The sequence below is a fragment of the Brevibacillus fluminis genome, assembly GCF_003710825.1.
Lineage (GTDB): Bacteria > Bacillota > Bacilli > Brevibacillales > Brevibacillaceae > Brevibacillus_D > Brevibacillus_D fluminis.
The window spans coordinates 1-55,728 of sequence record NZ_RHHQ01000023.1 but is presented as its reverse complement, the minus strand read 5'-3'; the positions used below and the strand labels follow the sequence as shown (position 1 = coordinate 55,728).

General features: G+C 51.3%; 69 protein-coding genes (1 of these 69 only partly in view). 61 read left to right on the top strand and 8 right to left on the bottom strand.

Annotation, left to right across the window (positions count from 1 at the left end; translation table 11 throughout):
• On the top strand, positions 1–74 hold the final stretch of the coding sequence (locus tag EDM56_RS25940; protein WP_122920851.1) for a nucleotidyltransferase domain-containing protein. The gene continues 718 nt to the left of window position 1, outside the view; 74 of the gene's 792 nt are visible here — the last part of the coding sequence; its start codon lies beyond the left edge, outside the window; the stop codon is at positions 72–74.
• A 44-nt stretch (positions 75–118) separates the two neighbouring features.
• On the opposite strand, the gene EDM56_RS25935 is transcribed toward EDM56_RS25940, so the two are convergent.
• Complete coding sequence (locus tag EDM56_RS25935; protein WP_122920850.1) at positions 119–1,153, bottom strand: hypothetical protein; 1,035 nt, start codon at positions 1,151–1,153, stop codon at positions 119–121.
• 164 nt (positions 1,154–1,317) lie between these two features.
• On the opposite strand from EDM56_RS25935, the gene mntR reads away from it, so the two are divergent.
• From mntR to EDM56_RS25915, 4 genes are all read left to right on the top strand, one after another.
• Positions 1,318–1,752, top strand: a complete 435-nt coding sequence (gene mntR / locus EDM56_RS25930) for a transcriptional regulator MntR (protein WP_122920849.1) — start codon at positions 1,318–1,320, stop codon at positions 1,750–1,752.
• Positions 1,753–1,806: 54 nt separating this feature from the next.
• Positions 1,807–2,040: a hypothetical protein gene (locus EDM56_RS25925; RefSeq protein ID WP_148040418.1), complete on the top strand. Its 234-nt coding sequence runs from the start codon at positions 1,807–1,809 to the stop codon at positions 2,038–2,040.
• A gap of 52 nt (positions 2,041–2,092) precedes the next feature.
• Positions 2,093–3,103 (top strand): SMP-30/gluconolactonase/LRE family protein, encoded by a 1,011-nt coding sequence (locus EDM56_RS25920; protein ID WP_122920847.1) that lies wholly within the window; start codon positions 2,093–2,095, stop codon positions 3,101–3,103.
• A gap of 176 nt (positions 3,104–3,279) precedes the next feature.
• Positions 3,280–4,194, top strand: coding sequence for a patatin-like phospholipase family protein (locus EDM56_RS25915; protein ID WP_122920846.1), 915 nt, complete (start codon positions 3,280–3,282; stop codon positions 4,192–4,194).
• A gap of 37 nt (positions 4,195–4,231) precedes the next feature.
• Here the strand turns inward: EDM56_RS25915 and EDM56_RS25910 are convergent, their stop codons facing one another.
• A complete protein-coding gene (locus EDM56_RS25910; protein ID WP_122920845.1) occupies positions 4,232–4,567 on the bottom strand; it encodes a hypothetical protein in 336 nt (111 codons plus the stop codon).
• 28 nt (positions 4,568–4,595) lie between these two features.
• Positions 4,596–5,537, bottom strand: coding sequence for a DUF1385 domain-containing protein (locus EDM56_RS25905; RefSeq protein ID WP_183192604.1), 942 nt, complete (start codon positions 5,535–5,537; stop codon positions 4,596–4,598).
• Positions 5,538–5,699: 162 nt separating this feature from the next.
• On the opposite strand from EDM56_RS25905, the gene EDM56_RS25900 reads away from it, so the two are divergent.
• The 4 genes from EDM56_RS25900 to efp all read left to right on the top strand — a co-directional run bounded on the left by EDM56_RS25900 (position 5,700) and on the right by efp (position 8,337).
• Positions 5,700–6,134 carry a YqhR family membrane protein gene (locus EDM56_RS25900; RefSeq protein ID WP_122920843.1) on the top strand — a complete coding sequence of 145 codons (435 nt, stop codon included), beginning with the start codon at positions 5,700–5,702 and terminating at the stop codon, positions 6,132–6,134.
• A gap of 69 nt (positions 6,135–6,203) precedes the next feature.
• Positions 6,204–6,653: a type II 3-dehydroquinate dehydratase gene (aroQ, locus tag EDM56_RS25895; RefSeq protein WP_122920842.1), complete on the top strand. Its 450-nt coding sequence runs from the start codon at positions 6,204–6,206 to the stop codon at positions 6,651–6,653.
• A 13-nt stretch (positions 6,654–6,666) separates the two neighbouring features.
• Complete coding sequence (locus EDM56_RS25890) at positions 6,667–7,740, top strand: M24 family metallopeptidase (RefSeq protein ID WP_122920841.1); 1,074 nt, start codon at positions 6,667–6,669, stop codon at positions 7,738–7,740.
• Between the two features lie 39 nt (positions 7,741–7,779).
• A complete protein-coding gene (efp, locus tag EDM56_RS25885) occupies positions 7,780–8,337 on the top strand; it encodes an elongation factor P (RefSeq protein WP_122920840.1) in 558 nt (185 codons plus the stop codon).
• A 43-nt stretch (positions 8,338–8,380) separates the two neighbouring features.
• Here efp and EDM56_RS25880 read toward each other — a convergent pair whose 3' ends face one another.
• From EDM56_RS25880 to comA, 3 genes are read right to left on the bottom strand one after another with little or no spacing between them, the layout of a single operon-like run.
• A complete protein-coding gene (locus tag EDM56_RS25880; RefSeq protein ID WP_122920977.1) occupies positions 8,381–8,842 on the bottom strand; it encodes a DUF441 domain-containing protein in 462 nt (153 codons plus the stop codon).
• 35 nt (positions 8,843–8,877) lie between these two features.
• Entirely contained in the window at positions 8,878–9,594 is a 717-nt protein-coding gene (locus EDM56_RS25875; RefSeq protein ID WP_122920839.1) for a 2-phosphosulfolactate phosphatase, read from the bottom strand.
• Positions 9,595–9,599: 5 nt separating this feature from the next.
• A complete protein-coding gene (gene comA / locus EDM56_RS25870) occupies positions 9,600–10,409 on the bottom strand; it encodes a phosphosulfolactate synthase (RefSeq protein WP_122920838.1) in 810 nt (269 codons plus the stop codon).
• A gap of 149 nt (positions 10,410–10,558) precedes the next feature.
• On the opposite strand from comA, the gene EDM56_RS25865 reads away from it, so the two are divergent.
• The 36 genes from EDM56_RS25865 to EDM56_RS25690 all read left to right on the top strand — a co-directional run bounded on the left by EDM56_RS25865 (position 10,559) and on the right by EDM56_RS25690 (position 38,346).
• Positions 10,559–10,822 carry a YqhV family protein gene (locus tag EDM56_RS25865; protein ID WP_122920837.1) on the top strand — a complete coding sequence of 88 codons (264 nt, stop codon included), beginning with the start codon at positions 10,559–10,561 and terminating at the stop codon, positions 10,820–10,822.
• Between the two features lie 101 nt (positions 10,823–10,923).
• On the top strand, positions 10,924–11,937 hold the full coding sequence (gene namA / locus EDM56_RS25860; protein ID WP_122920836.1) for an NADPH dehydrogenase NamA: 1,014 nt from the start codon (positions 10,924–10,926) through the stop codon (positions 11,935–11,937).
• A 64-nt stretch (positions 11,938–12,001) separates the two neighbouring features.
• Positions 12,002–12,367 (top strand): CD1247 N-terminal domain-containing protein, encoded by a 366-nt coding sequence (locus EDM56_RS25855; protein WP_122920835.1) that lies wholly within the window; start codon positions 12,002–12,004, stop codon positions 12,365–12,367.
• Between the two features lie 180 nt (positions 12,368–12,547).
• Positions 12,548–13,510, top strand: a complete 963-nt coding sequence (gene spoIIIAA, locus EDM56_RS25850; RefSeq protein WP_122920834.1) for a stage III sporulation protein AA — start codon at positions 12,548–12,550, stop codon at positions 13,508–13,510.
• Positions 13,498–14,019 (top strand): stage III sporulation protein SpoIIIAB, encoded by a 522-nt coding sequence (gene spoIIIAB, locus EDM56_RS25845; RefSeq protein WP_122920833.1) that lies wholly within the window; start codon positions 13,498–13,500, stop codon positions 14,017–14,019. The genes spoIIIAA and spoIIIAB overlap by 13 nt, the downstream gene beginning before the upstream one ends.
• Positions 14,020–14,034: 15 nt before the next feature.
• Positions 14,035–14,238, top strand: a complete 204-nt coding sequence (gene spoIIIAC / locus EDM56_RS25840; RefSeq protein ID WP_122920832.1) for a stage III sporulation protein AC — start codon at positions 14,035–14,037, stop codon at positions 14,236–14,238.
• A gap of 18 nt (positions 14,239–14,256) precedes the next feature.
• Positions 14,257–14,646, top strand: a complete 390-nt coding sequence (gene spoIIIAD / locus EDM56_RS25835) for a stage III sporulation protein AD (protein WP_122920831.1) — start codon at positions 14,257–14,259, stop codon at positions 14,644–14,646.
• 21 nt (positions 14,647–14,667) lie between these two features.
• Complete coding sequence (gene spoIIIAE, locus EDM56_RS25830; protein ID WP_122920830.1) at positions 14,668–15,843, top strand: stage III sporulation protein AE; 1,176 nt, start codon at positions 14,668–14,670, stop codon at positions 15,841–15,843.
• Positions 15,844–15,853: 10 nt separating this feature from the next.
• Complete coding sequence (gene spoIIIAF / locus EDM56_RS25825) at positions 15,854–16,519, top strand: stage III sporulation protein AF (RefSeq protein ID WP_122920829.1); 666 nt, start codon at positions 15,854–15,856, stop codon at positions 16,517–16,519.
• 52 nt (positions 16,520–16,571) lie between these two features.
• Positions 16,572–17,183 carry a stage III sporulation protein AG gene (gene spoIIIAG / locus EDM56_RS25820; RefSeq protein ID WP_122920828.1) on the top strand — a complete coding sequence of 204 codons (612 nt, stop codon included), beginning with the start codon at positions 16,572–16,574 and terminating at the stop codon, positions 17,181–17,183.
• A 13-nt stretch (positions 17,184–17,196) separates the two neighbouring features.
• Complete coding sequence (locus EDM56_RS25815; protein WP_122920827.1) at positions 17,197–17,928, top strand: SpoIIIAH-like family protein; 732 nt, start codon at positions 17,197–17,199, stop codon at positions 17,926–17,928.
• 244 nt (positions 17,929–18,172) lie between these two features.
• Positions 18,173–18,682, top strand: coding sequence for an acetyl-CoA carboxylase biotin carboxyl carrier protein (gene accB, locus EDM56_RS25810; RefSeq protein WP_246009539.1), 510 nt, complete (start codon positions 18,173–18,175; stop codon positions 18,680–18,682).
• 22 nt (positions 18,683–18,704) lie between these two features.
• The gene (gene accC, locus EDM56_RS25805; RefSeq protein WP_122920826.1) at positions 18,705–20,063 is read left to right on the top strand and encodes an acetyl-CoA carboxylase biotin carboxylase subunit; all 1,359 of its coding nucleotides are present in this window, start codon (positions 18,705–18,707) and stop codon (positions 20,061–20,063) included.
• Positions 20,064–20,125: 62 nt separating this feature from the next.
• The gene (locus EDM56_RS25800) at positions 20,126–20,551 is read left to right on the top strand and encodes an Asp23/Gls24 family envelope stress response protein (RefSeq protein WP_122920825.1); all 426 of its coding nucleotides are present in this window, start codon (positions 20,126–20,128) and stop codon (positions 20,549–20,551) included.
• 54 nt (positions 20,552–20,605) lie between these two features.
• Positions 20,606–21,175, top strand: a complete 570-nt coding sequence (amaP, locus tag EDM56_RS25795; RefSeq protein WP_122920824.1) for an alkaline shock response membrane anchor protein AmaP — start codon at positions 20,606–20,608, stop codon at positions 21,173–21,175.
• Positions 21,176–21,187: 12 nt separating this feature from the next.
• On the top strand, positions 21,188–21,400 hold the full coding sequence (locus tag EDM56_RS25790; RefSeq protein WP_122920823.1) for a DUF2273 domain-containing protein: 213 nt from the start codon (positions 21,188–21,190) through the stop codon (positions 21,398–21,400).
• A 16-nt stretch (positions 21,401–21,416) separates the two neighbouring features.
• Positions 21,417–21,815 carry a transcription antitermination factor NusB gene (gene nusB, locus EDM56_RS25785; protein WP_122920822.1) on the top strand — a complete coding sequence of 133 codons (399 nt, stop codon included), beginning with the start codon at positions 21,417–21,419 and terminating at the stop codon, positions 21,813–21,815.
• Between the two features lie 18 nt (positions 21,816–21,833).
• On the top strand, positions 21,834–22,796 hold the full coding sequence (locus tag EDM56_RS25780) for a Kae1-like domain-containing protein (RefSeq protein ID WP_122920821.1): 963 nt from the start codon (positions 21,834–21,836) through the stop codon (positions 22,794–22,796).
• Positions 22,797–22,886: 90 nt separating this feature from the next.
• Positions 22,887–23,744 carry a bifunctional methylenetetrahydrofolate dehydrogenase/methenyltetrahydrofolate cyclohydrolase FolD gene (gene folD / locus EDM56_RS25775; RefSeq protein WP_122920820.1) on the top strand — a complete coding sequence of 286 codons (858 nt, stop codon included), beginning with the start codon at positions 22,887–22,889 and terminating at the stop codon, positions 23,742–23,744.
• A gap of 18 nt (positions 23,745–23,762) precedes the next feature.
• Positions 23,763–25,127, top strand: coding sequence for an exodeoxyribonuclease VII large subunit (gene xseA, locus EDM56_RS25770; protein WP_122920819.1), 1,365 nt, complete (start codon positions 23,763–23,765; stop codon positions 25,125–25,127).
• A complete protein-coding gene (xseB, locus tag EDM56_RS25765) occupies positions 25,108–25,362 on the top strand; it encodes an exodeoxyribonuclease VII small subunit (RefSeq protein WP_122920818.1) in 255 nt (84 codons plus the stop codon). The genes xseA and xseB overlap by 20 nt, the downstream gene beginning before the upstream one ends.
• The gene (locus tag EDM56_RS25760) at positions 25,362–26,258 is read left to right on the top strand and encodes a polyprenyl synthetase family protein (protein ID WP_183192603.1); all 897 of its coding nucleotides are present in this window, start codon (positions 25,362–25,364) and stop codon (positions 26,256–26,258) included. Before xseB ends, EDM56_RS25760 begins: the two co-directional genes overlap by 1 nt.
• Positions 26,259–26,469: 211 nt before the next feature.
• Positions 26,470–28,353, top strand: coding sequence for a 1-deoxy-D-xylulose-5-phosphate synthase (dxs, locus tag EDM56_RS25755; protein ID WP_122920816.1), 1,884 nt, complete (start codon positions 26,470–26,472; stop codon positions 28,351–28,353).
• Positions 28,354–28,360: 7 nt separating this feature from the next.
• Positions 28,361–29,173, top strand: coding sequence for a TlyA family RNA methyltransferase (locus EDM56_RS25750; protein WP_122920815.1), 813 nt, complete (start codon positions 28,361–28,363; stop codon positions 29,171–29,173).
• Positions 29,174–29,404: 231 nt separating this feature from the next.
• Positions 29,405–30,262 (top strand): NAD(+)/NADH kinase, encoded by an 858-nt coding sequence (locus tag EDM56_RS25745; protein ID WP_122920814.1) that lies wholly within the window; start codon positions 29,405–29,407, stop codon positions 30,260–30,262.
• Between the two features lie 3 nt (positions 30,263–30,265).
• Positions 30,266–30,715, top strand: a complete 450-nt coding sequence (gene ahrC / locus EDM56_RS25740) for a transcriptional regulator AhrC/ArgR (protein ID WP_122920813.1) — start codon at positions 30,266–30,268, stop codon at positions 30,713–30,715.
• Positions 30,716–30,733: 18 nt separating this feature from the next.
• Positions 30,734–32,464: a DNA repair protein RecN gene (recN, locus tag EDM56_RS25735; protein ID WP_122920812.1), complete on the top strand. Its 1,731-nt coding sequence runs from the start codon at positions 30,734–30,736 to the stop codon at positions 32,462–32,464.
• Positions 32,465–32,561: 97 nt separating this feature from the next.
• On the top strand, positions 32,562–33,881 hold the full coding sequence (spoIVB, locus tag EDM56_RS25730) for a SpoIVB peptidase (RefSeq protein ID WP_122920811.1): 1,320 nt from the start codon (positions 32,562–32,564) through the stop codon (positions 33,879–33,881).
• A gap of 185 nt (positions 33,882–34,066) precedes the next feature.
• The gene (gene spo0A / locus EDM56_RS25725; RefSeq protein WP_122920810.1) at positions 34,067–34,855 is read left to right on the top strand and encodes a sporulation transcription factor Spo0A; all 789 of its coding nucleotides are present in this window, start codon (positions 34,067–34,069) and stop codon (positions 34,853–34,855) included.
• 203 nt (positions 34,856–35,058) lie between these two features.
• Positions 35,059–35,184 (top strand): macro domain-containing protein, encoded by a 126-nt coding sequence (locus EDM56_RS25720; protein ID WP_425456360.1) that lies wholly within the window; start codon positions 35,059–35,061, stop codon positions 35,182–35,184.
• Positions 35,181–35,666, top strand: coding sequence for a riboflavin biosynthesis intermediates N-glycosidase (locus EDM56_RS25715; protein ID WP_122920809.1), 486 nt, complete (start codon positions 35,181–35,183; stop codon positions 35,664–35,666). The genes EDM56_RS25720 and EDM56_RS25715 overlap by 4 nt, the downstream gene beginning before the upstream one ends.
• A 130-nt stretch (positions 35,667–35,796) precedes the next feature.
• Complete coding sequence (locus tag EDM56_RS25710; protein ID WP_122920808.1) at positions 35,797–36,132, top strand: YolD-like family protein; 336 nt, start codon at positions 35,797–35,799, stop codon at positions 36,130–36,132.
• Complete coding sequence (locus tag EDM56_RS25705) at positions 36,125–36,367, top strand: YolD-like family protein (protein ID WP_122920807.1); 243 nt, start codon at positions 36,125–36,127, stop codon at positions 36,365–36,367. The genes EDM56_RS25710 and EDM56_RS25705 overlap by 8 nt, the downstream gene beginning before the upstream one ends.
• 64 nt (positions 36,368–36,431) lie before the next feature.
• The gene (locus tag EDM56_RS25700; protein ID WP_122920806.1) at positions 36,432–36,938 is read left to right on the top strand and encodes a hypothetical protein; all 507 of its coding nucleotides are present in this window, start codon (positions 36,432–36,434) and stop codon (positions 36,936–36,938) included.
• A 79-nt stretch (positions 36,939–37,017) separates the two neighbouring features.
• Positions 37,018–37,758 carry a YwaF family protein gene (locus EDM56_RS25695; protein ID WP_246009538.1) on the top strand — a complete coding sequence of 247 codons (741 nt, stop codon included), beginning with the start codon at positions 37,018–37,020 and terminating at the stop codon, positions 37,756–37,758.
• A 150-nt stretch (positions 37,759–37,908) separates the two neighbouring features.
• Positions 37,909–38,346, top strand: a complete 438-nt coding sequence (locus EDM56_RS25690; protein ID WP_122920805.1) for a hypothetical protein — start codon at positions 37,909–37,911, stop codon at positions 38,344–38,346.
• A gap of 32 nt (positions 38,347–38,378) precedes the next feature.
• Here the strand turns inward: EDM56_RS25690 and EDM56_RS25685 are convergent, their stop codons facing one another.
• Complete coding sequence (locus tag EDM56_RS25685; protein WP_122920804.1) at positions 38,379–39,380, bottom strand: CobW family GTP-binding protein; 1,002 nt, start codon at positions 39,378–39,380, stop codon at positions 38,379–38,381.
• 194 nt (positions 39,381–39,574) lie between these two features.
• On the opposite strand from EDM56_RS25685, the gene EDM56_RS25680 reads away from it, so the two are divergent.
• From EDM56_RS25680 to EDM56_RS25635, 10 genes are all read left to right on the top strand, one after another.
• Positions 39,575–40,513, top strand: a complete 939-nt coding sequence (locus EDM56_RS25680; protein ID WP_246009537.1) for a S66 peptidase family protein — start codon at positions 39,575–39,577, stop codon at positions 40,511–40,513.
• A 158-nt stretch (positions 40,514–40,671) separates the two neighbouring features.
• Positions 40,672–41,277, top strand: a complete 606-nt coding sequence (locus EDM56_RS25675) for a hypothetical protein (RefSeq protein WP_122920803.1) — start codon at positions 40,672–40,674, stop codon at positions 41,275–41,277.
• Positions 41,274–41,738: a GNAT family N-acetyltransferase gene (locus tag EDM56_RS25670; RefSeq protein WP_246009536.1), complete on the top strand. Its 465-nt coding sequence runs from the start codon at positions 41,274–41,276 to the stop codon at positions 41,736–41,738. Before EDM56_RS25675 ends, EDM56_RS25670 begins: the two co-directional genes overlap by 4 nt.
• Positions 41,739–41,975: 237 nt before the next feature.
• Positions 41,976–42,254, top strand: coding sequence for a hypothetical protein (locus EDM56_RS25665; protein ID WP_122920802.1), 279 nt, complete (start codon positions 41,976–41,978; stop codon positions 42,252–42,254).
• A 152-nt stretch (positions 42,255–42,406) separates the two neighbouring features.
• Positions 42,407–42,973: a beta-class carbonic anhydrase gene (locus EDM56_RS25660; protein WP_122920801.1), complete on the top strand. Its 567-nt coding sequence runs from the start codon at positions 42,407–42,409 to the stop codon at positions 42,971–42,973.
• A 33-nt stretch (positions 42,974–43,006) separates the two neighbouring features.
• On the top strand, positions 43,007–43,879 hold the full coding sequence (locus EDM56_RS25655; protein WP_246009535.1) for a metallophosphoesterase: 873 nt from the start codon (positions 43,007–43,009) through the stop codon (positions 43,877–43,879).
• A 224-nt stretch (positions 43,880–44,103) separates the two neighbouring features.
• On the top strand, positions 44,104–44,259 hold the full coding sequence (locus tag EDM56_RS25650) for a DUF2759 family protein (protein WP_122920799.1): 156 nt from the start codon (positions 44,104–44,106) through the stop codon (positions 44,257–44,259).
• A gap of 133 nt (positions 44,260–44,392) precedes the next feature.
• Positions 44,393–45,544, top strand: a complete 1,152-nt coding sequence (gene steA, locus EDM56_RS25645; RefSeq protein WP_246009547.1) for a putative cytokinetic ring protein SteA — start codon at positions 44,393–44,395, stop codon at positions 45,542–45,544.
• Complete coding sequence (locus tag EDM56_RS25640) at positions 45,510–46,205, top strand: glycosyltransferase family 2 protein (RefSeq protein ID WP_122920797.1); 696 nt, start codon at positions 45,510–45,512, stop codon at positions 46,203–46,205. The genes steA and EDM56_RS25640 overlap by 35 nt, the downstream gene beginning before the upstream one ends.
• Positions 46,193–47,068, top strand: coding sequence for an MraY family glycosyltransferase (locus EDM56_RS25635; protein ID WP_122920796.1), 876 nt, complete (start codon positions 46,193–46,195; stop codon positions 47,066–47,068). Before EDM56_RS25640 ends, EDM56_RS25635 begins: the two co-directional genes overlap by 13 nt.
• 9 nt (positions 47,069–47,077) lie before the next feature.
• On the opposite strand, the gene EDM56_RS25630 is transcribed toward EDM56_RS25635, so the two are convergent.
• Positions 47,078–47,338: a DUF2627 domain-containing protein gene (locus tag EDM56_RS25630; protein ID WP_122920795.1), complete on the bottom strand. Its 261-nt coding sequence runs from the start codon at positions 47,336–47,338 to the stop codon at positions 47,078–47,080.
• Between the two features lie 237 nt (positions 47,339–47,575).
• Here EDM56_RS25630 and EDM56_RS25625 point away from each other — a divergent pair, with 237 nt between their 5' ends.
• The 6 genes from EDM56_RS25625 (at position 47,576) to EDM56_RS25600 (ending at position 55,563) form a co-directional block, all read left to right on the top strand.
• Complete coding sequence (locus tag EDM56_RS25625; RefSeq protein WP_246009546.1) at positions 47,576–49,354, top strand: sigma-54 interaction domain-containing protein; 1,779 nt, start codon at positions 47,576–47,578, stop codon at positions 49,352–49,354.
• Between the two features lie 213 nt (positions 49,355–49,567).
• Positions 49,568–50,659, top strand: coding sequence for a Leu/Phe/Val dehydrogenase (locus EDM56_RS25620; RefSeq protein WP_122920793.1), 1,092 nt, complete (start codon positions 49,568–49,570; stop codon positions 50,657–50,659).
• Between the two features lie 113 nt (positions 50,660–50,772).
• Positions 50,773–52,194, top strand: a complete 1,422-nt coding sequence (gene lpdA, locus EDM56_RS25615; RefSeq protein WP_122920792.1) for a dihydrolipoyl dehydrogenase — start codon at positions 50,773–50,775, stop codon at positions 52,192–52,194.
• Positions 52,195–52,213: 19 nt separating this feature from the next.
• Entirely contained in the window at positions 52,214–53,212 is a 999-nt protein-coding gene (locus EDM56_RS25610; protein ID WP_122920791.1) for a thiamine pyrophosphate-dependent dehydrogenase E1 component subunit alpha, read from the top strand.
• Between the two features lie 13 nt (positions 53,213–53,225).
• Complete coding sequence (locus tag EDM56_RS25605; protein WP_122920790.1) at positions 53,226–54,209, top strand: alpha-ketoacid dehydrogenase subunit beta; 984 nt, start codon at positions 53,226–53,228, stop codon at positions 54,207–54,209.
• A 19-nt stretch (positions 54,210–54,228) separates the two neighbouring features.
• On the top strand, positions 54,229–55,563 hold the full coding sequence (locus tag EDM56_RS25600; RefSeq protein ID WP_122920789.1) for a dihydrolipoamide acetyltransferase family protein: 1,335 nt from the start codon (positions 54,229–54,231) through the stop codon (positions 55,561–55,563).
• Positions 55,564–55,728: the final 165 nt, after the last annotated feature.

The following is a 55,728-nucleotide window of genomic DNA, read 5'->3' as shown; positions in this document are numbered from 1 at the left end:
GGATGAAGCGCGCCGTCGAAACACGTGTTTTTATCCGTGAGCTGATTCCAATCTGCAAATCACGGCTCACATAATTCCAAAAGAAAATTGCAAAACGCCCGACGACCAAGTGGAGTGGTCATGGGCGTTTTGCAAATTTTTGTTGTATGAGCCGGACTAAGATGGTAAATCCGATCAGCCGCAGAAGGAGCTCGACGTACACGGAAAAATGCGGAACGATGCTTCCGCCAAAGGCGATCAGGACTACCAGTCCCAAAAAGAGCAGCTGGAGCGGTAACGGGCGTAGTTCAGAAGACTGTAGAAGCGGTTCGCAGACCGAACGGATGAGCATGGAAGCCACCAGACTCACTTGCCAAAGCGCCACAAGCAGGTACGGGTACAATAACAATGGGGAGCGGTTGGTCAAAATTTCGAGCAACGGATTTTCCAAGGAATGCGCGTCATGCCAATGAGCCAAAATAGCAAAGTGCCCGATCAGGCTGATGGTGAGGATGATTATTCCCCCGAACGCTGCCCCCAAATAAACGACGGGAGTGCTTACGCTAGTGTCCTCGGTCGAGTGGGTTGGAAGGAAAGCCGAGAAAAGGAGTAGAGCATGCAAGCAAACAAAGAAAATCGCATGCCACAGCCAGGAAATATTCAATTGATAGGTGAGCGGAGGAAGTGGTACATAGTGCTGTAAGGAAAAGACAAGACCGAGCAGGAGAGCGCTCATAGCAAGGGCAATGATGGAACCTGCAAACACAGTAGATCCTTTTGATCGAAGGAAAGCGAATGATAGTGCGGCACAGACCAACATTCCTGCCAGCATCGGAAGAGATAAGGTACCTTGCGCAGCTTTTGCGTATTCCTGCAAGAGCGATCCAACATAGATGAGAAGCAATAGCGCCAGCGTGGACGAAAGCGCCGGTGCCGCTCGTTCGCCAAACAGATGGAACAAAAATTGTCGGTGTGATTGCAAACCTGTATCGCGAATGAGCAGGACTATTTTGGCTGTCAACCAGACGAATCCGAGGGTGACAAGCACGATGCCGATCGTCCCCCACGATCCGAAATAGGAAAAAAATCGCAGCCACTCTCCGCCGAACAGGTAGGTTCCCCCTAGCGCAGAGGCAGCAGAAATGACGGCGATCTGCCAAGCCGTTCGGTTCATTTGGCATCATCCTTCATAAGAGCTAGTACCAATCTATGTGCAAGCTATAGCCTTTCAGAACCTATGCGATAAAGAAAAATTTGGAGGTTTTCCTTGCATCTTTTTCTTTTTTCACGGTATTATGGATTTGTCTGCATTTTGAAGGCTGAAACGAGGGATTTAATGTGCCAACTCCAAGCATGGAAGATTATTTAGAGAAAATATACAGTTTAATTGAAGAAAAAGGCTATGCTCGTGTTTCAGACATCGCGGAAGCCTTGGCCGTACACCCCTCATCGGTTACTAAAATGGTCCAAAAACTTGACAAAGATAAATATCTGGTTTATGAGAAATATCGTGGACTTGTACTTACACCAAAAGGGAAAAAGATCGGGAAGCGTCTGGTTCATCGACATACGCTCTTGGAAGAATTTTTGCGCCTGATCGGCGTTGATGAAGAGCACATCTATAAAGATGTCGAAGGAATCGAGCACCATCTCAGCTGGGAATCGATCACCTGCATTGAATATTTGATGGCGTATTTCGAGCAAGACCCGCAGCGATCGGTTGAACTGCTGCGCATTAAACAAGAGGATGAGCAAAAAGAAGAGGAATCCTAACATCGCGATGGAATTCCCCTCACGATGCTGTTCTCAGGTGCATTCATGGAAAACATGGATCACTTGATACAGCGGGCGGAGGGGATTTTGACTTCGATACGCCAATTTTCTCCTGAAATGTGGCGCTTTGATGACGAGGGAAGCGCGAGTAAATCCTCTGTAATTATTCATGAAAGCGTATATATGAAGCGGAGTTTGGGGCATTTTTACCGTTCGTTGTGGATGGGCAGTTTGGCCGACAAGTGGATGGTCTGGTGGATCGGGCCTGCTTATAAAATGGGGACATGAGCGGTGGTCATACTACGCTCTCGACTACCATGTAAGCAGGAGGAGATCATTCATGCGCAAAAAAACAATTGGATCATACGCAGCTGTGCTCTGCGCGACGTTTCTTCTCAGTGCGTGCAGTGTCGTTTCCGACGTTGCGCCCAAGCCAGCTCCGAGCTTGTCAGCCGTAACGGAGCCTCATGCAACAATTTTGACTGATCTGGACCCGGCCAAGTCAACAGGCATGCGGGTTGAGGGTTTGATTGGCGATACAAAAGGCAGATTGTACACTAGTGACATGGATTCACGGCATCTTATGCGGGTGCTGCCGGATAGCGGACGAGTGGAGGTATTGACGACACTGCCTCGGCCGGCCACCGGGATGGCTTTTGACCAAAGCGGCAATCTGTATTTGGCGAGCGGCGGCAGCCAAGGCGAGGCGGGCGTGATCTTCAAGGTGTCCGCGAAAGCACTGGAGCAAGGCGCATTCGACCCGAGCAAAGTAGAGACGTTCGCGACCGGAACGAATGGGGCGAACGGGCTTGCCTTTGATGCGAAAGGAAATCTGTATGTCAGCGGCGCCGCCACTGGGAACATCTATGTCGTGAGTCCCGATGGCAAGATGCGGACATGGGTGAGCGGAATACATGCTGAACGAAAAACGCAGCCAATTGTTGTCAATGGTCTTGCATTTGACCGTGAAGGAAGGCTCTATATGGCCAATACCAGCTCCGGTGAAATTAACCGCGTCGCGATCGGCGATGACGGGACATTTGGCCAAGTTAAGCGATTTGCCAAAGACCAGCGCCTGTACGGTGCAGATGGGATTGCGTTCGGTCCTGATGGCGACCTGTACGCATGCGCCAATGAACGCAACTCCGTTGTGAAAGTGGATGCACATGGGAAAGTAACACCGGTCTGGGAAAATGCCAATGCAGGGGTACTGGAATTCCCGGCGAGCCTCCATTTCATCGGAAATACGCTATATGTGAGCAACTATGACCAGCCCCGTGGCGTGAACAAAGCGAATGAAGCTGGGATCGGGGCATCCATAGCCAAAATCGAACTGCCTGCTCAATCATAATCTAGTAAGAAGTAAGGCCTCTGCTTGATGCGGGGCTTTTTTTTATGAGGGAAAACGAATGGTTCTTATGTGCGATGTGGCTTTCTCGGTGAAACGATGGCTGCGGATGAAATGGTTTTTGTTCTAAAACAAAATGTCCTCCTTCTATATATGTAGGAAAGGGAGGGGGCGCCGTCATGAAAGCCGATGGGGTTTTTGAAGGGGGAGGCATCAAGGCAATTGGGTTCCTCGGCGCGATCGCGGAGATGGAGGCAAGAGGGTACAGTTGGGAAAAGCTCGCCGGCACCTCTGCGGGTTCCGTAGTGGCCGCATTGCTTGCCGCAGGATACCGAAGCGAGGAAATGGTGCCGATATTCTTTAAGCTGAATTACTTGATGCTCGTCGCTAGAAGGGGATTGGCCAAAATTCCTGTGGTTGGAGCTGGTCTTCAGCTGCTTTTGGCAAAAGGGCTGCATCCGAGCAGCCGGATCGAAGCGTTCATCGGACAGCTGCTTAAGCAAAAAGGTATTCAATCATTTGGCGACCTGCCACGCGATAAGCTGCGAATTGTCGCTTCGGACGTCACTTCCGGCAAAATGCTGATGTTTCCAGACGATATTGCTCAGTTTGGCATCGATCCCCAGACGATGCCCATTGCTAAAGCCGTGCGGATGAGCTGCAGCATCCCTTATTATTTCGAGCCGGTGAAGCTGACTGCCGAAGGTGTGACGCACTATGTCGTAGACGGCGGCCTGCTTAGCAATTACCCAATCTGGCTGTTCGACGTGCCTGGTACGCCGCGCTGGCCCACGTTCGGTTTCCGGTTTGGCGATGAGCAGTCACTCGCTGACCCGCAATCGATCAGGGGGTTGATCAGCTATACGAAAGCGGTGGTGACCACCATGCTCGATGCCCAGGACCAAGTGTATGTAAAGCGGCCAGACGCGGTACGTACGATTTTTATCCCCACCTTCAAGATCAAAGCTACCCAGTTCCATATTAGCCAGGAACAGAAGGAAATGCTCTATGAGTCAGGAAAGGCCGCGACGAAAGCGTTTTTTCTGACATGGGATTTCGAAGAGTACTGCAAACAGTATCGCAACAATCAGTAAAAGGGCTACCCCGACATTGAGGTAGCCCTTTTTTTGTTTATTGAGGAAAGTTGCCATCTTTAACTTTCTCTTTGTTTTTCGCCTTGCCTTTTTGTCCTTCAATTACTTGGAACGGATATTGTTTTCTAGGGGTGTGCGAATGCCGTTTTGCTGTTTTCGATGCTGCTTTTTCAGTCGGTTTTTTAGGCGTACGTGCGTTCGGCATAAAACGACCTGTCTTGAGATACTGATTCACAAAGAACAGGACTATCGCGGCTAACCCGATGACGAGAAGCGTGTTGATCGGGTTTGTATACAGCCTGAAAGCAAATCCAAACGCTGCAAGCAACAACAGCACTACCATAAGAGAATATGGGAGAAAACGCTTCGGCATGGGCTTCACCTCAATGTGTAATATCGATTTAACCAGTCGTGGCTACATTTCCTGAAGAAGCAACTTGTAGGTCACGTTCACGCATCGCGTCAAAGGCGGCGATGGCCACCTCGACCTGGCTGTCATCCGGTTCGCGGGTTGTAATTTTTTGCAGCCATAGCCCCGGGTAACCAAGGAAACGCAAAACCGGAATGTCTCTCACCTTGTTGGTCAGCTGCAGCACTTCATAGGAAAGGCCGATCACTGCAGGCAAAAGGATGATCCGCTGAATCACGCGTTCCCAAAGTGTGGTGTAGTCGAATAGCGAGTAAACGACGACCCCAACCAACACTGTAAAGATGAGGAAGCTACTTCCGCAACGATAGTGCAAGGCGGAAAATTTTTGTACGTTTTTTACTGTTAATTCTACCCCGGCTTCAAACGCATTAATCACTTTATGCTCAGCACCGTGATATTGAAACAGTCGTTTGATCAAAGGAGCTTGCGCGATGGCGAGAATATAGCCAAGCAGCAGAACGATCTTGATGCCACCCTCCACGAGGTTCTGATAAAAACCGGAAGGCACCCACTTGCCGAACAAAAAATCGGCGATAATCGCAGGCAAGACCGTAAAGGCCAGTTTACCAAAAATAAACGATAGGACGCCGACGACCGCTACGCCAAGAATCAGAGTCAGTTTGGAAGGGCCTTTAGTATCCTGAGGTTCATCCGATTCCATGCTGTAGCGCTCTGAGGCAAAGTTCATATGCTTTGCACCGTTTGCGCTGGCTTCAATCAATCCGACGATGCCGCGGATAAACGGGATTTTTTTTAGAGGAGTTAGCCACGCTTTCGTTGTACGAGGTGCTTCAAAATACTCAATCTCCTGGTTCTTTTTACGGACAGCCGTGACCGTAATGCTTTTCCCGCCGAACATGACACCTTCGATGACGGCTTGGCCTCCGTAGCTGGGGACGTTTTGTTGGGACAAGAACATTCACCTTCCTTCTCTTCCTATTGTAGCGCAAATTTGCGCCGCCTGCTACCGACAGATGCCAGTGAACCCAGAAAGGCTGTTTCGTGGTTTTGAAAGGGAAAAGGAGGAACATACTACTAACGTAACAGCCCCTGATTCGTTACGGAGGTGGATAATTTGAGACAGCATATGGAAACAAAACCGATTGGTTGGCTGAAAATTGCCGAGATTGCCTTCTGGGGCGCCGTCATCTGGGGATTCGCTCGTATGATCGCCAGCTATTTTTCCTTCACTCCATATGGTGTACGGGCTTTTTCCCGCGCGATTGTCGGCATGGGGGCCGAAAATTCGTTACCAGGCATACTAGTCGGCTTTATCGTCTTGGTCGTGTTTTCACTGGTTGCCACACTGTTGTATGCGTTGGTGTTTTCCCGCGTGCATTTGTGGTGGGGTGGAATCTTGTACGGACTTCTCTGGTTCATTCTGTTCGGTTTTTTCTTTCACATAGCGCATTGGACGGTCAATACGCTCAGCACGGAGCTCACATGGTTTTTATCTCTCGGCATGTTCATTGGGATGAGCGTATCAGCAGAAAAACTAGATGTGGAATGAAGCCTGTTCAATGGTTTCCTGGCTATGGTAAAATAAACTCCAATAAAAACTTTTTATTGGAGGGGCATTATGGCATCCGTTCTGCTGATTAACGGGCCCAACTTGAACATGCTGGGCAAGCGTGAGCCGCATATTTACGGTAGTGAGACACTATCCGATATTGTGGGGCACGCGGAAAAGGTGATGGCTGAGCTGGGAGGGACGCTTACACATGTCCAGTCCAATCATGAAGGCGTTATCATTGACGCGATTCATTCCGCTTGGGGTGTCCATGACGGAATCATCATCAATCCGGGGGCGTTCACACATTATAGCTATGCGATTCGTGATGCGATCGCTACGGTGCAGCTTCCGACGATCGAGGTACATATTTCAAACGTTCATGCCAGAGAAGAGTTTCGCCATCATTCCGTTATTTCCGCTGTGACGGTTGGCCAAATCGTTGGACTGGGAAGCGACGGATACGAGTGGGCACTGCGCGCGATGGTCCGCCGATTAGAAAAAAATAAAAAGATGTAAGGGAGAGGACACAATGACACAGCGTCTTGAACAATTGCGTGAAGCGTTTTCGAAGCATCAAATCGATGGTTTCCTCACCGATAATACAGCGAACCGCCGCTATCTCAGCGGATTTACCGGATCGACCGGAACCGTGCTCGTTTCGGGCAAAGCAGCCAAATTCATCACCGATTTCCGTTACATCGACCAAGCGACAGAGCAGGCGGTAGGGTTTGATATCGTCAACAACGATCGTGCGATGCTAAAGGCGATTGCCGAGCAAGTCAAGGAGCTCGGCATCAAGCGGCTGGGCTTTGAAAAGCAGCTCGTATCGTACGGAACTTTTGATGACTGGTCCAAAGCGCTGGAAGGCGTCGAACTTGTGCCGACAACGGGGATTGTCGAAGAGCAGCGCATGATCAAATCCGAACAGGAAGTGTCTATGATCCGCACCGCTGCGTGCATTGCAGATGATGCCTACGCGCACATCGCCAAGTTCATCAAGCCGGGCATTAGCGAGCTTCAGGTTGCGATGGAGCTGGAGTTCTACATGCGTAAACAGGGTGCCACCTCCTCGTCCTTTGACATCATCGTCGCATCCGGCGTGCGCGGCGCTCTGCCGCATGGAGTCGCGAGCTCCAAAGTGATCGAGCAGGGAGATATGGTCACGCTCGATTTCGGCGCTTTGTACAAAGGCTATGTATCTGACATAACCCGCACGCTTGCCGTTGGCGAGCCTAGCAAAAAAATGAAGGAAATCTATGAGATTGTCCTGCGCGCACAGGTAAACGGCGTGCAGAACATTCGCGCAGGAATGACAGGAAAAGAAGCGGATGCACTTACCCGCGATATCATTGAAGCGGCTGGATACGGAGAAGCGTACGGGCACTCGACCGGCCATGGCATTGGTCTTGAGGTGCACGAGCAGCCTTCGCTTTCGAAAGCGAGCGACATGGTGCTGAAGCCGGGCATGATGGTGACCGTGGAGCCGGGTATCTATGTGTCCGATTTGGGCGGCGTTCGCATCGAAGACGATGTGCTGATTACGGAGACTGGTTGTGAAATCATCACCAAGTCCACGAAAGAGTTGCTCATTTTACCAGTGTAATTTATAATACTTGTGTTATAGATTGTTAGGGGGACTACTATGATTTCTGTAAACGACTTTCGCACCGGTTTGACAATTGAAGTGGATGGAAATATTTTCCAAGTCCTGGAATTCCAACACGTAAAACCTGGTAAGGGCGCAGCGTTCGTGCGTTCCAAACTGCGTAACATGCGTAACGGCAACGTGACGGAAATGACTTTCCGCGGCGGCGAAAAAGTTAGCCCGGCGCGTATTGAGAACGATAAGATGCAATACCTGTATGGTAGCGGCGACGAATATACGTTCATGAACACAGAAACGTATGAGCAAATCACGTTTACCCGCAAGCAAATCGAGCGTGAATTGCAGTTCCTGAAAGAAAACATGATCGTGCAAATCATGTCCTACAATGGCGAAGTAATTGGTATCCAATTGCCAAACAGCGTTGAGTTGAAAGTTGTTGAATGTGAGCCAGGCATCAAAGGCGATACAGCGACAGGCGCAACCAAAAAAGCGACTTTGGAAACAGGCTTCGTTGTTAACGTTCCGCTCTTCGTGGAAATGGACGACGTCCTGATCATCGATACCCGTACAGAAGCTTACGTTTCTCGCGCATAATTCAAATGGCAGCAAAAAAACCCTGGCGGTCAGCCGGGGTTTTTTACTTGAACAAATAAAACACCTTAAACAGAAAAGCAGTAATTCCAGCAGCCATCAGTGGACCCACCGGAATTCCCCGGAAAAAGACAATCCCGATGATCGAGCCGATCACCAATCCCACGATGAGGTGGGGCTCACTCCGCAGCATATCCAGCCCTTTGCCATTCATATAGGTGGCAAGTGCCCCTCCTGCCAATGCAAGAATCCCGACAACCGTAGTGAACAGTGGCGTAATGTCTTTCCAGCTGATCTTTTCTGAGGCGAATGGAACCAGTACAGCCACCGTCAGAAACAACAGACCCAACTCAAGTCCGCGCCGTTCCATAGTTGGAAAGAATCGTTCCAATGAGGTGAGCTTCATCACAAGCAGGATGCTGGCGGCCGTGGCGATAATGGGTGAACGTCCGATCAGTCCCACGATTATTAAGATCACGAGCATGATTTCACCCGACAACCACTGCATGTGCATCAAACCCCTGTCCCGTTTTTCTATCATTTTTATGAGACAAGGTACGGAAGTATGCGCCCCTCCTTCACAATGGGTACCAATTGATAATGGTCGACCTGCGCGCAGAAGTCGATGTCATTGGTAAAGTTGTGCTGCACCAGACGTTTGCCGGTCGTGGTGGTTCGCAGACACTTCGCCAGAGAGGGGGCGGTCTGCAAATAGGCGAGGTGCATCAATTCGGCGAGATCGTTTGTTTGCAGAGCAGGGGTGATGCGTTTTGCTAAATGCGCCATCAATCCTGCAGCCAGCCCGTCTTCTAACGCGAATTCCTGGCGAGTGCCGGCACAAAACAGCGTGATGTCTTGATGGAAGGATAGTGCGTGGCGAATGCAAGCCGTTGCATTGAGGAAGCATCCGATCAAAAGCGATTGGGCCCGTTCCGCTTTTTGGATAGCCCGCGTGCCGTTCGTGGTGGTCAGAATGACATCGGCGTCTTTTTTCTCCGCTTGGCAAAGGGCAGTAGGGGAGTTGTTATAATCGAAGTCCGCGATTTTTTTGCAATGGCGCTCGCCGACCAATATCGTCCGGCTGCCTTTCAGCAAATTCGCCTGACCGATCGTCTCGACAGGGATCACGGAGGGAAAACCGTTCGCCAACGCTGTGACGATTGTTGTGGATGCCCGCAAGACATCGATGACAATCACGGTTCGATTGTTAATCTGATCGCTGCGGATTTCTTCTACGGTGCTGACCACCTCAAGCTTCATGGAATTCATCTCCTCCCAGTCAATACGCAGACTGTCGTATCACCGCGCAGTCCGCGGCGCAGAGCCTCCAACGATAGGATTTCAGCAGGGGCGATGTTTCCCAGATTCACATCCAGGCCGAGCTCTAGCAGCATGGCGACTTGCTGATGCTTTTGCGGCGCTTCCCAAATGAGCCGCTTCGCTTGCTCTCCCGCAAGTCCTGTCACTTGGTGCAGAAAATCCGTATCCATTTCGCCCGATTCGGAAAAAACGCCGACATTGCCGCTTTCGCGCGCTTCGACGATCACGTAGGAGGCGCCTGCATACAGATCGGCCTCCAATGTCTCCAGCAGTTGATTAATGTCGGCTTTGTAATCGCTCGTTTTTTTGCCGAATTCGGAATATACGGTGAAGCCTGCCTCCGCGGCAAGCGAGATGGCGCGGTGGCGTTGGTCATTGGTTAAAGGAAGGGTACCGTCCGATATTTCCAGCGCGTTGAAGCCAATCGCTTTCATGCGGGCCAAGTAGCTTTCCAGCGGCGCCTGTGCGCAGCATATTTCAAAAAAAGTGCCGCCGGGCATGACGTGGAGCTGGTTTGCTTTCGCCAGCTCCACTTTTTGCTGAAGCTGTTCCATCGGATACAGCACCGCGGTGCCAAAGCCGATTTTATACACATCCATATAGGGACTTGCGGTTGCGATGCAGTCTTGCGCAGCCCGGAGCCCTAGTCCTTTGTCAATCACCATCGTAATACCGGTCGTGCGCGGCTTATCAGCGCGAATCCCCGAGGGGTCAAGCCAGCTGGCTGGCCAGAATGGCGTTTCGTTTCCTTTCATGCGGTCTCCCCATTTCTACTAGGCATTCGCTTTAGTCTATGCCGAACGAGCCTTGAGAGTGAAGAAAGGCAGGGTGGGCCTTTGCCCAGCAGCCGAAAGGACTATTACGTGATCCCGAGTCATAGAGTTGTCCTAAAGGAGGGACGCGCATGTGGGAAAAAGCCGTTCTCGGGATGGCGGCACTGCGGATTTTGTCAGGATCGATCGAAATCGTGGCAGCCTTGCTCATTTTAAAGGTAAACCAGGTAGAAAAAGCGCTGTTGATCAATTCCGGTTTGGCGATCGTCGGGCCGCTCATCCTGCTTTCGACGACGGCCATCGGCTTGCTTGGTATGGCTGATCGATTGAATATGTGGAAGATGGTTTGGATTTTTGCGGGAATTACCCTTATCTTCGTCGGCGTGCGAAAATGAGTGATACCCCGTCCGAAACGACACTTCGGCCTTGCTTCGACTTTGCAAATGCTCCTTTCCGTTAGGTAAGATGAAAGAAAAAGGATGGGGAGGCATTACGCATGAGCAAATTGTTTAGCCCAATCACACTTGGGTCGCTTACTCTGAAAAATCGCATAGTCATGTCACCGATGTGCCAGTATTCAGCGGATGAAGAAGGATTCGTCACCGACTGGCATCCCGTCCATTATGTCAGCAGAGCGGTCGGAGGCGTAGGCGCAATCGTTGTGGAAGCGAGCGCAGTCGAGCCGGACGGTCGCATCTCTTCCCATGATCTCGGTATTTGGCAGGATGCACATGTAGCTAAATTGGCCCAGATCGTCAAGCAAGTGCACCAGCACGATGTGAAAATCGGGATCCAGCTCGCTCATGCCGGGCGCAAATCAGAGTCAGCAAAAGCGCCTGTATCCAGCTCAGACATCGCGTTTTCGGAAAAATATGCCCAGCCACGGGCGCTATCGATTCCGGAGCTGCAGGTAATCGTGGATAAATTTCGGGAAGCAGGCGAGCGCGTCGCACAAGCCGGGTTCGACTTTATCGAAATCCATGCTGCTCACGGCTACTTGATCAACCAATTTTTATCTCCGCTCGTGAACAATCGTTCGGATGAGTACGGCGGGTCGATGGAAAACCGCTTCCGCTTTTTGCGGGAAATCGTGCTGGCGGTTCGCGAACGTTGGAGCGGTCGATTGTTCGTGCGCTTATCCGCGGAAGAGTATGCCGACGGAGGCAATCATATCGAAGAGTATGTCGTGTTCAGCAAATGGTTGAAGGAATTGGGCGTCACACTGGTTGACGCGTCTTCCGGAGCGGTCGTCCCCTTCCGGATTCGCGATTTCCCCGGCTACCAAGTTCCTTTGGCGGAGCGGATTCGCAAGGAGGCTGGTATCGCGACCGGCGCCGTCGGCAAAATCACCACGCCTGAGCTGGCGGAAGCGATCGTCAGCCTGGAGCAGGCGGATTTGGTCTTTCTCGGACGGGAACTGCTGCGCAATCCGTACTGGCCGCTTCATGCGGCCAAAACGCTAAGGACTGAACAACCGATTTCTGTGCAATATGCTCGTGCGTTTACCTGATTTGCGATGATATTCCTTCCTGAAACGGACACACTACTAGGGACAGCATGGAAGGAGGATTACGATGGAGTCGTTGGCAAAACGCATTGCGTATCTTCAAGGCTTGACTGATGGGCTGGAGGTTGGAGAGAAAAGCAAGGAGGGGCGAATCATTAGCGAGATGGTTACGCTTCTCGATGAGCTTCACGTCGAGTTGAAAACCTTGCAGCTGCGAATGGAAGAAGCGGAATCCTATGTCGAGGCTGTCGATTGCGATTTGGGCAATCTGGAATGGTTCGTCTACGATGATGAAGACTTATATGAAGATGTTGATGACGATGGTTTTGTCATAGAGGGACGAGACCAAGACTACTATGATCTCGATGATAGCGAGGATTCATACATATACGCAGAAAATATGCGTCAAGCTCCCGCAATCAACCCGTCCTAACGTAAAGCAGAACGTCTGGTTTCACCGGAATCATATCCGGTGGGGCCAGGCTTTTTTTCATTTCCTCCCTCTCTGTTCCCTAGCAAAATCGGCTGCATCCCTTCTCTTCTTTTTTGGCATAAAACAGAATAGGCCGAGCATAGGATTGTGGTAAGTCAAAGTGGACAAAGGGGTGAATCTATGAAAGAAATCGTAGGGCTCATGCCAGGTCCCATACGTACACTCTTGTCTTCTCTGCCCCCTGCCGTCCGTGATCACCTGGAAGAGATACGATTGCGACAGCAGCAGCCGCTGGAAATTCGCTATGGGCAGCAGGCCAGCTATATCACTCCGGCAGGTCAGCTAACAGCGAATTCGCGGCACGGGTTTCTCGTAACAGAGGAGCTGGTCGTGAAGCTGATGAACCAGCTAACCCAGCACTCGCTATATGCATTGGAAGAGGAGCTAAGACGCGGTTACATCACGGTTACGGGTGGACATCGGGTGGGCATCGCAGGAAAGGTGGTGCTGGACCACGGGGAAGTGAAGGCCATCAAGGAAATCACCAGCTTCAATATTCGGATTGCTCGAGAGAAGAAGGGGATCTCACAGAAGCTGCTGCCGTTTTTGTTTGAGGGAGGGCAAATCCAAAACACATTGATTCTATCGCCACCCCAATGCGGGAAGACCACGCTCTTGCGTGATTTGGCCCGAGCCTTCAGCTACGGGAGCGAATGGGCTTCGAGCCGCAAAGTCGGCATCGTGGACGAGCGTTCAGAGCTAGCCGGCTGCCTACAAGGGATTCCGCAGCGCGATGTCGGGCCACGAACCGATGTGCTGGATGCGTGTCCGAAGGCAATCGGCATGATGATGATGATCCGCTCGATGTCTCCGGATGTGCTGGTCGTCGACGAGATCGGTAGGGCGGAAGATGCGGAAGCCATTTGGGAAGCGGTTCATGCTGGTGTCGCTGTCGTCTGCTCCGCACATGGACATGACGTAGCCGAAGCGGCACAGAGGCCGACGATCGGAAAGCTGATCACACATCGTGCCTTCTCCCGCTACATCGTGCTCGATCGCTCGAATGGCGCCGGGACGGTCAAAGGCATCTACAACCGGGACCTGGAAAAAATCAGCAAGGAGAAACTGGTATGCTCAAGCTGATTGGAGCAGCTGTCATCCTCTTTTCCTGCTCAATGGTAGGTTGGCAGATGGGTCGCTATTACGCGTTTCGTCCGTTGGATATCCGTACCATGATTATTTCCTTGCAGATGCTCGAGACGGAGATTGTCTATGGTGCTACTCCGCTGCACCGCGCGATGGCCAAGATCGGCGAGCGGATGCGCTCGGGAATCGGCCGCATGTTCCTTACCGCATCCGAGCTGCTTACGCAAGAGGACGAGCCGCAAAGCACGAGTGAGTCGTGGCGTCAGGCCATCGAAAAAAACTGGAGCCAGACTGCTATGCGCAAGTCGGAAAAAGACATCCTGCTGACACTGGGCATGGTCCTTGGCAACTCGGACCGCGACGATCAGCAAAAGCATCTGCGATTGGCTATCACTCACTTGCAGGGGCTGGAAGAGGAGGCGCGTAGCGATAAGGAACGGTATGAAAAAATGTACAAAAGCCTTGGATTTTTGGGCGGACTCTTGGTAGTCATCTTGATGCTGTAAGCGAGGTGCGTAAGCGTGGATTTCGACTTGACTCCCGTCTTTCAAATTGCCGGAGTCGGATTTATCGCGGCGATCATCCATACGGTGCTCAAAGCGTCCGGTAAGGAAGAGATTGCCCACTGGGCGACGCTGGTCGGGTTCATCATTGTACTGTATATGGTCGCTCACTATCTGGGGGATCTGTTCTCTGAGGTCAAACGCGTATTCCTGTTCAATTAGCATAAGGAGGACGCCCGGATGGAAATCGTCCAAATTGTCGGACTGGGGCTTGTAGCAACGGTCCTGTCGCTGGTCATAAAAGAACAGAAGCCCATGTTTGCCTTTCTTCTCGCGGTTGCAAGCGGAGTCATCATCTTTTACTTCCTTATCGACAAGATTTCGGTGGTGATCCGCATTCTGGAACGGTTGGCCGTACAGGCCGATCTCAATATGGTATTCCTTGAAACGATTCTCAAAATCATTGGAATCGCCTATATCGCCGAATTCGGTGCCCAGATGACGCGCGATGCCGGACAAGGGGCGATCGCTTCCAAGATCGAGCTGGCTGGTAAAATTCTCATTCTGGTCATGGCAGTCCCGATCATCCAAATCATCATCGAAACCGTTGTCGGCCTCTTGCCTGCATAACTCGCGAAAGGAGGAATACGTGTGTCTCGTTGGGGGAGGCTTCTCATCTTCTTGTTGCTCTTCTTGCCCAGCAATCTCGCTCTTGCAGCTCCACTCACAGCCAATCCCGTCGAGAACCTCGTTCGCGAGCAGGTAGACCATCTTCAGACTGAGAAAATCGAGCAGTTTTGGCAAAAAACATTGCAGGAATATCAGGGCTATTTGCCAGACATCAAATCGCCAGGCTTGGTTCAACTGCTGATGCAGGATGGGCAAATCTCATTCTCCGGGATCGCCAAAGGGATGCTCAAGTTTGTCTTCCACGAAATTTTGATGAATGGCAAATTGCTCTCCTCGATCATCATCATTACGGTTTTCGCGATGATACTGGAGACAATGCAAAATGCCTTCGAGCGCAATACGGTCACCACCGTCGCCTATGCCATCGCCTATTTGGTGCTCATGGTGCTCGCCATCAACAGCTTCCATGTCGCGATCAGCTACGCAAAAGACGCCATTACCGACATGTCCGGCTTCATGCTGGCGATGATCCCGCTTGTGATCGCGCTGCTCGCGTCAATGGGAAACATCGCGTCTGCGGCGATGTTCCACCCGTTGATCATCTTCATGGTCAACATCAGCGGCACGATCATTTCGACGGTCATTTTTCCGCTCTTGTTCTTTTCCGCGCTCCTCTCGATCGCTAGCTTGTTTTCCGACAGGTACAAGGTCACACAGCTGGCGACGCTGCTGCGTAACATCGCGATGGGAGCGCTCGGTTCCTTTTTGACAATCTTTTTGGCCGTCATCAGCATCCAAGGGGCAACCTCCGCCATCACAGACGGTGTTACGATCCGGACGGCCAAGTATGTCACAGGCAACTTCATCCCTGTCGTCGGACGGATGTTCTCGGATGCCGCAGATACCGTCATCAGCGCATCGCTCCTGGTAAAAAATGCGGTTGGACTAGCCGGGGTCATCATCCTCTTGATCATCTGTGCGTTCCCCGCATTGAAAATACTGGTGCTGGCGATTATTTACAACATTTCGTCCGCGGTTTTGCAACCGTTGGGTAACAGTCCGATCATCACGGCACTCGGCACGATCGGCAAAAGCTTGCTATTTGTCTTTGCGGCATTGGCAACCGTCTGCCTAATGTTTTTCTTGGCAATCACGATCATGATAGCGGCAGGCAACATTTCCATGATGATACGGTAGGTGAATAAACGTGGAGTGGCTCTCACTTTGGTTGAAAAAAATCATTCTGCTCGTTTTGCTCGCCGCCTTCCTGGATTTGATCCTGCCGAATACCAACCTGCAGCGATACGTCAAAATGGTGATGGGCTTGATCATTTTGCTTACGATTATGTCTCCGCTGTTTACCATCTTCAATCTATCCCAAGACCAGCTCGCCCTCAAAATGAGCCGGTATCAGCAGGAGATGACCAACACGACGGATTCGGACATAAAAGGACTGACAAACCGGATCTTGTCTACGCAGGATGAACAAGCCCATCAGTACGTGCAAGAGCAGATGGAAGCCATGATCCGAGAACAAGTGAAAGAAAGCTACGGTGTCGAGCTGGCGCAAGTGAACGTCAATATCGAGAAAAAGGACCAGGCAGCGCGGATCGCAAGCATCGATCTCGTGGTGGCAGAACAAGGCGAAAAGCCGTCGGTCGAACGGGTGACGCCGGTCATCAAGCCGATCGAACCAGTGCGCATCGAGGTTGGACAAGAGCAAGCGGCTACAGCACAGGCGCCAAAAACAGAGGCAACCGCTACGCAAACCAATCCGCTTTACCTCCAAATTCGTGATACCGTTGCCCAGTCGTGGGCACTGGCACCTAAGCAGGTGGAGGTGACAGGAGAACAAGCCCGCGAGGAAAAGTAACGACTGGGTCCAACAAATAGGCGAAGCAGAAGAAGAAAGGGGGTGGAGCCGGATGTTTGCCAAATGGAAACCGTCGATGCGCTATCTGTTTATTCTGCTAGGCGTCGGTGCTGTTTTGATGATTCTCACCGATTTTCTCGGCTCGGATAAAGACAAACCGCTCGGGCTGGGGAGCATGCAGCAGCAAGAAACCCTTCCGGCTGCGGGCCAGGATCACGCGGCGGGGAGTGTTGCAGCAGGCAGTTCAGCCAGCAATGACTGGATCAAAGAATATGAGAACAACTACGAGACACAGCTCGCCGAAATTTTGGAAGCGGTGATCGGAGTTGGCCAGGTACAGGTCATGGTCAATTTGGATTCGACGCCAGAAATCGTCATCGAAAAAAACCGGGATTCCCGCACAACCTCAACCCAAGAAACGGACAAAGAGCGTGCGACACGTAACCAAAGCGAGCAAACGCTTCAAGAGCAGGCACTCGTTTTGAAGGATTCCAAGCAAGAGCAGCCAGTGGTGCTCAAAACATTGAAGCCTAAAGTAAGGGGGGTGCTGGTGGTTGCAAAAGGAGCAGAAAACGTCCAGATCAAGGCCTGGATTCTTGAAGCGGTCCAGAAGGTGCTAGATGTACCCGCATACAAAATTTCAATTTTGCCCAAAAAGGGATAGGGGGTCATGAAAAATGATGTTGCGCAAACAAACCGTATGGCTTTTGACGATGCTTGCAGTGATGGTGGTACTCTCCGGGTATTATTTGGTGAAAGGGCCAAACGAGCAGTTGCCTGCGCTTGGGAACGAGCAAAAAACGACGTCGCCTGATGCGATGCTCGGCGTAGATGTAAATACTCAAACGGCAGATCCTCAAACAACGCCTCCACAGCTCCCAACGACGATCGATGCATCGGGCACGGGCGCAGCCGTCCTGCCGACGCCGAATGGGACTGCACCTGACACGACAGCGACGCAAAATGGAAATACCGCACCGAATGCGCAAGTAACACCTGATGCTACACAGCCAGATTCTTCCTCCGCTCCGACAGCAGCACAGCAGCAAGGTGTAACGACCAGCGACTTCTTCCAAGGCTACAAAATGCAGCGCGATGCGATGCTGGCGAAACAGAAGGATGAACAGTTCAGCATCATGAGCAGCGACAAATCGTCCCCACAAGCGTATGCAGACGCGAAGAAAAAGCATGAGGAACTCTCCACGATGGAAAGCAATACCGCTGCATTGGAAGAATTGCTGAAAGGTAGCGGCTACAAAGATGCGGTCGTATTGCCGCAAAATGATAAAGTGCAAGTCATCGTCCAAGCGGACAAACTGACAAATAAAGAAGTGGTTGACATCATCGCGACGGTGAAGCAGCAAATGAATGTATCAGGCAACAATGTGATCGTTCAGTCCAAACCATAATCGGACAATTCGTAGTTGTGCGAATCCGGAACCTCGCATTTGAGGCAGTTCCGGCTGTTTCGCAAAACCACCCGCCAGGCATGGCAAAAGCTGATGCCGGGCGGGTTTTTTCTTGACGTTGTCCATGTGAAAAGCTACCATGATACATGTGACTGTACATACCCGCGAACTGGAAAAGCCAGCAGAATCATTGAGAATACGAAATAGTGTCTCATGGGATTGATATTGTAAAGGAGTGGTATGCGTGTTTAAAATGCATGAAATAAGAGAAATCATCAAGCTGGTGGATCAATCCACCATCCAGGAGTTTGAATTGGAAAGCGAAGGAACAAAGGTGAGCATCAAAAAAGCAGGTGCGGCCGTTCAAGCAGCACCTGTTGTGTTTGCACAGTCTGCGCAAGTGCCAGCAGCAGTCGCAGCACCTGTGGTTGAAGTGGCACCTGTCACAGCAGTACAAGCTGCACCGGTTGCTGTGGAAAAGCCAGCGGTATCCGCAGCGGCAGTTGACGAAGCTTCTTTGCTGAAAGTGGTTTCGCCAATGGTTGGTACGTTTTATCGCGCTTCTGAACCGGGCAAGCCTGCCTATGCCCAAGTGGGAGATCAAGTGACCCCGAGCAAAGTGGTGTGCATCGTGGAAGCGATGAAGCTGTTCAATGAAATTGAAGCGGAAGTGAGCGGCGAGATCGTGAAGGTTCTGGTGGAAGATGGCCAGCTCGTAGAATACGGACAACCGCTATTCTTGGTGAAACCGTAGGAAGGCTCAAAGGAGGAGTACCATGTTTCAAAAAATCGTTATTGCCAACCGCGGTGAAATCGCTGTCCGGATTATTCGCGCCTGCCATGAGATGGGCATCTCTACCGTTGCCGTTTATTCCGAGGCTGACCGCGAATCGCTGCATGTCAAGATGGCGGATGAGGCATACTGCATCGGTCCAACCGCCTCAAAGGACAGCTATCTGAACATGGCGAGCATCATGAGCGTGGCGACGAAAGTTGGGGCGGACGCGATTCACCCTGGCTATGGCTTTTTGGCGGAGAATGCGGACTTTGCGGAAATCTGTGCGGCCTGCAACATCACGTTCATCGGTCCAGATCCGGAAGCAATAACCAAAATGGGTGACAAGTCGACTGCGAAGGATACGATGAAAAAAGCGGGCGTACCGACAGTCCCAGGTACAGACGGTTTGATTGAAAGCATCGATGAGGCGCTTACGATTGCATCCCAAATTGGTTATCCGGTCATCGTCAAAGCGACGGCGGGCGGAGGCGGACGAGGCATGCGTGTAGCCAACAGCGCCGAAGAGCTGGAAAAGGCGATCGGTCTTGCACAAAATGAAGCCAAAACCGCGTTCGGCAACCCGGGCGTGTATTTGGAAAAATTCGTGGAAGGTCCACGACATGTCGAGATTCAGATCATGGCTGACAAACACGGCAACGTCGTGTACTTGGGCGAACGCGATTGTTCGATCCAACGTCGCCATCAAAAACTGATCGAGGAAGCGCCATCGCCAGCGCTCAGCAAAAAGCTGCGCCAGGAGATGGGAGAAGCTGCTGTTGCGGCTGCGCAAGCGGTGAATTACCACGGCGCCGGGACGGTCGAGTTTTTGCTCGACAAGCACGGAAAGTTTTATTTCATGGAAATGAACACGCGGATTCAGGTCGAACATCCGGTAACGGAGATGGTCACAGGCTTTGATCTGATTAAAGAGCAAATCCTGGTGGCAAGCGGCGAGGAGCTCTCCTTTACGCAAGCTGATGTGAAACTGAACGGTTGGTCGATAGAGTGCCGGATCAACGCAGAAAATCCGGTGAAAAACTTCATGCCGTCTCCAGGCCGCATCGTCAACTATCTGCCTCCAGGAGGCTATGGCGTACGTGTGGACAGCGCAGCTTACAGTGGCTATCAAATCCCGCCTTACTACGATTCGATGATCGCCAAGCTGATCGTCTGGGGAAAAACGCGGGAAGAAGCGATCGAGCGGATGAAACGTGCTCTTTCCGAGTTCATGGTGGAGGGGATTCATTCCACGATTCCGTTCCATCTGAAAATGATGGATCATGAAGTGTTCCGCAGCGGTAATTTCGATACGAAATTCCTGGAAACGTATGATCTGCACCTAGAAGAGCAGGAGTAATCAATTTGTAAATACTGGGCTTTGTTGCTATAATGAGATGTAAATTAGGGGAGGTGCGAAATATGGAAGAGTTTCTTACAGATACAGACAGAACTGAACTTGGAAAAATTCAGATCGCTCCCGAGGTTTTGGAAGTAATCGCAGGCATGGCAGCAGCGGAAGTCGAAGGCGTTGCCCAAATGAGCGGTGGCTTGGTTGGCGATATCGCTGAAAGACTGGGACGCAAAAACATTGCGCGCGGGGTGCGCGTCGAGGTTGGAACCAGAGAAGCTGCGGTAGATGTCTCCATTATCGTGAAGTACGGACACCGCATTCCGGAGGTTGCCCGCCTGATTCAAGACAGCGTCCGCAATGCGATCGAAACCATGACGGGGCTATCCGTAGTTGAGGTTAATGTACATATCGTGGATGTTGAATTGAAATCCGAAGAGAAAGCGCAGCCGGTTGCAACTCCGGGTGTAGCCGACGAATATCACAGGGTTCGATAACACGACTTATGCCTCCATTGCGGAGGCATTTTCTTCACCCAAGGAGGGAAGCTCGTGAACTTGTTTGATCGCTTTATTTTGACCATTTACAGCCTGGCGCTGATTGTCGTCTCAATATTCACCATCGGCTTGTTCTTCGGGCTGGTGCCGCTTCAGCTGGTACAGGAGCCGCTGGTTTCGCTGTATGGCAATCCGATGGGCGCGCTACCTTATATTATCGTAGCGCTGATCTTTTTGATCATCAGCGTCCGTTTTTTCATCGGCAGCTTTGTATTCGGTAAAACAACGAAGCAGGAGCGCGGCATTCGCCAGCGCGGCGAGTTCGGTGATGTGACGATCTCCATGGTAACGATCCAGACGATCGCGGAGCGTGCAGCGCGCAAGGTGAAAGGCGTGCGCGATCTGAAAACATATGTCAAATCGCTCGAAAGCGGCAACTTGATTGAGCTGCGCGTCTCGATTGACGGCGAAACGCCGATTCCCGACATCACCCAAAAGCTGCAAGCCGATGTGAAGACAACGGTGGAAGCGATCGCAGGTGTGGAGATCACGGAAGTACGGGTAACGGTAGCCGAGGTGCTGACGCAAGAAAACCTCCCGCTGCGCACAAGGCGGATAGAGTAGAGGGTGATTTTGATGTTATGGGAGCTGTTGTGGGAGCATAAGGGGAAAGCGCTTGGCGTTCTCGCGGGGTTACTGTTTGGCTGCATTTACTTGGTCGTTGGTTTTTGGAATACGCTTGTCTTCATCGTGTTTGTCGGTACGGGTTATTACATCGGCCGGAAGCTCGATCAAAAGGAAGACCTGCGCGACATTTTGGACAAGATTTTACCGGGGAAATTTAAATAGTAGGTGAACGAAAGTGATGAAACGTAGAACAGCAAGGGAAAAGGCAGTACAATGTTTGTTTCAAATCGATATGGCAGAAACAACTCTCGGCGATGCGTATGCATTTGTGCTGGAAAACACAGCGGAAGACCCGACATATCTCCGCCATTTGGTGGAAGCGACGCTATCCAACCAAGATGCGATTGACGAGGAAATTAAAAAGTATTTGCGAGGATGGCAACTGGATCGGATCGCCAATGTGGACCGTGCTGTTTTGCGACTGGCTTTTTATGAATTGATGTTTGAAACCGATACACCGCCAAGAGTCGTGCTGAACGAAGCGATTGAGCTGGCTAAAACGTTTAGCGATGAGCAATCGAGCAAATTCATTAACGGCGTTTTGTCCGCTTATTTGCAATCGCGCCAGTTAGCGTAATAAAGACAGGTGAAAACAATGAGCAAGCAGGTACTTCTTGGGATTGATACGAGCAATTACCGTACGTCACTTTGTCTGGTTGGTGAAGACGGCGAGATTGTTGCAGAAGCGAAGCGGCTCCTCAAAGTGAAAGCGGGGGAGCGCGGTCTGCAACAATCGGAAGCCGTCTTTCAGCATGTGATGAACCTGCCTGAATTAAGTGAGCAGCTAGGTCTCTCCGATCAGCAATTGATCGGAATTTGCGCAAGCTCACGGCCGCGTTCTGTAGAAGGTAGTTATATGCCTGTGTTTAAGGTCGGGGAAGGCTTGGCCAAATCCTTGGCGATATTTCACAGGGTGCCGATCTATATGACCAGTCACCAGGAAGGGCACATCGCTGCAGGAGAATACACCTCAGATGAGCGGCCGACACAGGAGCGGTTTCTTGCGGTGCATTTATCGGGCGGAACGAGCGAGCTGTTGGATTGCACGCGGACCACGACCGGCTATCAGATCGAGAAGCTTGGCGGTACGGTTGACCTTCACGCTGGGCAGCTGGTGGATCGTGTAGGAGTCGCGCTCGGATTGCCGTTTCCGGCAGGGCCGAGCCTTGAGCAGTTAGCTAAGCAAGCCGAAGGGACGTTTCGCGTGCCATCGACCGTGAATGGCTTCACGTTTCATTTTTCCGGAGCGGAGGCCGCTTTGCTGCGTGCGATTGAGCAAGGGGATGTCGCGCATGCCGAAATCGCCCGGGCGACCGAGCAGTGTGTCGCTAATACGCTGGAAAAAGTGCTGCGTGCTGCGGTTGAAGAAGGCTACCCCCGTGAAATCTTGATCGTTGGCGGCGTGGCTGCCAATCAATACGTACGCGAGCGTCTGATCAAACGGCTGGAGCATCCGTCTGTCAAAGCGAAGCTGTTTTTTTGTGATCCGGTTTATTCGGGTGATAACGCGTACGGTGTCGCACAAATCGGTTGGAAAATGCTAAAATCCGAACGATGAAGGTTTTGCTGTAATTTAAAATTCGCCTTTACATAACTTCCTTCTCTGGATAAACTATGAGTAGTTGAATTGGATGAGGAGGCTACACACATGACAGCTACGGTGATTGACGGAAAAGAAACAGCGAAGAAGATTCGTGAAGAACTGGCGATAGAAGCAAAAGCGTTAGCGGAAAAAGGGATTATTCCGGGTTTGACGGTTATTTTGGTCGGGAATGATCCGGCTTCCGAATCGTATGTAAAAGGGAAAATCAAAGGCTGTGCCGAGGTGGGCATCCATTCGGAGCTGATTCGCATGGAACCGACCGTCACGCAGGAAGAGCTTTTGGCTGAAATCGAAAAATTGAACCAAAATCCGAACGTTCACGGCATTTTGGTTCAACTTCCGCTGCCGAAGCATATTGCGGAGAGTGCAGTGATTGATGCGATCAGCCCTGAAAAAGACGTGGACGGCTTCCATCCGATTAGCGTCGGGAACATGCTGATCGGGAATGAAACGTTTTTGCCTTGCACTCCGCATGGCGTAATTGAGCTGATCAAACGGACCGGAACCGAGATTTCCGGTAAACATGCGGTTGTTGTAGGCCGGAGCAACATCGTCGGCAAGCCAGTCGCGATGCTGTTGTTGCAAGAAAACGCGACCGTGACGATTTGCCACTCGCGCACCCCTGACCTCGCTGCAATCACAAAGCAAGCGGACATTTTGGTCGTGGCGGTAGGTAAAGCCCATATGATCGGGGCAGAGCATGTGAAGCCGGGAACAGTCGTTATCGATGTTGGCGTGAACCGGATCGAGACAGGAAAACTGGTCGGCGACGTCAAATTTGATGAAGTGAAGGAAATCGCCAGCCACATTACACCTGTACCAGGCGGCGTTGGACCGATGACCATCACCATGCTGTTGAAAAATACCGTGCGTTCGGCAGAAAGAGGGCTGGAACGCCGTTAATGAAATGAAGGGATGCAAATGAGAGGACAGGAAATCTGGTCGGTCAGTGATGTGAATCGCTACATCAAGCAAAAGCTGGAGCGCGACGAGCATGTGTCCGACATCTGGATACGCGGAGAAATCTCCAATTTTACCCGCCACTCCAGTGGTCACATGTACTTCACCTTAAAAGATGGGGAAAGCCGCATCAAGGCTGTCATGTTTCAAGGCTATAACCGATTCCTCAAATTCGTCCCGAAGGATGGAACCAAGGCACTCGTCCGTGGTTCCATTTCTGTCTATGAACGGGACGGCGCCTATCAGCTGTATGCCCGCGAGATGCAGCCAGACGGTCTGGGGTCGCTTTATTTGGCGTTTGAGCAGCTTAAAGAGAAGTTGGCGCAAGAAGGCTTATTTGCAGCGGAACGGAAGCGCCCGCTGCCCGCCTTTCCGCGCACCGTCGGGGTTGTCACATCGCCTACGGGTGCGGCTGTTCGCGATATTTGCACAACCATTCGGCGCCGGTTTCCACAGACACAGATTTTGATCGTTCCCGCGACGGTTCAGGGGACGGAAGCGCCTGCCTCCATCGTGGCGGCAATCGCGCGAATCAATCGACGGGATGATGTCGATGTACTCATCGTCGGTCGTGGCGGCGGTTCGATCGAAGAGCTGTGGGCTTTTAATGATGAAGGGGTGGCGCGAGCAATCGTAGGTTCACGTATTCCTGTTATCTCGGCTGTTGGTCACGAGACCGATGTGACGATCGCTGATTTCGTCGCCGATATGCGGGCGGCAACGCCGACAGCGGCGGCAGAATTGGCTGTGCCGCACCATTTGGAGTGGCGGGAGCGTCTGCAAAAGCAGGAGCAGCGTCTGCATCGACTGCTGCGCATCAAGCTTGCTGATCACCGTAAACGGTTGGATCAGCTGCAGAATTCCTACGCACTGCGACGGCCGCAGCGTAGGCTTGATGATGCGAGACAGCGGCTCGCTGATGCGCAAATGCGTGCGACCACCGCGATGAAACAGCAGTTGAAGCGCGAGCAAAATCGATTGACACATCAAGAGCAGCTGCTCGCACGCAGTCCGATTACGCAGACCGTGCAAAAAGAACGGAAAACAGTCGCCCATTTGCAAAACCAGCTTGCTCAACTGATCGGTCGGAAGGTGGCCGAATCGCGGCTCGCCTGGTCCTCATCCGTGGCTCAGCTTGACGCGCTCAGTCCGCTGAAAGTAATGTCGCGCGGCTTTTCACTTCTGTACAAGGAAGAGCAGCTGGTGAAATCGGTACAGCAAATTGCAAGCGGGGACAAGCTCGTGGTACGATTAACGGATGGAACGATTTTGGCGGAAGCGCTGACAATCGAGGAGGGGAAAACGGATGGCTCGCAAGAAAGTTGAGCAGGAATTAGAATTACCGTACGAAGAAGCGATGAAACGGCTGGAGGATGTCGTTCGTCGATTGGAGGAAGGAGACGTCCCACTGGAAGAGGCGATCGGTCTTTATCAAGAGGGCGTTCAGCTGGCTCGCCTTTGCGGCAGAAAGCTTGATCTCATCGAAGCGCAAATCACGCTCTTGCTGGAAGAGAACGGGGAGCTGAAGGAAAAGCCGTTTATGCTGGAAGGTGAAGTATGATGACGGTGACGCTCACTTCTTACCTCGAAGAAAAAATCACCCTTGTCGAGCAACAGCTACCGCTGGCTTTGGAAGAAGCGGGCGTACCGGAACGTTTATATGAATCCATGAAATATTCATTAATGGCGGGCGGAAAACGGCTTCGCCCGATCTTGGTGTTGGCCGTGCTCGAAGCGTTGGGCAAACCAGCCGAGCGTGGGATTCCATATGCGGTTGCGTTGGAAATGATACATACGTATTCGCTGATTCACGACGATTTGCCGGCGATGGACGATGACGATTTACGCCGCGGCAAACCGACCAACCATAAGATGTTTGACGAAGCGACTGCCATTTTGGCGGGCGACGCTCTGCTGACGCGTGCATTTGCCCATATCGCGCAGTCGTACCTGTCCCACTCTGAGGTAAACACTGCCACTGCGGTCAAGCTGATCGCTGAGCTGGGCAAGCGCGCAGGGGCGACAGGAATGGTAGGCGGGCAAATGGCGGATATCCAAGGAGAAGGACGACAGCTGACGCTAGACGAGCTCGAGTACATTCATCACCACAAGACAGGTGATTTGCTCGTGGCGGCGTTGCTCGGCGGCGGTTATTTGGCGGAAGCGAATGATGAGCAGCTTGCATCCTTGCATACCTATGGCGTATCGATCGGACTCGCTTTCCAGATCCAGGACGACATTTTGAATGTAGAAGGCGATGCGGCTACGTTGGGCAAAGCTGTCGGCTCGGATGCGGAGAAGCAAAAAGCCACCTATCCTTCCTTGCTCGGCATGGATGCATCGCGCGATCGTCTGCACCGCTTGGTAGCTGACGCGAAGGACACGCTCACCCGTGCGGGGATTGCGAACTCGGCTTTGCATTTGCTCGCGGATTACGTTGTTTCGCGCAACAAATAAGGATGGCAGGAGAAGACCTTAGCACATCGTTAAGGTCTTTTTGCTTTTTGGGCGAGGTTTTCAGAAATGACAAAGATTCCTCGAAAACGAATATACGTTCGCGTGAAGGCGCTTCCGGGCGATTTTTCCTAACAAAGTGGAGTTTTCTCGACAAAACGATTATAATGAAGCAAGTATTTACCTGGTATTCATCTTGAAAGTGAGGGGTTATATGTTACTCGACAACATAAATAGCCCGAAGGACCTGAAAAAACTTACAATCCCGCAGTTATCAAGATTGGCTGAAGAAATCCGGACGTTTCTGATAGAAAATCTGGCGAAAACAGGCGGGCATCTTGCCCCGAATCTAGGCGTAGTGGAGTTAACGTTAGCGCTGCACTACCTGTTTAACAGTCCTACCGATAAACTGATTTGGGACGTAGGGCATCAAGCCTATGTGCATAAGATGTTGACGGGTCGTCGGGATCAATTTCCGACGCTGCGGCAGTACAAAGGTTTGTGCGGATTCCCGAAAATGGCGGAAAGCCCGCATGATGTTTGGGAGACAGGCCATAGCAGCACGTCTCTTTCCGGTGCAATGGGCATGGCTTGTGCTCGCGATCTCAAGGGCGAAAAAAACCATGTGGTTGCCGTCATCGGTGATGGCGCGCTGACCGGTGGCATGGCCTTCGAGGCGCTCAATCATATTGGCCATGAAAAGAAAAATGTGATTGTCGTGCTCAATGACAACGAAATGTCGATTGCTCCAAACGTGGGGGCGCTCCACAATTATTTGGGCAAGTTGCGCACCGACTCGAGCTACAGATGGGCAAAAGACGAGATGGAGCATTTGCTCAAATCGATTCCGGCTGTCGGCGGCAAGCTTGCACAGCTGGCCGAACGAGTCAAGGACAGCATGAAGTATTTGTTGGTCTCCGGCATTTTGTTTGAAGAGCTCGGCTTTACCTATATCGGACCGATCGACGGACATAATCTCGATTTGCTGCTGGAGACGCTGAAAACAGCAGCCAATACGAAAGGGCCGGTTTTGGTCCACGCGATTACGAAAAAAGGAAAAGGCTATGCACCGGCTGAAGCGGACTCCGTCACCTGGCACGGCGTCGGTACGTACAAAATCGAATCCGGCGAATCCGCATCGAAATCAGCAGCGACATACACATCTGTGTTCGCTGACACGATGATTGAGCTTGCCCGCGAGGAAAATCGGTTGGTAGCCGTAACACCAGCGATGCCAGCTGGCTCGGGGCTGCTCAAGTTCGCACAGGTTTTCCCGAAACGGATGTTTGATGTGGGAATCGCCGAGCAGCATGCGGCAACATTTTGTGCAGGGCTCGCGCTGCAAGGTTTGAAGCCAGTGTATGCTGTCTATTCGACATTTTTACAGCGTGCCTATGACCAGCTGATCCACGATATCGCACGCCAAAAGGCAAACGTGATTTTTGCCGTTGATCGTGCAGGTCTTGTCGGAGCAGACGGGGAAACCCACCAAGGCGTTTATGACATCGCCTTCATGCGTGCGATTCCCAACATGGTGATCATGGCACCGAAAGATGAAAACGAGCTGCGCCACATGATGAAAACTGCGGCCGTTTATGACGAAGGGCCGATTTCATATCGTTATCCACGCCTGAATGTGCGCGGCGTGAAAATGGATGAAGAGATGCATGCTCTGCCAATCGGTAAAGCAGAAATCGTGCAGGAAGGCAAGAACGTAGCGATTTTATCATTCGGTCATATTTTTGAAATTGCTGAGCAAGCCGTGGCACAGCTTGGACGCGACGGTATCGCGCCAATGCTCGTCAACGCACGCTTCTGTAAGCCGCTCGACGAAGATCTTCTGCGCCGTCTGGGCAACGAAGGGTATGATATCATCACGGTGGAAGAAGGATGTGCGATGGGCGGATTCGGCAGTGCGGTTCAGGAGTTTTATGCAGCAGAAGGCTACCATGACATGAATGTGACGATCATGGGCGTGCCTGATTATTTCGTGGAACATGGTACGGTAAAAGAGCAGCGTCAGGAAATCGGGTTGACGGCTGAAGCGATTGTTTCCCGTGTACGTTCACTTATTCCACTACACAAGCAAAGGGCATAACAACCATATGAAGAAAGAGCGTTTGGACATCCTGTTGGTCGAGCAAGGGTATTTTGCCACCCGGGAAAAAGCAAAAGCGGCGATTATGGCCGGACTGGTCCTGATCGGTCAGGAACGATGCGACAAGGCGGGAACCAAAGTGCCGGTCGATGCGGTCTTTACTGTGAAAGGGGAGCTGCATCCGTACGTCAGCCGAGGCGGCCTGAAGCTGGAAAAGGCGATTGAGGTTTTCGGTATCGATATGACGGACAGAGTGATGATGGACATCGGTGCCTCTACCGGTGGATTCACCGATTGTGCCTTGCAAAAAGGCGTGCGAAAAGTGTATGCCATCGACGTGGGCTATGGGCAGCTCGACTGGTCGCTGAGAAAGGACGAGCGTGTCGTGGTCATGGAGAGAACCAATTTCCGTCATTTGGACCCTGATACGTTTCCGCATGAAAAGCCGGATATCGCCTCAATCGATGTCTCCTTCATTTCGCTAAAAATCATCCTGCCCGTCCTGTACCGCTTCTTGAAGGAAGAGGGGGATGTGCTCGCGCTGGTCAAACCGCAGTTTGAGGCAGGGCGGGAGAATGTTGGAAAGAACGGCATTGTGCGCGACCCGGATATTCATCGCGAGGTGCTGCAGACGATCATCCAGTTTGCCCAGTCGATCGGATTTGCAGCGAAAGGCCTCCATTTCTCGCCGATCACAGGCGGAGAAGGCAATATCGAATTCTTGCTTCATCTGCGCAAAACCGCGCAAGCCGACGAGCTAACGCCATGGTTCACCGAGATCGAACGGATTGTGGAGCAGGCACACACTAGTTTGAAATAAGCACCAGGCGAAAGGGAGCTTGAGCGTTGCAGACGCCAAAAGCTCCTTTTCGATCATTTTCGTGCATAAGCACAAAGCAGAAGCATCCCGCATAAAGAAGCACCAGCGTTCAACATGGGCTTCTTCAACGGGAGTTTTTCTTTTTTGTCCCAATAAGCAGACGGCTTGCTGTCTTTTATGTATGAAACATTGTATAATTGTATAAGGATTTCAACCGTTTCGGGGTGGCAGATGAACACAATAGGGATCGTTGCTATCAAAGGAAAACCGGAAGCGCTCATCGTAGCGCGGGATTTGGTTTATTTACTTGAACAGAGGGGCATCCAAGTATTTTTGGAGGAAAGTATTGCCAAAAAGATGGGACGCCCGGAATCGGCATTACCTGTGAGCGCGTTTGCGGATCAGGTAGAGCTGGTTTGCGTTTTGGGCGGGGACGGTACTTTGCTCGGCATCGCGCGGATGCTGGCAGGCCATTCACTGCCGATTTTGGGGATCAACCTGGGAACGCTCGGCTTTTTGTCCGAAGCGGAGCCGGATGATCTTCCGCTTGCCGTGGATAACCTTTTATCCGGGAGATATGATATTGAAGAGAGAAGCATGCTGGAAGCGAAGCTAGTGCGCGATGGAGAGGTTTTAGCCACGTTCACTGCGATGAACGATATCGGCATCGCCAAAGGCGCTTTTTGCCGCATTATCCAATGCGGAGTCTTTGTGGACGAGCATTATGTCGTTACATTCAATGGTGACGGTCTGATCGTATCGAGTCCAACCGGCTCTACCGCCTATTCCCTCGCAGCAGGGGGGCCGATCGTTGCACCGAATGTCAACATGCTGCTTTTGACGCCGGTGGCACCGCACTCGCTGACTGCACGACCGATCGTTTGCTCGGGAGATCAGCTGATCCGTATCGAGGTGGACGCCAAGCACAAGGACATGGGGCTTTCAATCGATGGACAACTGGGCTATGAGCTCGAGGGCGGCGATCAGATTTTTGTCAAAAAATCACCGTATATCACGCCGCTAGTAAAGTGGAAGACAGGCAACTTTTTTGAGACAATTCGACGGAAATTACACGGTGAATGGGAGTAATTTATGAACAAAGGACAAAGGCACATTCGAATTCGCGAAATCATTACGAATTATGAAATAGAGACACAGGACGAATTGGTTGACCGTCTGTGCGATGCCGGCTTTAATGTGACGCAGGCGACTGTTTCCCGCGACATCAAAGAGCTGCATCTGGTAAAAGTACCGCTGATGGACGGACGGTACAAATACTCGCTGCCGGCGGATCAAAAGTTCAATCCACTGCAAAAGCTAAAGCGTGTATTGACGGAGTGCTTCATCAACATAGACCATGCGGACCATTTCGTCGTCATGAAGACGATGCCGGGCAATGCCAATGCGGTTGCAGTGTTGATTGACAACATCCAATGGCCTGAGGTGATGGGAACGATTTGCGGCGATGACACGATTTTGATCATCTGCCGTTCTAAACAATTCAGCCAAGACGTATCAGAGCGACTGCTGGAAATGCTCTAAAGTGAGGTTGTAACCATTATGCTGCTCGAACTCACCATTCGTAATTTTGCAATCATCAAACAGGTGGCCATTTCGTTTCGTAAAGGTTTGAACATCTTGACAGGCGAGACGGGTGCCGGTAAATCCATCATCATTGATTCACTCGGCTTGTTGCTGGGCGAGCGCGCTTCTGCTGATTTTGTCCGCTACGGCGAAAAACGGGCAGAGGTGGAAGGGCTGTTTGAACTGCCTGCAAACCATCCGGCTATCGCCATTTGCGAAAGCTTTGGCGTTTACATTGAAGCAGACGGCATGGTGGTAGTGCGCCGCGATATTTCCGCGCAGGGGAAAAGCATCATCCGCGTCAATGGACAGTTGATCACGCTTGCGATGCTGCGCGAGCTGGGACCGTGGCTGGTTACCGTTCACGGCCAGCACGATACGCATGATCTGATGCATGCAGAAAAGCATATCAATTGGCTAGATGCATACGGGGAGCAAGCGCTTTCCAGTGTAAAGCGGGAATACGGGACTCTCTATTCTTCCTATCGCAAGCTCAAGCAGGATATGGAGCGTATGGCCAAGAACGAACGCGAGCTGGTGCAGCGTATCGATTTACTGAGCTATCAGCTGAGCGAGATTGAGAACGCCTCCCTGCAGCCAGGAGAGGATGAAAAACTCGCTGCACAGCGCAAAAAATGGCTTCATGTCGAAAAGGTGTCCAAAGGCGTCCGGTCGGCGTATACAGCCCTCTCAGGTGATCAGAGAGGAATGGACTGGCTTGGTCATGCGATGGGCGAGCTGGAGCGGCTGCAGCAGTATGACGAGTCGCTCGGTCCAATCATAGAGGCGGTGCAAGCCGCTTATTACCAAGTGGAAGATGCTGTTGGACTCTTGCGGCAATTCGGGAATCATCTCGATTTTGATCCGCGTCAGCTCGAGGAATTGGAGCAGCGTTTGGACCTTTTGCAAATGCTGAAGCGCAAGTATGGCAAAAATGTCGATGACATTTTGGAATATGCCGCAAGTATTTCCGACGAATTAGATGAAATGCAGCATTACGAGGAGCGTCTGTCACAACTCGGCAAACGTCTGCAGGAGCTGGCGGCTGACCTATCGATCGAAGCGATGGAGCTGTCTATGGTCCGCCGTGAATGCGCCACCAAGCTGGCTTGTGAGATTGAACAGCAGCTCAAGGAGCTGTTCATGGATCGGGCGCGGTTCGCGATTGAGGTGCGTCAGATCGAAGATGAGGATGGCATTGAAATAGAAGGAATCAAACGGAGTGTGGACGCAAGCGGAATCGACCAAGTCGAATTCATGATTGCCCCGAATCCGGGAGAGCCGATGCGGCCTTTGGCCAAAATCGCTTCAGGCGGCGAACTTTCGCGAATTATGCTGGCAATCAAAACGATTTTGGCGGACAAGGAGCAGGTGGGCACGCTCATTTTTGACGAAGTCGACACAGGCGTGAGTGGACGCGCGGCGCAAGCAATTGCGGAAAAACTCGCACAGGTGGCGCAAAACAGGCAGGTGCTCTGCATCACCCACTTGCCGCAGGTTGCAGCACTGGCCGACGCGCACTTTTTGATCCGCAAAGAGATTAAAGAAGATGCGACGGAAACGATTGTCGACCGGTTGCCGGAGAGCGGTCGTGTGCAAGAACTCGCGCGTATGCTTGGTGGGGCGCAGATAACGGAAAAGGCAGAAGAGCATGCCAAGGAAATGATCCAGATGGGAAAACAGCGCAAAGCTGTCAATTACTCTTGACGGCTTTTTGTTATAAACCATGATCGGCTCGGTAACATTATAGATACACAAAGTGGAGGTGTAGAGGTGTAGGTAGGGAATGTAGGAGTGATTGCTGGTGATCCGACAAGAGAAAAGAAAGTGGATTGGAAGTTTGCTTCTGCTCGTCACAGCGCTCATCGTTTGTTCCACCCCGTTTCAAAAGCTTACATCCATGCCCAATGAATTGCGGTTATTCGCAGGCAGCAATGAAGAACTCCGCTTATCCGTGCCGGTCATGGGCACGTTAGTCAACAGCAATCCCGAGGTCCTTGCCGTCAATGGCGCAGGGGGACGTGAAGTACCCGTTGATTTTAGCAAGCCTGTATCAGTCGAACCCAGACAGGCAGGCAGTGCCGATTTGCAAGTAAAATGGGGCAATATGCCGATCAAGACCGTGAAAGTGAGCGTCTTGCCCGATCTGCGAGTCATTCCAGGTGGACAGTCGATCGGCGTCAAACTGCAAACGTCAGGCGTCCTTGTCGTTGGACATCATTTGGTGAACAACGGTACAGAGAAGTTTTCTCCAGGCGAACGCTCCGGCATTCATGTTGGTGATACCATTATCAAGATGAACGACATGTACATCAATGATATGAACGATGTGAAAAAGCTGGTTAATGAAGCGGGCGCGAAAAACGAACCGGTGCAAATGCTGGTGGTTCGTGGCAAGGAGAAGCTGACGGTCAATCTTATGCCAGCAAAAGACTTCAAAGACAACGAGTATCGCATGGGTCTTTATATCCGTGACTCGGCTGCGGGAGTTGGCACGCTAACGTTTTATGAACCAAAAACCGGCGCATACGGCGCACTGGGCCATGTCATCTCCGATGTAGATACGGGACAGGCAATCGTTGTGGGAGACGGCCAAATCGTGCAAGCGAGCGTCACGTCGATCGAAAAAGGCGAAAGCGGGAATCCGGGCGAAAAATTTGCACGGTTCTACAATGAGAGCCAAGTGCTCGGCAACATCACCAAAAATACTCCATTCGGCATTTTTGGCAAAATGAAGGAAACTCCAAAGAGAAGCTTTTATCAGGAAGCGATTCCTGTCGCTTTGGCGGAACAGGTGCAAGAAGGCCCAGCTAAAATTTTGACAGTGGTGGATGGACAGCGCGTCGAAGAATTTGACATCGAAATCGTGAATGTCGTCAAACAGCATTTTCCCGCTACGAAGGGCATGATTATCCGAGTGACTGATAAGCGCCTGCTCGACAAAACAGGTGGAATCGTTCAAGGGATGAGCGGCAGCCCAATCATCCAAAACGGGAAAATGGTCGGTGCGGTCACACATGTATTTGTGAATGATCCGACGTCCGGTTACGGGTGTTTTATCGAATGGATGCTGCAGGATGCGGGTTTGGGAAACCGCGATTCTTCCGAACTAAAGGCGAGCTGACGCTGCCTTTGGTTCTTTCTTTCCGCTTCTTTTGTCGAAAAATATTCAACCTTTCGCCATCGGCAGGAATGAGTTTTATGTCGTCGAATCGTAAGTAAGGGAAACAAAAAGGAAATTTTAATGAACAATTTTCGTCACACCAATGCTTGAAATGCTAATTCAGATAAACGAGGAGGAACGTTATTTTGAGTACCATTGACGTGTTATTGGCTGATGACAATCGCGAATTCGTAAGCTTGTTGGAGGAGTACATAAATACCCAAAACGATATGCAGGTGATCGGAGCAGCTTATAACGGGAACGATGTAATCCGTTTGATTCAGGAGAGGGTTCCTGATGTGCTGATCCTTGATATTATCATGCCACATCTGGACGGGCTTGCTGTACTGGAACAAATTCAGGAAATGCGGCTTCCGACACAACCGAAAATCATCATGCTGACGGCATTTGGCCAAGAAGAGATCACGAAAAAAGCGGTGGAGCTGGGCGCGGCCTATTACATCCTGAAGCCGTTCGACCTTGAAGTATTGGCGCAACGAATTCGTCAGATGATTTCCAACAAAGGTACGACACCGCTTTATACAAGCAAGCCAAAACCAGCCGTACTGCCTCCAAAAGGACGTAATCTGGATGCAAGCATCACCAGCATCATTCATGAGATTGGAGTGCCGGCTCACATTAAAGGCTACCTTTATTTACGGGAAGCGATCACGATGGTGTACAACGATGTCGAACTGCTCGGCTCGATCACCAAAGTGTTGTACCCGGACATTGCCAAGAAATTCAATACGACTGCAAGCCGTGTTGAACGCGCCATCCGCCATGCCATCGAGGTAGCATGGTCCCGCGGCAATCTAGACTCCATCTCAAGCCTGTTTGGCTACACGATCTCCAACACCAAAGCGAAACCGACCAACAGCGAATTCATCGCAATGGTGGCGGACAAGCTGCGGATAGAAGCGAAAATTTCCTAGCGAATACAATGCAATCGGCCCGGCACTCATACTAACATTCTCAGATATGCAAATAAAAAGCCATTCCATTGTCAAGCATACATGTAAAAAGGTCCCCCAATTCATGAACTGGGGGACTTTTTTACATTTGTTGCAAAAAAGGAATAAATGGTATAATTGGATATTCATTAGGGGTACAGACGTATAGATGGGAGGAGAATAGTGTGGCTGTGATCATAAAAAAAGGCGATTTGCTCCAAGCGAGCGAGCAGATCATTGGGCATCAAGTAAATTGCCAAGGCGTAATGGGCAGTGGAATCGCAAAAGCGATCCGGGCGCGATATCGATGAAAGAAAAATTCACATTCTTTTGGAAATCACACTCTCCGTTTTCCCAATGGCATAAACGTTCGTTTAATCTAAACGGTATGACGTTCACTTGTGCTGAGCAAGCGATGATGTACGGCAAAGCAATGTTGTTTGGCGATCACGGAATCGCGCAAAGGATTTTGCAAACAGCTGAGCCCCGCGAACAGAAGCAACTGGGTCGGCTCGTCAAAAACTTCGATAAAGCCATATGGGAGCAAAACTGCATGCAAATTGTAAAAGAGGCGAACCGGGCGAAATTCACCCAGCATGAAGATCTGCTAGAAGCGCTCTTGAAAACGGCGGGGACGACGATCGTGGAGGCGAGTCCGACCGACTCGATTTGGGGGATCGGCCTTGCAGAAGACGATCCAAGGGCGAGTAACCGCAGGCAGTGGAAGGGAACCAATTGGCTCGGTCAAGTCTTGACGGAACTGCGCGAAGAGCTGATGAATCTGGCAGAGTGAGGGGCGAGTAGGATTGCGGCAGATGAAAATTACGCTATGAACAAGACCGGTAAAGTTGCCTATTGCGTAAAGGAAACGTACTCCACTATAATAGGAACATACGTTCTTATTAATTTGGAGGTGCGCGAGTATGAACGATACCGAAGATGCTCATGGGTACGCGACCATGCAGCCGCTGCAAGGCGATTTTTTACATACGAATATGCCAGTCTATACTCGAGAGGTGCAGAGCAGACACGACTATGATCAAATTGCCAAAATCAACGAGAAGTTGGCGGACAGCAAGCGATACCAGTTTCCGCTGACTGTTCGCTACTGGAAACCCATTGCCGATGACCATGGAGCCGTGCTCGCTGTACATGGTGTTGTTGGTGATTTCGATCCAAGCCGCCATGAGGTGCGGATTAATCAAAAAAACGGTAGATGGACGTGGCTTCAACTTAGGCGGATTGTTGCAGTTGAATAACGAGCGGGAAGTAGACGACTTTGAGTACGATGAGATGATGTTCCGCATTTACGATTCCACTCAGTATGATTACGCGATTGCGGTCACATGGATGACGGATGCCGGCACGCTTGAGTCAGGGTGGGGCGTCATTCGGGAGATCGATGCCGACCGAATGCGCGTTAAGCTGGTGTGTGATTGGGAAACATGGTGGATCGATCTGATACGATTGTGCACCGTGAGTAAAGTTGTGTGATCGCGGTACGAATGGCGGCGAACCTGTTCCGGGGGATCGGTGTTCGCAGGAAGGAAGGCATGATATGTGGCGAAAGTTGCTGTACATGTATCTGATTTTGCTTGGATGCATCTTGATCTATGCCGAGAGCTTGCCGCAAATACCAGGCGTCCATATCCAAGCGACAATTGGTCCCATTACGGAAGAGGAGTATCGTCTTGTACAAGGGAAACAATTAAACCGCGCGGATTTGCAAAAATTGCTTGTACGGCTCAAGTTAAGCGATTCGAAAAGCATGACCGAGCGAACACTCAAGCTACCTGATCTGAGTGCTCCCCTCAAAAATCTCAGCAATTCCCGTGTGCTGCAGCAATTCGCAGCAGAGCGGAACCTGCCAGGGGTGGAAGAGGAGGCGACAGCGGAACAATTTGTCATTTTTGATGCAAGGGGATTGGATGACGAGGCGATTCGTGAGCTTTACAGCGATTCTGTTGGATATTTGATATACCATGACAGGGACGGCAAGCAATCCTCTGACACTTTTGTTATTTCGAGCATAATGCAACGAGTGAAATCGACTATGGCCCAATGAAGGCATTTCCGAAATCGTCCAATGGAATACATATACCTTTCTAGCAACACCCGTCCTCAGCTAAGGAGGGAATCATGAATTGAATTCGCCATTTTTACAGGCAATCATCGAAGGGCAACCTTTCCAACTGTTTTCGTTGTCGCACATCTGTGTGCTTCTTCTACTGCTTCTTGCGATCGCGCTGTTATATATTTTCCGTAACGATTTGCGCTTAGGTCGATCGAACCTTGTGTGTCGCTATGGCTTGGTCGTGCTTTTGCTAATGACAGAAATCGCCTATCAGCTGTGGCATCTTGGCGTAGGGACCTGGACGGTAACCGAGGTTTTGCCGCTACAGCTCTGCAGTGTATCCCTGCTCCTTTCATGCGTGATGCTGGTATCGAGGAGCTACCGTCTGTTTGAAGTAACCTATTTTTGGGGGATTGGAGGGGCGGGTCAGGCGATGCTGACGCCTGAGTTGTTTTACCCGTTTCCCCACTTCCGTTTTTTTCACTTTTTCCTTGCCCACGGTGCCATTATCCTGGCGTGCTTGCACATGGTTTGGGTCGAAGGATACCGACCGACGTTTCGCTCGATTGGAAAAGCGCTTCTCTGGTTGAACGCGCTTTTGCTTGTTGCACTTCTTGTGAATCAAGGGACTGGCGGCAACTACTTATTTGCGGCCCACAAACCGGAAAATCCCTCGTTGATCGACTATTTAGGACCATATCCCTGGTACCTTCTTTCGTTGGAAGGTGTGGCATTCTTGCTGTTTTATGTACTATTTCTCCCGTTTCGCGGTAAACAGAAAGCAATGGCGCCATCATCTGAGCTTACGTAAAGGAAGTGTGGTTATCCTCTGGGGCAATGAATCCGTCTTTAGACCGAAGGGAAAATCCTACTGGAGGATTTTCCCTTTTTGTAACGAGCGAATTAAGATGGATGATGGGATGGATGATTCGGTATGCGAGTAAAGCAGGAGGAAGGATTCATGAGCATCGTCATGATCAGCATTCTTTCACAGATTGTCCTGAGTTTGTACGTGACCGTCACGCACTTGGTCTCGTTGTTTCCGTGGAACGATCTGTCAGCAGAAAAGCATCCGCTTGAGAGGCCGCTACTCTTCGTCTGGAACGGCTGCCAAGCAATTGCCATCTGTGGATTTTGGGCCGACATTATCTGGATGAAACTGTTTGCGGTTGCGTTTTGGACGGTCTGGATGTGCGGGAATGTGGCGTCGTGGTGGCTTCCGTATTGGTTTGGTGCAACCTCATGGCAATGGGAGGAATACCGCAAAGAGTTCGGTAGAACGTATAAGTTTTCATTTCTCAGGGACCGCGGCACGCCAGTACCCGATGCCATGCATACGGTCATCACGTTCTTGTCGATGATGACACTGGTAACGACGTGGCTCGCCTACTTGTCGTGAGCAGTCGCACGCGGAAACGATGACGCTATCATTCATGCGTAGCATGTTTTTAAATCTTCGATGATTTTTGTCTGATCAAAGCCTTCGCCGATAAAGACAGCGACTTTTTCGGGATCGATGCCTTCGAGCGGATGAAGCATAACTTGGTTTTCCGTATGCTGAAAAGAGACCGCATGACCTTTATCAGCCAAATAGACGTACCCTTTTGCACGGTAGACGTGATTGGGGAGGCTAAGCAAAAAGGCGACGAACCGTTTCTCAATGACAGGCCCTGAAAACCGATAGGAAAACGAGTTGATGCTGGAATAAAGTGAGGCTGGTTGCGATCCGAGTCCAAGCGACTGTTTCAGCATCCGGCCAAGCGTTTTTTGCACGGGCGGACCAGAGTGAGTACGGTTTTCCCGCGCCAATTTAGCAGTCTGCTGGATTGTGAGCAGTGCGTCCAAATCGGTCTCGCTTTGGATGGTAGTGTGTAGCGGAGCAGCGACATTTTCTTCCCGCAATTTTTGCTTCACCTTTTCTAAGACGTCAGTTGAGATGAGATCCACTTTATTGACAAGCAGCAGATCGGCGTAGCGGACTTGACTGCGCAACGTTTTGATCAAAGTTCCGGACGCTTGAAAGCGAGAGATGAGCTGCAAATAGCGGGAGGCATCGACGATACTGATAATCCCTTTGATCTCAATCGCGCTGTACAAGTCGGGATGGGTCAGTGCGTCAACGACATCGATCGGGTCAGCGACGCCTGTCGTCTCGATGATGATTCTCCTCGGCTGCAAGACAGGGAGGATTTCCTTCATGCCATCGGTCAGCTCGCCCCGGATCGAACAGCAGATGCACCCGTTCATTAGTTTTTTCACCGGAAAATCCATGCCCTGCAATTGTTCGCCGTCGACATCCGTATCGCCCATTTCATTCATGATCACAACGGTATCGTTATTTTCTTGCGATTTGAGATGGGGCAGCCATTTTTGCAGGAGAGTAGTCTTTCCACTGCCCAAATATCCTGTCAGTATGTAAACCTCTACGTTCATCTGCTATGTCCCTCACTTTTCGCAAATCAGAATTGTTACAATTTATCTCCTGATGTTCATGATAATGTGCAAATGAAATCGTGTCAAAGGGGCGGTGCGTTGTGAGAGAAATGAAATTTGCCTGTAGCCAAGGAACATCAGGGTAAGAAGGCGAATGACTGTATGGAGCAAAACGAAGGGCGGGATCGAGAACCATGTTGAAAAAAGGCAAAGCGTTGAAAACCGGAGATACGATTGGGATCGTGGCAACGTCCACGCCGATGCAAGGGACTGAAGATCTGGAGCGCGGTGTAGCAGAGCTGGAGGCATTGGGCTACCATGTCATTGTGAGCGAGACTTGCTATGAGCGCTATGGCGGCTATCTCGCCGGGCCGGCGGAGCTGCGTGCCAGTGAACTCACGCGCATGTTTACCGATCCCGAAGTGGATGCGGTTTTCGCGATGCGTGGCGGCTATGGGGCATCGCAAATGTTACCGCTGCTCGATTACGATGCGATTGCAGCCAATCCAAAACTGTTTTTGGGCTATAGTGATATAACCGCTCTGCATCTCGCGCTTGGCAAAAAGGCGGGACTTGCGACGCTGCATGCCCCGACGATTTCCACCTCGTATGTCAGTGGGCTTAGCGCGTGGTCGAATGCCAGCCTGTTTCATACGATCACAACGACAGAGCCGCTTGGCGAAATTCGCAACCCAGAGGAAGAAAAGATCGAATGTATCGTGCCGGGGGAAGCAAGTGGTCCGATTGTCGGCGGCAATTTGGCGCTGGTCAGCGCGTTGATGGGAACGCCATACGAGATTGAAACAAAAGGGAAGCTGCTGTTTTTGGAGGATGTGAATGAAGAACCGTACAAAATCGATCGCATGCTGACACAATTGGCACTCGCGGGTAAGCTGGAGGAAGCGGCAGGCTTCATTCTCGGGACATTCACTCGCTGTACATCCACACGTTATGCTGACGGGTTCTCCGTACACGACGTAATCAATACTATTATCGCTCCTTTGGGCAAACCGACGATCTGGAATGTGCAGGTGGGACACGGGAAAACCAACCTATCATTGCCATTCGGCGTTCAGGCACACCTCCATGCAGAAGCTGGAAGCTTGCGTTTGGAAGAAAATTTTTTACTATAATAAAGTAAAGGAATAGTGCGGGGACCTTCGGTAAGGCTCCGGGTGCAATCCAACGGAATAAGAAGGGAACAAACGATGAAGCCAAACGATGTCACGGAATTGTTTGAGGAAAAGTACAGAGCAAACTGGCTCCTGCGACAGTGGGAGCATATGGTGGCATGAATAGGGTCTTCTTTTTTGCCGTTCGCGCATTGATCTTGGTCATTTTTGCCACGCTTGCGCTCATGCTCTATGTCAAATGGAGCCATGACTGGTCACTCGAAACGGAAGAGCGTCAAGCGAAACGTTCTCTGCTTCAACAAAAGCTGCTTCATGCGATGCCACAAAGCGGAAAAAATCCGCAAGCAACCGTGGTGAATCTCGCCGCGATCACTGATTTTTCCTGGGATCGCGTATACCTGTTTGGCCCTTATTCACCGCCGTCGTATATTTACCGGCAGATCGGCTACCACTGGTACAACGATGTCGTGAACCATATCCAGTACCTGGACGACCACTCGCTCCTTGTTTTTGTCCAAAAAGGCAAAGTTGTCGAGTATTTGGAAAATCCGTTGGGCATTGGCGGCATGTATTGGGATACAGACCGCTTTATGTTCGAACGCGATGATTCGAAATTTCTAGTGTCGAGGGAGCTTGTCGACCCAGATCAAGGCTCAGTTGATCCCAATGAGGCAATTGCTCCAGGCAAAAAGCCAGCCAGTACCGGCACGGATATTTTTTATCGACTTCATTACATGAAAAAAAATGAGAGGGGCGTGCAATGATGAATACGTTCCACATTCGGCTGCTGCAGCCGTCTGAAAGTCCACCGATGCCGTTGCTACTATTAGCCGACCCGTCGGAAAAGCAAGTGCTTTCCTATTTTGACCGAGGCGAGTGTTATGTCGCACTGCTCGATGGAGAGATCGTCGGTGTATCGGTTCTCTTGCAAACCGAAGAGCAAACCATTGAACTGATGAACGTTGCGGTAGCCGAACAATGCCAGGGTAGCGGCATCGGCAAGAAGCTGATTTTGCACGCGTTGGATACGGCAAAGCAAAAAGGGTTTGCCCGCATGGAAGTGGGTACGGGCAATTCCAGCATCGGACAGCTTGCGCTTTACCAAAAATGCGGGTTCCGTATCAGTGCCATCGATCACGATTTCTTTACCCGTCATTATTCGGAGCCGATCTGGGAAAATGGCATCCACTGTCGTGATATGATTCGGTTGACGGCTGAGCTGTGATGGTAACAGAATTTTCTTTTCTGTAACACAATAAAACAGGGTGACTTCCTGAGGCTGTTCCAAACTACAAAAGTAGTGAGGGACAGTTTTTTTATACGCATTTTCAACTGGAGAATAGAGTTGTCGAAAAAAAAGCAAACAAGAAATGTATAACAGATATTGATTTATAAAAACTGTTACAGTACAATGTGAGTAAGAAAAATCAGAAAAAGAAAGATAACATGTGGAGGGATCACGATGGGAACCGGATTTACACTGGTTGAGAAATGGATTGAAAAAAATGGCGGTACGTTATCACAAGACGAGGTGAATGGAATGGTGTTTGTTTACGGCGATGAAGCATATCGCATTGAGCAGAAAGCGGGCGGCGATCTCGATGTGGTTCAGACGGCAGAAAAAGTCGTTGTGTTCCGCAATAACAAGCATATTCAAGATGAATACACATGCAGAATTTGCGGGGAGCAATACAAAAACATGATTGATACAATTCGTTGCTGTATGCATCATGATGAATAAAAAGACAGAGAAAAAGCTGCCTAATTCATAAACGGCAGCTTTTTTGCATATTGAAAGGTGAAGTATGACAGAATCTGTTGTATACTTTCGCGTAAGGACATCCTTCGGTGATGAACGAATACAATGGGAAAACCCAGAAGGGATGACAGTTCATGCAAAATGTAACAGAGATTCTGGAGTTCAACAAAAAATTCGTCGAGAGTAAAGATTATGAAAAATATAAAACCACCAAGTACCCTGGGAAACAGCTCGTGGTCATTTCCTGTATGGATACGCGGCTTGTGGAATTGCTACCGAAAGCAATGGATCTGCATAACGGTGACTTCAAGCTGATCAAAAGCGCCGGCGCCGTCATTTCCCACCCGTTCGGCAGTGTCATGCGAAGTATTCTGGTGGCCATCTATGAATTAGGCGCAACAGAGGTTTTGGTGATCGGCCATTATGACTGCGGCATGAGCAACATTCAATCCGACAAGATGCTCGCCAAAATGGAGGAGAGAGGCATTTCGCAGGAGACGTTCGCGGTCCTGAAACACTCCGGCATCCATTTGGATAAATGGCTGCAAGGCTTCGACTGCGTGCAGGAAGCGGTGCGTGGTTCTGTTGAGATGGTCAAAAACCATCCGCTGCTGCCTCCTGGCATTAGTGTGCACGGACTGATTATCGATCCGGATACCGGCAAGCTCGATTTGGTCGTGGACGGATATGAAAACGACTAATAGTGACGGTATCTTTCAAAGGGGATGAGCAAAGTGTTGCCAGCTTCCCGATCAAGCCAGCTGAGCCGACGCCGTTTTTTAGGCAAAGGGCTTCGCTGGCTTCTTTTTGTTACCGGATTGGCTGCGATGACAGGAGGCTATTCGGTTTTTATCGAACGGTTTCGCTTTACGTTCCGAGAGGTGGAGATCAGAATCCCGCGGCTGCCTGCAGCTTTTGACGGGCTTCGAATTGCGCACCTGAGTGATCTGCATTTGGGCTATCATTTGGAAATCGGTGATCTATCACACGTGTTCGACCGGGTTGCAGAATGGCAGCCCGATCTGATTTGTTTTACCGGCGATTTGGTCGATTTAAGCACTGACCCGCTAGAATCGGCATTGCCTGTGTTAGCAAGGTTACAGGCACCTCTCGGCAAGTATGCTGTGCTCGGCAATCACGATTACCGCTCCGCAGAGGCAAAAATCACCGATTGCTTGCAACAAGCGGGGTTTCACGTACTGGTGAATCAAAATAAGCTGCTTGAGCGTGACGGGCAGACCCTGTGTGTCGCAGGAGTCGATGACATTCTTCATGGCCAACCGGATCTTCAGGCAGCGCTCACAGGAATAGATCCTGCGATTTGCAAACTTTTGCTTGCGCACGAGCCTGATTACGCGGACGACATTCCTGATGGACTGATCGATTTGCAGATGTCCGGACATAGCCATGGTGGTCAAGTGCGGCTTCCTTTCGCAGGAGCGCTGCTCTTGCCGCCGTATGGAAAAAAATATCCCGATGGCTTGCAACGGCGGTCGGGTGGGACGCAGCTTGTCTATACGACGCGCGGGATCGGTACGACTGTGTTGCCAATCCGCTTTCTTTGCCGACCGGAAGTCGGGCTGCTTACATTGAGGCAGCAAACATAACGGTTGAAGGGGTTTGCCGTAAACTGGCAAGCTCCTTTTTCGCATAATCTCCAGATTTTGATAGAAAACTACGAATGAAATTGTGAAATCATTTGTCACAAATAACCATACGACTTGTTTCGTGGGTGGGTAAACTATATAATGAATATGGTATTCTCTTCCTCGTTCGTATAGACAGGCTACCCGAACTTGATCCATTTTCGCTCAAAGGAGATGTCGCTTTCATGAATTTGTTTGATTTCCTTATGTTTATTCTTACCATTTTCATTGCGGCCGGAGTTGTTCGCTCTGCGCGTGTGAAGAACAGTTTCGCAGTAGGATTTGGGATCGTCGCCCTCTGTATTTTCTTGCTCGCCGACGTCCTGATCCTCACGTTGTAAACAAATGAATAGCGGAAAATTGACTCGTAATTCAAAAAAGAGATTGTGCCTGGCATAGTCTCTTTTTTCTTTTGCCCGAGCGCATGATCAGCACCAAGATTTCCCATACTAAAAGAAGGAGGTGGGAAGCTTGGTGCGTCGAATGGGGACATCCTCCGTTCTGCTCCGATCACAGCTTGTGATGGATCGCAGAACCAAACAAGTCAGCCGTAGGGCAAAGCCAGGTCAGATTGCGATCATCGATCATTCTGACGTGGATGAACTGGCTGCTGTAGAGCTGATTGAAGCGAAAGTGAGTGCGGTCATCAATTCTTCCGCGTTTTTGACAGGCTTGTATCCGGCTGCGGGGGCCAAACGGCTTTTGGAAGCAGGTATTTTGCTTTACCAAAACGTAGAGCCGTTGTTCGAGCGGTCAGAAGGGGAAGAAGTCTTATACGAAGGGTGCGAGGCGGCGATTGCGGGAACAAGGCTGTTCGTTCGCCCTGCAAAGGAATGGATACCATGTTCGCTGCTCATCCCTGTCACACATGAGCAGATCGAAAAACAAATGGAAGAGGCCGCCAAACAATCGAAAACGGTGCTGTCGAGCTTCTTGGACAACACGTTCGAATACGTGGCGAGGGAAAAAGCGCTTATTCTTGAACCTCTGTCAAAGGTGTCGCTGCGAACGCGCATGGCGGAACGACATGTGGTCGTCGTATCGCGCGGCAAATATTACAAGGAAGATGTCCAGCTTATTCGCGGTTATATCGACCGGAAGCAACCGGTGATCATCGCCGTAGATGGTGCCGCTGACGCGCTACTAGACCTTGGGATCATGCCAGACCTCATCATAGGGGATATGGACAGCTTGTCCGATCAGGCGCTGTGCTGCGGTGCGGAGCTGGTTGTGCATGCTTATCTCGACGGTCGCGCCCCCGGAGGCGAGCGCGTGGAAGCCCTCGGTCTGCCTTTTGTCCGGCTACCCGCACCTGGCACGAGCGAAGATGCGGCATTGCTTTTAGCAGATGACCAACAAGCTTCCTTGATTGTTTCAGTCGGGACGCATAGCAGCATGATTGATTTTCTGGAGAAAGGAAGAAAGGGCATGGGGAGCACCTTGCTGACAAGAGCCAAGCTCGGTTCCAAGCTAATCGATGCGAGAGGACTGAGCCAGCTTACGCAGATGGACGAGGTCGTTTCAACCCCCGTGCGTCAGCCCCGTTTGTTCGAGACGCTTTATACCATGGTAAAGGAGTGGCGTGCGCAGCGTGAACAAAGTGAGCATCGTGATTCCGGCATATAACGAGGAGCAGCATATCGCTTCCACGCTCGCTGCCATTCGCACGTGGGCGTACGATGTGGAATGCATTGTGGTCGACGATGGTAGCCGCGATAAGACGGCGATGCTGGCTGCGCTTCATGCCGATCGGGTGATTTCTTTGCCCGATAACAGAGGAAAAGGCTTTGCGCTGCAGACAGGGTGGGAACAAGCAAAAGGGGACGTGGTCCTTCTGCTCGATGCCGATTTGGAGGAGAGCGCGATACAAGCCGGGCAGCTGCTCGCACCAGTCATGGGCGGCGAATGCGATATGGCGATCGCTGTTTTGCCAGTACCGTCGCAAAAAATCGGCCTCGGCCTCGCCAAAGGTCTCGCACGCTATGGCATTCGGACGCTGACGGGTTTTGTACCACAAGCACCGCTCTCCGGTCAGCGGGCCGTGCGCAAGGAAGTTCTGCAAGCAATGAGGCGTTTGGATGATGGGTTCGGCATCGAGGTTGGACTGACGATCGATGCGCTGCGGGCAGGCTTTCGCGTGCAAGAAGTACCGATTCCTTTCACGCATCGGCAAACAGGCAACGATTGGCACGGCTATTGGCACCGCGGACGGGAATTTCTCGCAGTAGGACGAGCGCTGGGACGCAAATGGCAGGAAACCAAGGTGGTGTCGACATGGCTGAGATAGAGGCTCTGCTCTTTCTGATGCTGGCTTTTGCACTGCCGCTGTTTTTTCATCTTGTCTTATATCGGTACACACTAACATGGTTGTGCAAGACCAACATGGTTTGCCGCAATTACCGGGGCGAAAGGTTGCCGACAGGGGGCGGAGTCCTACTAGTTATGTCAGTGACCATCAGCATGCTGATCCTCTATCTCCTGACGTCACCTTGGGGAATCGACCGTGAATTTAGCCTTTTTTTATGCGGAACGGTGGCCATGACGTTTTGGGGCTGGCAAGATGATCGCTCGCCGGAAACAACGGTAAAGGGAATGCGCGGCCATTTCATGACACTATGGCGGGAACAGCGGATGACAAGTGGGTTTCTCAAAGCGTGGGGCATCGTCGGAACCTCCCTGTTGCTGTCGATCGCCCTTTCGCCACAGGGCTTGGAGGTGCTGGTCAACACACTTGTTCTTGCGCTTTTTGCGAATTTGATCAACCTGTTTGATTTACGACCGGGACGGGCGATCAAGGTGTTTTGGCTGTTTATGATCGTACTCTTCGTGGCAAGCGGAGAAGTGATCGCGGGCATGATCTGGCCTTGGTTGATCCCGATTGTCACGGCCACTATGCTGTTCTATATCGCGGATGCGCGGGGAAAGGTGCTGCTTGGTGACACCGGAGCCAATTACCTCGGCTTCATCCTCGGATTTTATACAGTGACCTTGGTTGATTCCGTTGTCAAAACAGCCCTGCTGGTTTTGTTGATCGGGCTTCATCTACTGGCGGAGCGGGTATCGTTTTCGCATATTATTGCGTCGAATGGCTGGTTGCAAAAATTAGACCGCCTCGGCACGGTGGCCGGGCGGTCAGACAAGCAAACATAATGGAGCGCGCTATTCTTCGTCGTCCGGCTCCGGTTTCATGAAGCGCGGTTGCACGCGGTTGCGCTTCCGGTCGTGGTGAAGGATGAACCCGCCAATGAAGATCACGGGCAAAACGAACAACACGAATCCACCCAACAGCTTGATCCAGGCGAAATCGGACATGGCGGGATTGAAAAACTCATAGAAGGCATCCCGCATCAACTTTATCCCTAAACCGGCGATGGCAGCCGGAATCACCATGATGAAAAGGGCAACGATTTTTTGACCCATATACGCACACATCCTTTGACTTGCAGTTAAGAACCATCATATCGGATGGACGGTGCTTGTTCAATGCGAAAAATGCGATAAAATAAGGTCGAATGCTGCATGGGTGGGGGGAAGATCGGGATGCAGTCACTAGTGGTAGTGGGACCTGCCGAAAAGCTTGCAAAGCTGCGGGAGCAAGCGGAGCAGCAGGGCGAAATCCGCATCATAGAGGAGCTGGATGGGAACACGGAAGAATGGATGCGTATCATCCGCAAACAAGAAGAAACACTTACGATGCTGTTGCACAGCAAGCGAGAATATGAGACAATGCTGAACTCCACGCATGACGCCATCATCGGGGTCAATCAGGAGGGAATCATCACCCTATTCAATAAAGCGGCGGAGCGACTGATTGGGATCGACGCGGTCCAAGTCTTGGGAACGCGTGCCGAAAACAGCATTGACAACACGCGACTACATATCGTTTTAGAAACGGGTCAGCCCGAATTGAATCAAGAGCAAATTTTACCCAATGGGACACGCATCATCACCAACCGGGTGCCGGTGCGCTCGGAAACCGGGGAAATCTGGGGTGCGGTTGCGATTTTTCGTGACATGACCGATGTGATGACACTGGTGGAAGAAATATCGGATTTGAAGGAATTAAAAAGCATGCTTCAGGCGATCATCCATTGTTCCGATGAAGCGATCTCGGTCGTCGATGCCGACGGGATCGGGCTGCTGATCAACCCGGCGTACACGCGCCTGACCGGGCTTGCTCCGGAGGACGTCATTGGCAAGCCAGCCAATGTCGACATTTTCGACCAGGAAAGCATGCACATGCGCGTGCTCCAAACGCAAAAACCCGTGCGTCGGAAACCGATGAAGGTGGGGCCGAAGCGCAAGGACGTCATCGTCAACATTACACCTGTCATGGTGGATGGCCATTTGCGCGGCAGCGTAGGCGTCATCCATGATGTGACAGAGCTGAAGGTGCTTGGTGAGGAGCTGGAAAAAGCACGGCAGATGATTCGAACGCTGGAGGCCAAATACACGTTCGAGGAAATCGTCGGCAAAAGCGAACCAATGCACATCGCGATCGAGCAAGCTAAAACAGCGGCGCTCACGCCAGCGACAGTACTATTGCGCGGGGAGTCCGGAACAGGCAAGGAACTGTTCGCACACGCGATACATAACGAAAGCGAACGCAAGTACAACCAGTTTATTCGCGTCAACTGCGCGGCGATCCCGGAATCACTGCTGGAAAGCGAGCTGTTCGGCTACGAGGCAGGAGCGTTCACTGGAGCGCTGCGAGGCGGGAAGCGCGGATTGTTTGAAGAGGCCTCGGGCGGCACGATCTTTTTGGATGAGATCGGCGATCTGCCTAACACCATGCAGGTGAAACTTCTGCGCGTTTTGCAAGAACGGGAGCTGGTGCGAGTAGGCGGGACGAAAGCGATCCCTGTGGATGTGCGCATCATCGCAGCCACGCATGTGAATCTGGAGTCGGCAATTCGTAACGGAAGCTTCCGGGAGGATTTGTACTATCGGTTGAATGTTGTTCCCATCCATATTCCACCGCTGCGGCAGCGGAGGGAGGACATTCATTCCTTGGTAGGCTTCCTGTTGAAAAAATTCAACGCGGAGTACGGGCGTAATGTGGAAGAGATCGATGCCCGGACGCTGACAATTCTGCAAGCGTACCATTGGCCAGGCAATGTGCGGGAGCTAGAGAACGTGATCGGCAGAGCGATGATCAACATGCACTATAACGAGACGATCATTTTGCCCAGCCATTTGCCGTCGTTATCACAGCAGGCAAAAACGAGTGCCGAGCTAACCCAGGAAACGCAAGCAAATGCAGAGGGGACGCTGAAAGAAGCGATGGATGAGGCGGAAAAATCCTTCATTATAAAGTCATTGGCTGCCTGCAAGGGCAATCGGACGCAAACGGCGAAACAGTTGGGGATCTCCTTGCGCAACCTGTACTACAAGCTTGAGAAGTACTGTATGGCAGAACTGGAAGAAGAATCGTAATGCAAAAAAATGCATGCAAACATTTGCATTACCGTGCAAAATTTTGCACGGTTTAACAAAGTGGTTTTTAGTCAAACGCAGGAAAATGAAGCGCTTTCAAACGCTTGTTTTGTTGGCATAACTTTTGCAATATACATAGCCGAACACTTCAAAGCGAAACCTAATAACGGTTTTGTGCCAATGCTAACGTGCAATCACAGGGAGGCTTCATCCATGCAAATTTTCGACTACCTACAACGTTACGATTACGAACAGCTTCTGTTCTGCCAAGACGAGGCATCTGGTTTGCGAGCTATCATTGCCATTCATGATACAACGTTAGGTCCTGCGCTTGGCGGAACACGCATGTGGACCTATCAAACAGAGGAAGACGCGATCATCGACGCACTGCGTCTGGCACGCGGCATGACGTACAAGGCAGCAGCAGCCGGCCTAAATCTGGGCGGGGGCAAAGCAGTGATTTTGGGCGATCCGCGCAAAGACAAAAGCGAAGAGATGTTCCGTGCGTTCGGCCGCTACATTCAAGGATTGAACGGCCGCTATATCACTGCAGAGGATGTCGGCACAACGGTTGCGGATATGGACATGATCCATCTGGAAACCAATTACGTAACGGGCGTTTCCCCAGCCTTCGGTTCAAGCGGCAATCCTTCCCCGGTGACAGCTTATGGCGTTTACCGCGGGATGAAGGCCGCAGCAAAAGTGGCGTATGGAACAGATAACTTGTCCGGTAAAGTCGTCGCGGTGCAAGGTGTCGGAAACGTCGCATATAATCTTTGTAGACATCTTCACGAGGAAGGCGCTCATCTGATCGTGACGGATATCAACGAAGAAAACGTCAATCGCGCTGTAAACGATTTCGGAGCGAAAGCAGTCGGCGTCCATGAAATTTTCTCCGTTGAATGCGACATTTTCGCACCGTGCGCGCTTGGTGCCATCATCAACGACGACACAATACCTGTCATCAAAGCGAAGGTAATTGCCGGCGCAGCGAACAATCAGCTGAAAGAAGAGCGTCACGGCGATGAGATTCATCAGAAGGGTTTGATTTACGCGCCTGATTACGTCATCAATGCAGGTGGCTTGATCAACGTGGCGGATGAACTGCATGTCTATAACCGCGAGCGCGCGATGAAAAAAGTAGAGACGATCTACGATAACATTACCAAAGTATTCGAGATTTCCGCACGCGACAACATCGCTTCTTACAAAGCGGCAGACCGGATGGCTGAAGAGCGGATCGCCCGCCTCGCAAAATCGCAGAGCACGTTCCTGCGCGACGGCAAATCGGTTTATAGCAAATAAACGCAGGTAAGGTAGCTATTAGACGGTGGGGCGGCCTTAGATGACCGGCCCCCCGGTTTCCTTCCTGTGTCGCGGCGTGTCCGAACTATTTGAATTAAAAGGAGATAACGCAGATGTCTCAAGAGTTCGATTTGGTTGTTTTGGGTGGCGGTCCCGGCGGTTATGTGGCTGCGATTCGCGCAGCACAGCTCGGGATGAAAGTTGCGATTGTAGAAAAGGAAAAACTGGGGGGCACATGCCTGAATCGTGGCTGCATACCTTCCAAAGCATTGCTGCGCAGTGCTGAAGTTTATGCGACAATGAAAGAAAGTGACAAGTACGGAATCGTAGCAGACAACATCGGGGTCCAATTCGATAAAGTACAGGCCCGTAAAGCGAGCATTATCGAATCCCAGCTCAAAGGATTGAACTACTTAATGAGCAAAGGGAAAATCCAGGTGTTTTCCGGTTTGGGCCGTGTCATGGGACCGTCTATCTTTTCACCGCAAGCAGGCGCTGTACGAATTGAAAAAGCAGATGGCGACCAGGAAATCATTGTGCCTAAGTTCTTGCTGCTGGCCACTGGTTCCCGACCGCGCACGCTGCCAGGCCTTGCCATTGATGGCGAATATGTGCTGACGAGCGATGAAGCGTTGGAAATGGCAGAGCTGCCAAAATCCATGCTGATTGTTGGCGGTGGCGTGATTGGGATTGAGTGGGCATCATTATTGAGCGATTTCGGCGTTGAGGTGACAGTGATCGAGGCAGCAGAGCGTATCCTGCCGCTAGAAGACGAAGAAATCAGCAAGGAAATGCAACGTTTGTTAAAGAAACGGAAGGTTAAACTGGTAACAGGTGCCAAGCTGCTGACAGACAGTGTGACAAAAGAAGCGGGCCAAATCACCGTCTCTGCCGAATTGGCGGGCGGGACGCAAAGCTTTACGGCCGACAAGCTGCTCGTATCCGTCGGAAGGGCTGCGAATGTGGAAAACATCGGGCTTGAGGCAACCGAGATCAAGGTCGAGCGCGGCGTCATCGTCGTGAACGAGCACTATCAAACAGCCGAGTCTCACATTTATGCGATAGGCGACTGCATTGGTGGCTTGCAGCTGGCGCATGTGGCATCGCATGAAGGCATCGCTGCAGTTGAGCATATTGCCGGGCTTACAACACACCAACTAGATGCGACAAAAGTTCCGAAATGTACATATAGCCGCCCGGAAGTGGCAAGCGTCGGCTTGACCGAGCAAGAAGCAAAAGATAAGGGCTATCAAGTGAAGGCTGGCAAATTTTCGTTCAAAGCGATCGGGAAAGCGTTGGTCTATGGTGAAACCGACGGCTTTGTCAAAGTCGTTGTGGATGAGAAAACAAACGATTTGCTTGGCGTTCATATGATCGGGCCGCATGTGACCGAATTGATCGCAGAAGCGAATCTGGCACGTGTTCTCGATGCGACACCTTGGGAAATCGCGCAGACGATTCATCCGCATCCGACATTGTCGGAAGCAATCGCTGAAGCAGCATTGGCTGTTGACGGCAAATCCATACACGCATAAAGAAATCGGAGGGAGTAGGATGGCGATTACGGCAAAACGTCATGAAGCAGTCGGTCTGACCGACGAACAGGTGCTGGAGATGTATCGATACATGCTTTTGGCGCGCAAAATTGATGAGCGTCAATGGCTGCTCAATCGGGCAGGCAAAGTGCCATTTGTCATTTCGTGCCAAGGTCAAGAGGCGGCACAGGTAGGTGCGGCGTTCGCATTCGATACGAAAAATGATTTCGCCTGCCCATATTACCGCGACTTAGGCCTCGTGCTCGCATTTGGGCAAACAGCTCGCGATTGCATGCTGTCGGCTTTTGCGAAAGCGGATGACCCGAACAGTGGTGGACGTCAGATGCCTGGCCATTTTGGCGGCAAAAAATATAACATTTTGACGGGTTCTAGCCCAGTGACGACGCAAGTTCCACACGCGGTAGGAATGGCGCTTGCCGGCAAACTGACGGGTAAAAATCCGGTGATCTTCACATCGTTTGGAGAAGGTTCCAGCAATCAGGGTGATTTCCACGAAGGTGCAAACTTCGCGGGCGTTCACAAGCTGCCGGTTATTTTCTTCTGCGAAAACAACAAATATGCGATTTCCGTACCGTTGAAAAAGCAACTCGCTTGCGATAGTGTAGCAGACCGTGCGATCGGATACGGCTTCCCGGGCGTGAGCGTTGACGGAAACGACCCAATCGAGGTGTACCGCGTCGTCAAAGAAGCTGTTGACCGGGCGCGCGCAGGCTATGGACCGACACTGATTGAGGCTGTAGCGTATCGTTTGGTGCCACACTCCAGCGATGACGATGACCGTGTGTATCGCAGTCGTGAAGAAGTAGAGGAAGCGAAGCAGAAGGATCCGCTCCTGAGCTTTGCCGCATACTTGACAGAAGTGGGCATTTTGAGTGAGGAGAAACAACGCGCGATAGCAGAAGAAGTGCAGAAAGAAGTGGATGAGGCAACCGAGTATGCGGAGAACGCACCATATCCCGCACCTGAATCTGCACTCCGTTTTGTCTACGAAGAATAGGGGGGACGAAAGAATGGCAGTCATGTCGTACATCGATGCCATTACGTTGGCAATGCGCGAAGAGATGCGCAACGATCCTAACGTATTTGTTTTGGGAGAGGATGTCGGCGTTCGCGGGGGTGTATTCCGTGCAACCGTCGGCCTCATCGAAGAGTTTGGCGAGCAGCGCGTGATGGATACGCCGCTTGCTGAGTCCGCAATCGTCGGCGTTGCGATTGGTGCGGCCGCTTATGGGATGCGTCCGATCGCGGAAATTCAGTTCGCTGATTTCATCATGCCAGCCGTTAACCAAATCGTCAGCGAAGCGGCAAAAATGCGCTATCGCTCCAATAATGACTGGAACTGCCCGCTCGTTGTGCGCGCTCCTTTTGGCGGCGGCGTGCATGGTGCACTGTACCATTCGCAATCGGTTGAAGCAATGTTCACGAACGTGCCAGGCTTGAAAGTCGTCGTACCATCGACGCCGTACGATGCAAAAGGGCTCTTGAAAGCGGCGATTCGCGACAACGACCCTGTGCTTTTCTTTGAACATAAACGCTGCTATCGCTTGATCAAAGGCGAGGTTCCTGATACGGATTATACCGTTCCGATCGGCAAAGCGGATGTTAAGCGCGAAGGCGAAGATATCACGGTCATTTCCTACGGGATGACGCTGCATTTCGCGCTGCAAGCGGCGGAAAAGCTTGCAGCTGAGGGCATCAGCGCGCATGTGCTTGATCTGCGCACGCTGTATCCGCTTGATAAGGAAGCGATTATCGAAGCTGCTTCCAAAACAGGCAAAGTGTTGATCATTCATGAAGATAACAAAGAAGGCGGTGTCGGCGGGGAAGTGTCCGCCATCATTGCGGAGCATTGCCTCTTTGATCTGGATGCGCCGATCAAGCGTCTGTGCGGTCCAGATGTTCCGGCGATGCCATACAGCCCGCCGTTGGAAAAGTTTTTCATGCTCACACCGGAAAAAGTGGAGCAAGCAATGCGTGAACTGGCGCACTTTTAGGAGCTGAGGAGGACGTACAATGGCTACAAAAGTCTTAATGCCCCAGCTGGGGGAAAGCGTCACGGAAGGAACGATTTCCAAATGGCTGGTCAAGGTTGGCGACTTTGTCAACAAGTATGATTCATTGGCAGAAGTGAATACGGATAAAGTAAACGCGGAAGTGCCGTCTACGGTATCCGGACGCATCAAAGAAATTTTGGTGGCGGAAGGGGAAACCGTCGCGGTCGGCACGCTAATCCTGTACATAGACGAAGCAGGCGTAGCGGTTGAAGCCGAAGCAGCGCCAGCACCGTCTGCTTCCCCAACCCTTGCGGCAACGCCAGCTCCAGCTCCCGCCACACCGGCTCCAGCAGCAGCGAAACCTGCTGTCGTATCCGGGCAGGATGCCGCGAAAGCGCGGTTCTCTCCGGCAGTGCTGAAGCTCGCACAGGAGCACGGCATTGACTTGTCGCAAGTCGTCGGCTCAGGCGCTGAAGGGCGCATTACCCGAAAAGACGTACAGGCGATCATCGACGCAGGCGGTCAAACGAATCAAGCGCCGCAAGCAGTTCCCGCGGCGAATCAAGAACCCGTTGTGCCAGCTGCGGCCCCAGCTCCTGTCCAGGCGGAAGCGCCAAAAGCAGCGCCGGCGGCAACTGTTGACGTGATGGTTGCAGCAGGCGATCAAGTGATTCCTGTCACACCGATCCGTAAAACGATCGCATCCCGGATGGTGCAGAGCAAACACGAAGCGCCACATGCGTGGACGATGGTGGAAGTGGACGTAACCAATCTGGTCAATTATCGTGCGCAAGTCAAAGATGAATTCAAGCGCAAGGAAGGCGTCAACCTGACCTTCTTGCCATTCTTCATCAAGGCGGTCGTCGAAGCGCTGAAAGAATTCCCGATGATCAACTCCACATGGGCGGGCGACAAGATCATCGTGCGTAAAAATATCAACATCTCGCTGGCCGTGGCGACAGAGGACGCGCTATTTGTGCCTGTCATCAAAGACGCGGACCAAAAATCGCTGCTTGGCATTTCCAAGTCAGTTGATGACTTAGCTGCACGTACGCGCGCAGGCAAACTGACGATGGATGACATGAGCGGCGGCACATTTACGGTCAACAATACCGGCTCGTTTGGCTCTGTCCTCTCTGCGCCGATTATCAATGCGCCGCAAGCAGCGATTCTGAGTATCGAATCGATCGTGAAGCGCCCGGTCGTCATCAACGACATGATCGCGGTACGCTCCATGGTCAATCTGTGCCTCTCGCTGGATCACCGTGTGCTCGATGGTTTGATTTGCGGCCGTTTCTTACAAAGCGTCAAACAGAAGCTCGAACAGATTGGGCCGGAAACCAAGCTATATTAATTGAAGCGATAGTCACAAATTGTTGTAATCACACAAGAAAAAAAGAGGCCGAAAGCCTCTTCAGATTGTCGAGAAACCCCATGTTATTTGGGGGTTTCTCTTCTTGTTAAGTGGATTTTTACACGAACCGCTTATCCATTTTGGACATTCTGTGCCCTCACCCTT

Coding starts and splice junctions, on each gene's coding strand:
- EDM56_RS25935 (WP_122920850.1), bottom strand. CDS start 1,153: ATGAACCGAACGGCTTGGCAGATCGCCGTCATTTCTGCTGCCTCTGCG.
- EDM56_RS25925 (WP_148040418.1), top strand. CDS start 1,807: ATGGATCACTTGATACAGCGGGCGGAGGGGATTTTGACTTCGATACGC.
- EDM56_RS25920 (WP_122920847.1), top strand. CDS start 2,093: ATGCGCAAAAAAACAATTGGATCATACGCAGCTGTGCTCTGCGCGACG.
- EDM56_RS25915 (WP_122920846.1), top strand. CDS start 3,280: ATGAAAGCCGATGGGGTTTTTGAAGGGGGAGGCATCAAGGCAATTGGG.
- EDM56_RS25910 (WP_122920845.1), bottom strand. CDS start 4,567: ATGCCGAAGCGTTTTCTCCCATATTCTCTTATGGTAGTGCTGTTGTTG.
- aroQ (WP_122920842.1), top strand. CDS start 6,204: ATGGCATCCGTTCTGCTGATTAACGGGCCCAACTTGAACATGCTGGGC.
- EDM56_RS25890 (WP_122920841.1), top strand. CDS start 6,667: ATGACACAGCGTCTTGAACAATTGCGTGAAGCGTTTTCGAAGCATCAA.
- efp (WP_122920840.1), top strand. CDS start 7,780: ATGATTTCTGTAAACGACTTTCGCACCGGTTTGACAATTGAAGTGGAT.
- EDM56_RS25880 (WP_122920977.1), bottom strand. CDS start 8,842: ATGCAGTGGTTGTCGGGTGAAATCATGCTCGTGATCTTAATAATCGTG.
- EDM56_RS25875 (WP_122920839.1), bottom strand. CDS start 9,594: ATGAAGCTTGAGGTGGTCAGCACCGTAGAAGAAATCCGCAGCGATCAG.
- comA (WP_122920838.1), bottom strand. CDS start 10,409: ATGAAAGGAAACGAAACGCCATTCTGGCCAGCCAGCTGGCTTGACCCC.
- EDM56_RS25865 (WP_122920837.1), top strand. CDS start 10,559: ATGTGGGAAAAAGCCGTTCTCGGGATGGCGGCACTGCGGATTTTGTCA.
- namA (WP_122920836.1), top strand. CDS start 10,924: ATGAGCAAATTGTTTAGCCCAATCACACTTGGGTCGCTTACTCTGAAA.
- EDM56_RS25855 (WP_122920835.1), top strand. CDS start 12,002: ATGGAGTCGTTGGCAAAACGCATTGCGTATCTTCAAGGCTTGACTGAT.
- spoIIIAA (WP_122920834.1), top strand. CDS start 12,548: ATGAAAGAAATCGTAGGGCTCATGCCAGGTCCCATACGTACACTCTTG.
- spoIIIAB (WP_122920833.1), top strand. CDS start 13,498: ATGCTCAAGCTGATTGGAGCAGCTGTCATCCTCTTTTCCTGCTCAATG.
- spoIIIAD (WP_122920831.1), top strand. CDS start 14,257: ATGGAAATCGTCCAAATTGTCGGACTGGGGCTTGTAGCAACGGTCCTG.
- spoIIIAG (WP_122920828.1), top strand. CDS start 16,572: ATGTTTGCCAAATGGAAACCGTCGATGCGCTATCTGTTTATTCTGCTA.
- EDM56_RS25815 (WP_122920827.1), top strand. CDS start 17,197: ATGATGTTGCGCAAACAAACCGTATGGCTTTTGACGATGCTTGCAGTG.
- accC (WP_122920826.1), top strand. CDS start 18,705: ATGTTTCAAAAAATCGTTATTGCCAACCGCGGTGAAATCGCTGTCCGG.
- EDM56_RS25800 (WP_122920825.1), top strand. CDS start 20,126: ATGGAAGAGTTTCTTACAGATACAGACAGAACTGAACTTGGAAAAATT.
- EDM56_RS25790 (WP_122920823.1), top strand. CDS start 21,188: ATGTTATGGGAGCTGTTGTGGGAGCATAAGGGGAAAGCGCTTGGCGTT.
- nusB (WP_122920822.1), top strand. CDS start 21,417: ATGAAACGTAGAACAGCAAGGGAAAAGGCAGTACAATGTTTGTTTCAA.
- EDM56_RS25780 (WP_122920821.1), top strand. CDS start 21,834: ATGAGCAAGCAGGTACTTCTTGGGATTGATACGAGCAATTACCGTACG.
- folD (WP_122920820.1), top strand. CDS start 22,887: ATGACAGCTACGGTGATTGACGGAAAAGAAACAGCGAAGAAGATTCGT.
- xseA (WP_122920819.1), top strand. CDS start 23,763: ATGAGAGGACAGGAAATCTGGTCGGTCAGTGATGTGAATCGCTACATC.
- xseB (WP_122920818.1), top strand. CDS start 25,108: ATGGCTCGCAAGAAAGTTGAGCAGGAATTAGAATTACCGTACGAAGAA.
- EDM56_RS25760 (WP_183192603.1), top strand. CDS start 25,362: ATGACGGTGACGCTCACTTCTTACCTCGAAGAAAAAATCACCCTTGTC.
- dxs (WP_122920816.1), top strand. CDS start 26,470: ATGTTACTCGACAACATAAATAGCCCGAAGGACCTGAAAAAACTTACA.
- EDM56_RS25750 (WP_122920815.1), top strand. CDS start 28,361: ATGAAGAAAGAGCGTTTGGACATCCTGTTGGTCGAGCAAGGGTATTTT.
- EDM56_RS25745 (WP_122920814.1), top strand. CDS start 29,405: ATGAACACAATAGGGATCGTTGCTATCAAAGGAAAACCGGAAGCGCTC.
- ahrC (WP_122920813.1), top strand. CDS start 30,266: ATGAACAAAGGACAAAGGCACATTCGAATTCGCGAAATCATTACGAAT.
- recN (WP_122920812.1), top strand. CDS start 30,734: ATGCTGCTCGAACTCACCATTCGTAATTTTGCAATCATCAAACAGGTG.
- EDM56_RS25715 (WP_122920809.1), top strand. CDS start 35,181: ATGAAAGAAAAATTCACATTCTTTTGGAAATCACACTCTCCGTTTTCC.
- EDM56_RS25710 (WP_122920808.1), top strand. CDS start 35,797: ATGAACGATACCGAAGATGCTCATGGGTACGCGACCATGCAGCCGCTG.
- EDM56_RS25700 (WP_122920806.1), top strand. CDS start 36,432: ATGTGGCGAAAGTTGCTGTACATGTATCTGATTTTGCTTGGATGCATC.
- EDM56_RS25690 (WP_122920805.1), top strand. CDS start 37,909: ATGAGCATCGTCATGATCAGCATTCTTTCACAGATTGTCCTGAGTTTG.
- EDM56_RS25685 (WP_122920804.1), bottom strand. CDS start 39,380: ATGAACGTAGAGGTTTACATACTGACAGGATATTTGGGCAGTGGAAAG.
- EDM56_RS25680 (WP_246009537.1), top strand. CDS start 39,575: ATGTTGAAAAAAGGCAAAGCGTTGAAAACCGGAGATACGATTGGGATC.
- EDM56_RS25675 (WP_122920803.1), top strand. CDS start 40,672: ATGAATAGGGTCTTCTTTTTTGCCGTTCGCGCATTGATCTTGGTCATT.
- EDM56_RS25670 (WP_246009536.1), top strand. CDS start 41,274: ATGATGAATACGTTCCACATTCGGCTGCTGCAGCCGTCTGAAAGTCCA.
- EDM56_RS25665 (WP_122920802.1), top strand. CDS start 41,976: ATGGGAACCGGATTTACACTGGTTGAGAAATGGATTGAAAAAAATGGC.
- EDM56_RS25660 (WP_122920801.1), top strand. CDS start 42,407: ATGCAAAATGTAACAGAGATTCTGGAGTTCAACAAAAAATTCGTCGAG.
- EDM56_RS25650 (WP_122920799.1), top strand. CDS start 44,104: ATGAATTTGTTTGATTTCCTTATGTTTATTCTTACCATTTTCATTGCG.
- EDM56_RS25635 (WP_122920796.1), top strand. CDS start 46,193: ATGGCTGAGATAGAGGCTCTGCTCTTTCTGATGCTGGCTTTTGCACTG.
- EDM56_RS25630 (WP_122920795.1), bottom strand. CDS start 47,338: ATGGGTCAAAAAATCGTTGCCCTTTTCATCATGGTGATTCCGGCTGCC.
- EDM56_RS25625 (WP_246009546.1), top strand. CDS start 47,576: ATGCGTATCATCCGCAAACAAGAAGAAACACTTACGATGCTGTTGCAC.
- EDM56_RS25620 (WP_122920793.1), top strand. CDS start 49,568: ATGCAAATTTTCGACTACCTACAACGTTACGATTACGAACAGCTTCTG.
- lpdA (WP_122920792.1), top strand. CDS start 50,773: ATGTCTCAAGAGTTCGATTTGGTTGTTTTGGGTGGCGGTCCCGGCGGT.
- EDM56_RS25610 (WP_122920791.1), top strand. CDS start 52,214: ATGGCGATTACGGCAAAACGTCATGAAGCAGTCGGTCTGACCGACGAA.
- EDM56_RS25605 (WP_122920790.1), top strand. CDS start 53,226: ATGGCAGTCATGTCGTACATCGATGCCATTACGTTGGCAATGCGCGAA.
- EDM56_RS25600 (WP_122920789.1), top strand. CDS start 54,229: ATGGCTACAAAAGTCTTAATGCCCCAGCTGGGGGAAAGCGTCACGGAA.